Origin of the sequence: Streptomyces sp. NBC_01428 (assembly GCF_036231965.1) — a bacterium.
Lineage (GTDB): Bacteria > Actinomycetota > Actinomycetes > Streptomycetales > Streptomycetaceae > Streptomyces.
On the sequence record NZ_CP109499.1, the window covers coordinates 2,859,750 to 2,917,420 of the forward strand.

The 57,671-nt window shown below is 71.2% G+C and carries 46 protein-coding genes and 1 pseudogene (1 of these 47 only partly in view); 17 read left to right on the forward strand and 30 right to left on the reverse strand.

What is annotated here, in order from left to right; genetic code table 11:
* Positions 1-196 precede the first annotated feature (196 nt).
* The 3 genes from OG406_RS12245 to OG406_RS12255 all read right to left on the reverse strand — a co-directional run bounded on the left by OG406_RS12245 (position 197) and on the right by OG406_RS12255 (position 5,878).
* A complete protein-coding gene (locus OG406_RS12245) occupies positions 197-1,642 on the reverse strand; it encodes an aldehyde dehydrogenase family protein (protein ID WP_266846486.1) in 1,446 nt (481 codons plus the stop codon).
* 223 nt (positions 1,643-1,865) lie between these two features.
* A complete protein-coding gene (locus tag OG406_RS12250; protein ID WP_329185705.1) occupies positions 1,866-3,524 on the reverse strand; it encodes a PucR family transcriptional regulator in 1,659 nt (552 codons plus the stop codon).
* A gap of 209 nt (positions 3,525-3,733) precedes the next feature.
* Complete coding sequence (locus OG406_RS12255) at positions 3,734-5,878, reverse strand: ATP-binding protein (protein ID WP_327408828.1); 2,145 nt, start codon at positions 5,876-5,878, stop codon at positions 3,734-3,736.
* A gap of 353 nt (positions 5,879-6,231) precedes the next feature.
* Here OG406_RS12255 and gabT point away from each other — a divergent pair, with 353 nt between their 5' ends.
* Together gabT and OG406_RS12265 are read left to right on the forward strand one after the other, a co-directional pair.
* Entirely contained in the window at positions 6,232-7,566 is a 1,335-nt protein-coding gene (gene gabT, locus OG406_RS12260) for a 4-aminobutyrate--2-oxoglutarate transaminase (protein WP_081219711.1), read from the forward strand.
* A 202-nt stretch (positions 7,567-7,768) separates the two neighbouring features.
* Positions 7,769-8,566: a phosphatase PAP2 family protein gene (locus OG406_RS12265; protein WP_329185708.1), complete on the forward strand. Its 798-nt coding sequence runs from the start codon at positions 7,769-7,771 to the stop codon at positions 8,564-8,566.
* Here OG406_RS12265 and OG406_RS12270 read toward each other — a convergent pair.
* The 8 genes from OG406_RS12270 to OG406_RS12305 all read right to left on the reverse strand — a co-directional run bounded on the left by OG406_RS12270 (position 8,554) and on the right by OG406_RS12305 (position 18,325).
* On the reverse strand, positions 8,554-10,386 hold the full coding sequence (locus OG406_RS12270) for a chitinase (protein WP_329185710.1): 1,833 nt from the start codon (positions 10,384-10,386) through the stop codon (positions 8,554-8,556). The genes OG406_RS12265 and OG406_RS12270 overlap by 13 nt on opposite strands.
* 128 nt (positions 10,387-10,514) lie before the next feature.
* On the reverse strand, positions 10,515-10,967 hold the full coding sequence (locus OG406_RS12275) for a hypothetical protein (protein ID WP_329185712.1): 453 nt from the start codon (positions 10,965-10,967) through the stop codon (positions 10,515-10,517).
* 160 nt (positions 10,968-11,127) lie between these two features.
* Positions 11,128-12,555 (reverse strand): NAD(P)/FAD-dependent oxidoreductase, encoded by a 1,428-nt coding sequence (locus OG406_RS12280; RefSeq protein WP_164371067.1) that lies wholly within the window; start codon positions 12,553-12,555, stop codon positions 11,128-11,130.
* Between the two features lie 32 nt (positions 12,556-12,587).
* A complete protein-coding gene (locus OG406_RS12285; RefSeq protein WP_329185714.1) occupies positions 12,588-13,388 on the reverse strand; it encodes an ABC transporter permease in 801 nt (266 codons plus the stop codon).
* Positions 13,389-14,318, reverse strand: coding sequence for an ABC transporter permease (locus OG406_RS12290; protein WP_164371065.1), 930 nt, complete (start codon positions 14,316-14,318; stop codon positions 13,389-13,391). It lies immediately after the preceding gene.
* Complete coding sequence (locus OG406_RS12295) at positions 14,318-15,469, reverse strand: ABC transporter ATP-binding protein (RefSeq protein ID WP_203659633.1); 1,152 nt, start codon at positions 15,467-15,469, stop codon at positions 14,318-14,320. The genes OG406_RS12290 and OG406_RS12295 overlap by 1 nt, the downstream gene beginning before the upstream one ends.
* A 5-nt stretch (positions 15,470-15,474) precedes the next feature.
* Entirely contained in the window at positions 15,475-16,722 is a 1,248-nt protein-coding gene (locus OG406_RS12300; RefSeq protein WP_266846496.1) for a polyamine ABC transporter substrate-binding protein, read from the reverse strand.
* 76 nt (positions 16,723-16,798) lie between these two features.
* Positions 16,799-18,325 (reverse strand): gamma-aminobutyraldehyde dehydrogenase, encoded by a 1,527-nt coding sequence (locus OG406_RS12305; RefSeq protein ID WP_329185720.1) that lies wholly within the window; start codon positions 18,323-18,325, stop codon positions 16,799-16,801.
* A gap of 178 nt (positions 18,326-18,503) precedes the next feature.
* Between OG406_RS12305 and OG406_RS12310 the strand changes: the two genes are divergently transcribed.
* Together OG406_RS12310 and OG406_RS12315 are read left to right on the forward strand one after the other, a co-directional pair.
* Positions 18,504-19,085, forward strand: coding sequence for an NADAR family protein (locus tag OG406_RS12310; protein ID WP_164371061.1), 582 nt, complete (start codon positions 18,504-18,506; stop codon positions 19,083-19,085).
* A gap of 154 nt (positions 19,086-19,239) precedes the next feature.
* Entirely contained in the window at positions 19,240-20,868 is a 1,629-nt protein-coding gene (locus OG406_RS12315; RefSeq protein WP_266849407.1) for an MFS transporter, read from the forward strand.
* On the opposite strand, the gene OG406_RS12320 is transcribed toward OG406_RS12315, so the two are convergent.
* Complete coding sequence (locus OG406_RS12320) at positions 20,852-21,922, reverse strand: DUF4190 domain-containing protein (RefSeq protein ID WP_329185723.1); 1,071 nt, start codon at positions 21,920-21,922, stop codon at positions 20,852-20,854. The two genes, OG406_RS12315 and OG406_RS12320, sit on opposite strands and share 17 nt — an antisense overlap.
* Before the next feature lie 90 nt (positions 21,923-22,012).
* Between OG406_RS12320 and OG406_RS12325 the strand changes: the two are divergent.
* From OG406_RS12325 to OG406_RS12335, 3 genes and pseudogenes are all read left to right on the forward strand, one after another.
* A pseudogene (locus tag OG406_RS12325) lies at positions 22,013-23,209 on the forward strand (adenosine deaminase).
* Between the two features lie 17 nt (positions 23,210-23,226).
* On the forward strand, positions 23,227-23,910 hold the full coding sequence (locus OG406_RS12330; RefSeq protein ID WP_266616969.1) for a glycerophosphodiester phosphodiesterase: 684 nt from the start codon (positions 23,227-23,229) through the stop codon (positions 23,908-23,910).
* Between the two features lie 252 nt (positions 23,911-24,162).
* On the forward strand, positions 24,163-25,323 hold the full coding sequence (locus OG406_RS12335) for a serine hydrolase domain-containing protein (RefSeq protein ID WP_267048661.1): 1,161 nt from the start codon (positions 24,163-24,165) through the stop codon (positions 25,321-25,323).
* Here OG406_RS12335 and OG406_RS12340 read toward each other — a convergent pair.
* The 5 genes from OG406_RS12340 to OG406_RS12360 form a co-directional block, all read right to left on the reverse strand.
* A complete protein-coding gene (locus OG406_RS12340) occupies positions 25,316-25,843 on the reverse strand; it encodes a hypothetical protein (RefSeq protein WP_266846506.1) in 528 nt (175 codons plus the stop codon). The two genes, OG406_RS12335 and OG406_RS12340, sit on opposite strands and share 8 nt — an antisense overlap.
* A gap of 63 nt (positions 25,844-25,906) precedes the next feature.
* Positions 25,907-27,271, reverse strand: coding sequence for an FAD-dependent oxidoreductase (locus OG406_RS12345; RefSeq protein WP_164371058.1), 1,365 nt, complete (start codon positions 27,269-27,271; stop codon positions 25,907-25,909).
* A gap of 707 nt (positions 27,272-27,978) precedes the next feature.
* On the reverse strand, positions 27,979-28,470 hold the full coding sequence (locus OG406_RS12350) for an RNA polymerase sigma factor (RefSeq protein ID WP_164371087.1): 492 nt from the start codon (positions 28,468-28,470) through the stop codon (positions 27,979-27,981).
* A 173-nt stretch (positions 28,471-28,643) separates the two neighbouring features.
* Complete coding sequence (locus OG406_RS12355) at positions 28,644-29,285, reverse strand: class F sortase (RefSeq protein WP_329185729.1); 642 nt, start codon at positions 29,283-29,285, stop codon at positions 28,644-28,646.
* A complete protein-coding gene (locus tag OG406_RS12360) occupies positions 29,282-29,650 on the reverse strand; it encodes a sortase-dependent protein (RefSeq protein ID WP_327408834.1) in 369 nt (122 codons plus the stop codon). The genes OG406_RS12355 and OG406_RS12360 overlap by 4 nt, the downstream gene beginning before the upstream one ends.
* A gap of 268 nt (positions 29,651-29,918) precedes the next feature.
* Between OG406_RS12360 and OG406_RS12365 the strand changes: the two genes are divergently transcribed.
* Together OG406_RS12365 and OG406_RS12370 are read left to right on the forward strand one after the other, a co-directional pair.
* A complete protein-coding gene (locus OG406_RS12365) occupies positions 29,919-32,477 on the forward strand; it encodes a S8 family serine peptidase (RefSeq protein WP_329185731.1) in 2,559 nt (852 codons plus the stop codon).
* The gene (locus OG406_RS12370) at positions 32,477-35,425 is read left to right on the forward strand and encodes an FG-GAP repeat domain-containing protein (RefSeq protein WP_329185733.1); all 2,949 of its coding nucleotides are present in this window, start codon (positions 32,477-32,479) and stop codon (positions 35,423-35,425) included. The genes OG406_RS12365 and OG406_RS12370 overlap by 1 nt, the downstream gene beginning before the upstream one ends.
* 129 nt (positions 35,426-35,554) lie before the next feature.
* Here the strand turns inward: OG406_RS12370 and OG406_RS12375 are convergent, their stop codons facing one another.
* From OG406_RS12375 to OG406_RS12395, 5 genes are all read right to left on the reverse strand, one after another.
* Positions 35,555-36,331, reverse strand: coding sequence for an ABC transporter permease (locus tag OG406_RS12375; protein WP_266616953.1), 777 nt, complete (start codon positions 36,329-36,331; stop codon positions 35,555-35,557).
* Positions 36,328-37,317 (reverse strand): ATP-binding cassette domain-containing protein, encoded by a 990-nt coding sequence (locus OG406_RS12380; protein ID WP_327408837.1) that lies wholly within the window; start codon positions 37,315-37,317, stop codon positions 36,328-36,330. Before OG406_RS12380 ends, OG406_RS12375 begins: the two co-directional genes overlap by 4 nt.
* 32 nt (positions 37,318-37,349) lie before the next feature.
* Positions 37,350-38,021 (reverse strand): DUF4097 family beta strand repeat-containing protein, encoded by a 672-nt coding sequence (locus OG406_RS12385; protein WP_329185737.1) that lies wholly within the window; start codon positions 38,019-38,021, stop codon positions 37,350-37,352.
* Between the two features lie 306 nt (positions 38,022-38,327).
* Entirely contained in the window at positions 38,328-39,518 is a 1,191-nt protein-coding gene (locus OG406_RS12390; RefSeq protein ID WP_329185739.1) for an ABC transporter substrate-binding protein, read from the reverse strand.
* Between the two features lie 191 nt (positions 39,519-39,709).
* A complete protein-coding gene (locus tag OG406_RS12395) occupies positions 39,710-41,149 on the reverse strand; it encodes a gamma-aminobutyraldehyde dehydrogenase (protein ID WP_164374890.1) in 1,440 nt (479 codons plus the stop codon).
* A gap of 188 nt (positions 41,150-41,337) precedes the next feature.
* Between OG406_RS12395 and OG406_RS12400 the strand changes: the two genes are divergently transcribed.
* The 7 genes from OG406_RS12400 (at position 41,338) to OG406_RS12430 (ending at position 48,272) form a co-directional block, all read left to right on the forward strand.
* Entirely contained in the window at positions 41,338-41,853 is a 516-nt protein-coding gene (locus OG406_RS12400) for an Lrp/AsnC family transcriptional regulator (RefSeq protein WP_081219687.1), read from the forward strand.
* On the forward strand, positions 41,838-43,220 hold the full coding sequence (locus tag OG406_RS12405) for an aspartate aminotransferase family protein (protein ID WP_164374891.1): 1,383 nt from the start codon (positions 41,838-41,840) through the stop codon (positions 43,218-43,220). Before OG406_RS12400 ends, OG406_RS12405 begins: the two co-directional genes overlap by 16 nt.
* 273 nt (positions 43,221-43,493) lie before the next feature.
* On the forward strand, positions 43,494-44,231 hold the full coding sequence (locus OG406_RS12410; protein WP_081219685.1) for an ABC transporter ATP-binding protein: 738 nt from the start codon (positions 43,494-43,496) through the stop codon (positions 44,229-44,231).
* Positions 44,213-45,640, forward strand: a complete 1,428-nt coding sequence (locus tag OG406_RS12415) for a hypothetical protein (protein ID WP_329185743.1) — start codon at positions 44,213-44,215, stop codon at positions 45,638-45,640. Before OG406_RS12410 ends, OG406_RS12415 begins: the two co-directional genes overlap by 19 nt.
* 132 nt (positions 45,641-45,772) lie before the next feature.
* Positions 45,773-46,180 carry a VOC family protein gene (locus OG406_RS12420; RefSeq protein ID WP_081219683.1) on the forward strand — a complete coding sequence of 136 codons (408 nt, stop codon included), beginning with the start codon at positions 45,773-45,775 and terminating at the stop codon, positions 46,178-46,180.
* A 133-nt stretch (positions 46,181-46,313) separates the two neighbouring features.
* The gene (locus OG406_RS12425) at positions 46,314-47,429 is read left to right on the forward strand and encodes an LOG family protein (protein ID WP_267048651.1); all 1,116 of its coding nucleotides are present in this window, start codon (positions 46,314-46,316) and stop codon (positions 47,427-47,429) included.
* Between the two features lie 159 nt (positions 47,430-47,588).
* Positions 47,589-48,272: an LAETG motif-containing sortase-dependent surface protein gene (locus OG406_RS12430; protein WP_164374894.1), complete on the forward strand. Its 684-nt coding sequence runs from the start codon at positions 47,589-47,591 to the stop codon at positions 48,270-48,272.
* A gap of 98 nt (positions 48,273-48,370) precedes the next feature.
* Here the strand turns inward: OG406_RS12430 and OG406_RS12435 are convergent, their stop codons facing one another.
* From OG406_RS12435 to rlmN, 4 genes are all read right to left on the reverse strand, one after another.
* The gene (locus OG406_RS12435; protein ID WP_329185746.1) at positions 48,371-49,393 is read right to left on the reverse strand and encodes an ABC transporter ATP-binding protein; all 1,023 of its coding nucleotides are present in this window, start codon (positions 49,391-49,393) and stop codon (positions 48,371-48,373) included.
* Positions 49,394-51,070, reverse strand: a complete 1,677-nt coding sequence (locus tag OG406_RS12440; protein ID WP_266846533.1) for an ABC transporter permease — start codon at positions 51,068-51,070, stop codon at positions 49,394-49,396.
* Positions 51,046-52,137 carry a thiamine ABC transporter substrate-binding protein gene (locus tag OG406_RS12445; protein ID WP_266846535.1) on the reverse strand — a complete coding sequence of 364 codons (1,092 nt, stop codon included), beginning with the start codon at positions 52,135-52,137 and terminating at the stop codon, positions 51,046-51,048. Before OG406_RS12445 ends, OG406_RS12440 begins: the two co-directional genes overlap by 25 nt.
* A gap of 223 nt (positions 52,138-52,360) precedes the next feature.
* Positions 52,361-53,467 (reverse strand): 23S rRNA (adenine(2503)-C(2))-methyltransferase RlmN, encoded by a 1,107-nt coding sequence (rlmN, locus tag OG406_RS12450; RefSeq protein ID WP_164374898.1) that lies wholly within the window; start codon positions 53,465-53,467, stop codon positions 52,361-52,363.
* A 429-nt stretch (positions 53,468-53,896) separates the two neighbouring features.
* Here rlmN and OG406_RS12455 point away from each other — a divergent pair, with 429 nt between their 5' ends.
* The gene (locus OG406_RS12455; protein WP_081221834.1) at positions 53,897-54,088 is read left to right on the forward strand and encodes a hypothetical protein; all 192 of its coding nucleotides are present in this window, start codon (positions 53,897-53,899) and stop codon (positions 54,086-54,088) included.
* Between the two features lie 106 nt (positions 54,089-54,194).
* Here the strand turns inward: OG406_RS12455 and OG406_RS12460 are convergent, their stop codons facing one another.
* The 4 genes from OG406_RS12460 to tsf form a co-directional block, all read right to left on the reverse strand.
* Positions 54,195-55,334, reverse strand: coding sequence for a phosphatidate cytidylyltransferase (locus OG406_RS12460; protein ID WP_081219676.1), 1,140 nt, complete (start codon positions 55,332-55,334; stop codon positions 54,195-54,197).
* Positions 55,334-55,891 carry a ribosome recycling factor gene (gene frr, locus OG406_RS12465; protein WP_081219675.1) on the reverse strand — a complete coding sequence of 186 codons (558 nt, stop codon included), beginning with the start codon at positions 55,889-55,891 and terminating at the stop codon, positions 55,334-55,336. Before frr ends, OG406_RS12460 begins: the two co-directional genes overlap by 1 nt.
* Before the next feature lie 171 nt (positions 55,892-56,062).
* Positions 56,063-56,833, reverse strand: coding sequence for a UMP kinase (gene pyrH / locus OG406_RS12470; RefSeq protein WP_081219674.1), 771 nt, complete (start codon positions 56,831-56,833; stop codon positions 56,063-56,065).
* A 182-nt stretch (positions 56,834-57,015) separates the two neighbouring features.
* Positions 57,016-57,671, reverse strand: partial view of a translation elongation factor Ts gene (gene tsf, locus OG406_RS12475; protein WP_081219673.1) — the 3' portion only. Its footprint extends 181 nt past the window's final position; only the last 656 of its 837 coding nucleotides appear in the window; the start codon falls outside the window, past its right edge; the stop codon is at positions 57,016-57,018.

Consider the following 57,671-nt stretch of genomic DNA (forward strand, 5'->3'; position numbering starts at 1 on the left):
TTCGTTACCGACCGGTGCTACTCGATCGTATGTACCCGTGTACCCGATTCCCTGTCACCCCACCAGCCCTCACGCGGCGTTCGGCCCAATGCCGATCGCGCCCTGGGGGGGCCGGGGGCGGACACGCCGACGGCCTGAGCCCCCGCACAGTGGGCTCAGGCCGTCGGCTTCGGTGTGGTCTCGCCGGTGTCCTCGGTCAGAGGGCGAGGCCGGTCAGGACCAGTACGCGCTCGTAGGTGTAGTCGTCCATGGCGAAGCGGACGCCCTCGCGGCCGACGCCGGACTGCTTGGCGCCGCCGTAGGGCATCTGGTCGGCGCGGTAGGACGGGACGTCGCCGATGACCACGCCACCCACCTCCAGGGCGCGGTGGGCGCGGAAGGCGGTCTGGAGGTCGTGGGTGAACACGCCCGCCTGGAGGCCGTACTTGGAGTTGTTGGCGGCGGCGAAGGCGGCGGCCTCCCCGTCGACCTTGTGCACGGTGAGGACCGGGCCGAAGACCTCCTCGCAGGAGATCGTGGCGTCGGCCGGTACGTCGGCGAGGACGGTCGGCGCGTAGGAGGCGCCGTCGCGCTTGCCGCCGGTCAGGAGGGTGGCGCCGGCGGCGACGGCCTCGTCGACCCAGGACTCGACGCGCTCGGCGGCGGCCTCGCTGACGAGGGGGCCGACGTCCGTCGTGGCGTCGGACGGGTCACCGGTGACCTGGGCCTCGACGGCGGCGACGATGCGGGGCAGCAGCCGGTCGTACACGGTGGCGTCGGCGATCACGCGCTGCACGGAGATGCAGGACTGGCCGCCCTGGTAGTTGGAGAAGGTCGCGATGCGCGTCGCGGCCCAGTCCAGGTCGGCGTCGCTCGCGAAGTCGGCGAGGACGACGGCCGCGCCGTTGCCGCCGAGCTCCAGGGTGCAGTGCTTGCGCGGCACGGAGTCCATGATCGCGTAGCCGACCTTCTCGGACCCGGTGAAGGAGATGACCGGGAGGCGCTCGTCCTGGACGAGGGCGGGCATCTTGTCGTTGGCGACCGGCAGGATGCTCCACGAACCGGCGGGCAGCTCGGTCTCGGCGAGCAGGTCACCGATGATCAGGCCGGACAGCGGGGTGGCGGGCGCCGGCTTCAGGATGATCGGGGCGCCGGCGGCGATGGCCGGGGCGATCTTGTGGGCGCACAGGTTGAGCGGGAAGTTGAAGGGCGCGATCCCGAGGACGACGCCCTTGGGGAAGCGGCGCGTGAGGGCGAGGCGGCCCTGGCCGCCCTGGTCGGTGTCGAGCCGCTGGGCCTCGCCACCGTTGAAGCGGCGGGCCTCCTCGGCGGCGAACCGGAAGACGGAGACGGCGCGGCCGACCTCACCCCGGGCCCACTTGATCGGCTTGCCGTTCTCGGCGGAGATGAGCTGCGCGATCTCCTCGGTGCGCTCCACGAGGCGGCGCGAGACGTGGTCGAGGGCGGCGGCGCGCACGTGGGCCGGCGTGGCGGCGAACTCGTCGCGCACGGCGTGGGCGGCGGCGACGGCCTCTTCGACCTGGGCCTCGGTGGGCACGCTGACCTGGCCGACGACCCGGCCGTCCCACGGCGAGGTGACGTCGAACGTGGTCTCACCGGTGACCTGGCGGCCGGCGAGCCAGAAGGCGTGAAGGGAAGTCATGTCGGGTCCCGGCCCTTCCGTGGTTGGGGGTGGAGCGGGCGGTCTTGCCCTGTCCGGGTCCACGGTAGGGCCGCGGGCAGCGGGGGTCGTTTGTCCGACGCGTAGCAGTCGGGCCTCTGGGTGCGCCGGATTGGCCTAGTCGTGAGGGAGTGCCTAGCCCGCCGGGCCCCGGACGGCGTTTTCCCCTCCGGAGGATGCCTCGGCCCGCCGTCGCGGGACCGCCTCACTCCCCCGTCGCGGCCGTCGTCTTCAGGGCCAGCCAGAGTTCCATCCGGACGTCCGGGTCGTCGAGGGAGCGGCCGAGGATCTCCTCGACGCGGCGCATCCGGTAGCGCAGGGTGTGGCGGTGGACGCCCAGGTCGGCGGCGGCGGCGTCCCACTGGCCGTGGCGGGACAGCCAGGCCCGCAGGGAGGCGACGAGGTCTCCGCGGCCGGTGGCGTCGTGTTCGTGCAGGGCCCGCAGGAGTCCGTCCGCGAACGCGCGTACGGCGTCGTCCGCGAGCAGGGGCAGCACGGATCCGGCGGCCAGTTCCTCGTGCTCGACGAGGAAGCGACCGCGCCGCCGGGCGACGGACAGGGCCTGTTCGGCCTGCTTGTAGGCGGCGCGCGCGGCGATCGGACCGGCGGGGGCGGAGAGCCCGACGACGAGTTCGTCCTCGTCCCCGGCGGGCTGCTCGCGCTGTGCGGCGCGGGCGGCCTCCAGCACCACGGCGTAGTCCCCGCAAGCGGTGACGGCGGAGCCGCCGTCCACGGCGAGCACGACCAGGCGCTCGCCCTCGGGCACGACGAGCACGGACTCCCCGGCGCGGGCGGCGGCGGACTCGACGACCTCGGCGAGGCCGCCCAGCGGGTCGCCGTTGACGTCGGGGACGGTGACGGCGGTCTTGGCGGGGGTGGCCGTGCCCACGCGCGCGTGGCCGTCGGCGTGGGCCCGTGCGGCGGACCCGGACGCCGACTCGGCGATGATCAGCCGGAAGGGCGCGTCGAGGAGCCCGCCGTACAGGTCGCCCGCGACCGCCCGGGCGTGGTCGGGTTCCCCGGCGAGCAGCATCCGCAGGACGGCCGCGCCGATGCGCTGCTCGGCGGCGTGCAGCGACCGGGAGCGTTCGGTGGTGAGCGTGAGCAGGGCGATGGCCGAGTGGACGGCGTAGCGCTCGGCGGTGCCGAGGGCGGATGCGGTCCCGACGGCGAGGGCGGCGCGCGGCCTGCGTCCGGTGCCGAGGGAGTGCAGTTCGACGCGGTCCTCGCCGCCCACCACCGCGCTGGCCGGTGCGGGCCGCTCCCGCAGTCGTTCCACGTCCGGGGTGAGCCGTGCGGCGCGGCGTCCGGCCCATTCGGGCGCGGTGGCGACGACGGCGCCGGACGCGTCGTAGAGCGCCGCCCAGCCGTCGACCTGTCCGGCGAGCGCGGCGAGGAGTCCCTCGGGGCCGTCGGTGAGGGCCTGCTTGGTGAGTTCGCGCTGGGCGGCGAACCCGGCGGTGACGGCCCGGTACTGGTCGGCGGCGATGGCGGCGGAGACGGCCTTGCTGATGGCGAGGAAGGGGGTGCGCCGGGGCACTTCGAGGAGGGGCAGTCCCTCCTTCTCGGCGGCCTGGACGAGGGCCTTGGGGATCTCGTCGTAGTTGACCCCGACGGCGAAGCCCAGTCCGACGACTCCGGCGCCGGCGAGCCGCTTCACGTAGCGCTGCATGACGTCGGGGTCGTCCGCGTCCAGTGTGAGCGCGGTGATCAGGAGCAGTTCCCCGCCCTCCATGTAGGGCACGGGGTCGGCGAGCTCGCTGACGTGCGCCCAGCGGACGGGTACGTCCAGCCGGTCCTCGCCCGCGCGCACCGTGAGCTTGAGTGCGGAGTGGTGGACGAGCGAGGCGAGCGTGGGGGGCATGAGGCCTTCAGGTCAGGTCTGTGTGATCTCTGTGATCCCAGGTCGGATCCGGTGTGATCTCTGTGATCTTTTGGCCGCCGCGTATGAACGACCTGTGTCGATTCTGCCTCACCGTACGGTCGCCGCGTGACCCCGTGCCCATACGTCCAGCTCAGCCGGGACGACCTGCGCCCCAGGTGCCCGTGCGGCAAGGCACACGGCATGGCGGGTCAGCCGCGCAGGTCGACCAGCAGCGGTGGCGCGTGCTCGCCCTTGACGCTGGTCAGCGACAGCACCGCGTGCCCGGGCGGCACCCCGTGGGCCAGCTCGGACGCGGACCAGCGCTCCCGTTCGACCTGCCGGACGGTGACCGCGCGGGCGGTCGGCGCGTTCCCGGTGATCACCCGGCGCAGCATGTGGACGGCCTTGCCCGCGGGTGTCTCGGCGATGATCTGCCGGTCGGTGACGTCGCGAGCCTCGATCCACTCCTTGCCCCAGACCTCGGCGAAGTCCTGGCCGTCCCAGGGGGTGAGCCCGGACAGCGCCATGCGGCAGCCGATGGCACCCAGCAGGGGACTGCGCAGGGCGCGCGGCGCGTCGTCGAGGGTGCGCAGGGTGAGGACGGCCCCGGCGTTGCCGGAGCGCAGCCGCTGGATGCCGCGGACGGCCTCGGGGGTGATGACGCCGGTCGCGTCGTCGAGGACCAGGCAGGCGAACAGCGACCGGTCCTCGCGTACCGCGACGCTCGCCGAGAACTGGGCGAGCACCAGGCGGGCGAGGATCCGGGAGGCGTCGGCGTGCCCGCGCGCGGGCAGGTCGATCCGGACCCGCACCGGGTGGTCGAGGGCGCGCAGCGAGAAGGGCCGGGACTGTCCCGAGGTGTCGAAGAAGCCGGCGAAGGCGGGCCGGTCGAGCAGGGCCACCCGGTCGGCGAGGACGCCGCCGACGTCTCCGGGGTGCCCGGTCTGGCGTTCGCGGGCGTCGAGTTCGCGCAGGAGCGACGCCTGTCCGGCGTCCTCCAGGCCCTTGCGGAGCGCGTCCAGGGGTCCGCGGGCGCCGTCGAGCAGCTGGCGCAGTTCGGGCACGGAGGGGAACCTGCCGTGGACGGCCCGGAAGGGGCCGAGCAGCTGGGCGAGCACGGTGGTGGAGCGCCTGCTGTCGCCCCCGGGGTGCGGGTCGGCCAGGTCGCCTACGAGCGCCTCGGCGAGCACCGCGGCCGCCTCGTCGGGGTCGGTGGTCCCGCCGTACAGGTCGAGGTCGTAGACGGAGTCGGGATGCCCGATGCGGACGACGACGTCGTACGCGTCGACGGGGCCGAGTCCGGCACCGGCGGCGCCCACGACGACCACGGCGGCCCGTCCGGCGAGCGCGTGCAGGCACAGCGACTCGGCGAGCGGCCAGACGATTCCGCCGGTCTTGCCGGATCCGGGGGGCCCGACGGCGAGCAGCGAGGTGCCCAGCAGGTCGGGTCCGAGGCCGAGGCCGGTGCCGCGGTAGGCGTAGGGGTTGCGGGCGTCGTCGGCGGTCGTGCCGAGGCGCACCTGTCCGGTCACCAGGTCGTGGCGGGCGAGGCGGCCGGGCAGGTCGCGTGCGCCGGAGGGGTGCAGGCAGGCGGCCGAGCCGTCCTTCACCACCGCGCCGGTGAAGGTGGCGAGGCTGTGCCGTCCGTTGCGTACGCCTTGCCAGGCGCGGGCGATCCGGGCGTGGTCGACGTCGCGCATCAGCCCGCAGCGGGCCTCGGCGGCGAGTCGGTCGGCGGCCTCGGTGGCGCCCGCCGCGCGGAGCTGGTTCCACTGGACGGGGTCGTCCTCGGGGGCCGGCGGGCGCTCGTTCACCGGTGCGGTGCCTCGCCAGGCGGGCGGTCCGTAGCGCCGCCAGATCTCGTTCCAGCGGCCGAGCCGTCCGACGACGACCATGATGATCAGGGCGATCAGCGTGTAGTAGCCGTACCAGAGGAACGCGTTGCCGACGCGGTCGCCGCTGTGCCGCCAGGAGTCCGGGGTGAACAGTTCGAGGGGCAGGACCCACCAGCCGCCGAGGTAGCCGTTCCAGAGCAGCGACCAGACCAGCCATCCGACCAGGAAGGCGATGACGGCGCCGCTGAGCAGCTGACGGGCCGGGATCTGTTCGGGTTCCTCCTCCGGCCGCGGGTGGTGGCCGAAGCGCCACACGCCCGGAGCGGCGTCCGGCCGGGGCGCGCGCAGCCAGGCCACGAACTCCGACCCGTCCGGCAGTGGCGGCATGCCGGGGGCCCGTGCGGGGCGGGGCGGGGCGGCGGGCAGGTCCGGTGCCGGCCGCCCGTCCGGCGGCCCTGCCGGACGCGGTACGGGGTTGGCATGCGTGCCCCGCGCGTCCTGGGTCCCGTCGCTGTTCATCGCCCTTGCCCCCTGACCAGCCGCTCCGTGCTTCGTCCGCGGGTCAATCTAGTGCCCCTGCGGGGCGAGTTCACCGTTTACACGGCCGGGCCCGCCACGCGGCCGGGTCACCGGCGGTTTTACGCCTCCCCGTCCTGCTCCGCACCCGGCCCTATGTCCACCACGGACAAGCGAATCGTCCGACAACGCCCACATGGAGCATGCCGACGCCCCGTCCTCGGCCCTAGCCTGCGAAGAAAGAAGGAACAGCAGGACCGCGAAGCCGGACCAGCGTCCGCCGGGGCAGTCGATGGGACCCCACCGTCACCGCCGCCCACAGCCCACCCCGTCTGCACGATCTCAGGGAGCCCCTCATGACCGCACTTCCGCAGGAGCGCCGCGTCGTCACCGCCATCCCCGGCCCGAAGTCGCAGGAACTGCAGGCCCGGCGCACCGCCGTGGTCGCGGCCGGTGTGGGATCGGTGCTCCCCGTCTTCACCACGCGCGCCGGCGGCGGGATCATCGAGGACGTCGACGGCAACCGTCTCATCGACTTCGGCTCCGGCATCGCCGTCACGTCGGTCGGCGCGAGCGCCGAGGCCGTCGTGCGCCGGGCCTCCGCCCAGCTCCAGGACTTCACCCACACCTGTTTCATGGTCACGCCGTACGAGGGGTACGTCGCCGTCGCCGAGGCGCTGGCCGAGCTGACGCCGGGTGACCACGCCAAGAAGTCCGCCCTGTTCAACTCGGGTGCCGAGGCCGTCGAGAACGCCGTCAAGATCGCCCGCGCCCACACCAAGCGCCAGGCCGTCGTCGTCTTCGACCACGGCTACCACGGCCGGACGAACCTGACGATGGCGCTGACCGCCAAGAACATGCCGTACAAGAACGGCTTCGGCCCGTTCGCGCCCGAGGTCTACCGTGTGCCGGTCGCCTACGGCTACCGCTGGCTGACCGGCCCGGAGAACGCCGGCGCCGAGGCGTCCGCGCAGGCCATCGACATGATCAACAAGCAGATCGGCGCGGACAACGTCGCCGCGATCATCATCGAGCCGGTGCTCGGCGAGGGCGGCTTCATCGAGCCCGCGAAGGGCTTCCTGCCGGCCATCAGCCAGTTCGCCAAGGACAACGGCATCGTCTTCGTCGCGGACGAGATCCAGTCCGGCTTCTGCCGTACCGGCCAGTGGTTCGCCTGTGAGGACGAGGGCATCGTCCCGGACCTGATCACGACCGCGAAGGGCATCGCGGGCGGCCTGCCGCTCGCCGCCGTCACCGGCCGCGCCGAGATCATGGACGCCGCGCACTCCGGCGGCCTGGGCGGCACCTACGGCGGCAACCCGGTGGCCTGCGCCGGTGCGCTCGGCGCCATCGAGACGATGAAGGAGCTCGACCTCAACGCCAAGGCGAAGAACATCGAGGCGATCATGAAGGCCCGCCTCGGGGCCATGGCGGAGAAGTTCGACATCATCGGCGACATCCGCGGCCGCGGCGCCATGATCGCCATCGAGCTGGTCAAGGACGCCGCCACCAAGGAGCCCAACGCGGAGGCGACGGCCGCGCTGGCCAAGGCGTGCCACCAGGAGGGCCTGCTGGTCCTGACCTGTGGCACCTACGGTAACGTCCTCCGCTTCCTGCCCCCGCTGGTCATCGGCGAGGACCTCCTCAACGAGGGCCTCGACATCATCGAGCAGGCCTTCTCCACCCTCTGAGGCCCCATGCGCCGCGGCGCCGGACCGCCGGAGCTCCATCACAGGGTGGATTCCGCTTGGTTCCGGCGCCGCGGCGTACCCGGTCGGAGCGTGTGAAGAACGTGTGCGAGGTGCATGACGGGACGCGATTCCGCCTGTCGGAGCCGGACACCCTGCCGTAGGTTCTACCCAGATGAGAGATACACCCCGCCCACAGGGGACTGTGGGCGATTCCGGGTCGTCGCTTCCCCAGCTTCGTCCTGGTCGTGCCCTCGCGCACACACCCGGGGCTTCCGGCTCCGGTTCTCCTCACCGATCGGACAGTCGCCCGCCCCAAACCCCCCGGGGCGCGCGACAATCCGGTCCGGACGGCCGCCCCGGAACCACCCCCCCTGTTCCGGGGCGGCCGACCCTCCTTCTCGGCCTTCCGGCCCTCCTCTTCGCGCTGATCACCTGGCAGGTCACGGCCCACGGCCCCCTCGCCCGCGCGGACGAACGCCTCAGCGACCGGCTCGTCCACCCGGCACGCGTCTGGGAACTCCTCGCCGACCTCGGCAACATCACGGTCGCCGTCCCCGTCCTGGCCGCCGCCCTCGTGTACGCGGCGGTCCGCGCCCGCCGCGCGGGCGCCCACCGCTGGTGGCTCCCGTCCACGGCGGCCGCGGTCCTGATGGCCGTCGTGCCGGCGGTGATCGTGCCGCTCAAGGAACTGATCGCCCGCTCGGGTCCCCCGGTCATGGGACCCGGCAACGGCTACTACCCCTCGGGCCACACCGCCACGGCCGCCGTCGCCTACGGCGCCGCGACGCTGCTCCTCCTCCCCTGGCTCCGTACGACCGGCGCCCGCCGCGCCCTGCTGATCGCCTGCGCGACCCTGAACGCGGCGGTCGTCACCGGTCTGGTCCTGCGCGGCTACCACTGGCCACTGGACGTGGTGGCCAGCTGGTGCCTCTGCGCGGTGCTGCTGTACTCGCTGTGGCTCCTCCTCGCCCGGACGAGCGAGCGCCCTCAGCCGAAGTAGCTGTCGAAGTTCCGGGAGAACTCCCAGCCGCCGAAGCGGTCCCAGTTGATCGACCAGGTCATCAGGCCGCGCAGCGACGGCCAGGTGCCGTGGGTGGTGTACGTGCCGCAGTTGGTCTTCTTGGTGAGGCAGTCGAGGGTCTTGGTGACCTCGGCCGGGGACACGTAGCCGTTGCCGGCGTTCGTGGTGGACGGCATGCCGATGGCTATCTGGTCGGGGCGCAGCGGCGGGAAGACGTTGTTCGCGTCGCCCGCGACCGGGAAGCCCGTCAGGAGCATGTCGGTCATCGCGATGTGGAAGTCGGCGCCGCCCATGGAGTGGTACTGGTTGTCGAGGCCCATGATCGAGCCGGAGTTGTAGTCCTGGACGTGCAGCAGGGTCAGGTCGTCGCGCAGGGCGTAGATGACGGGGAGGTAGGCGCCGGCGCGCGGGTCCTGGCCGCCCCACTTCCCGGTGCCGTAGTACTGGTAGCCGAGCTGCACGAAGAAGGTCTCCGGCGCCATGCTCAGGACGAACTTCGCGCCGTACTTGGCCTTCAGGGTCTTCAGGGCCGAGATCAGGTTCACGACCACCGGGGTCGTCGGACTCTTGAAGTTGGTGTCGCTCGCGTCGAGGGAGAGCGAGTGGCCCTCGAAGTCGATGTCCAGCCCGTCGAGCCCGTAGGTGTCGATGATCTTCGAGACCGAGGAGACGAACGTGTCGCGGGCGGCCGTGGAGGTGAGCTGGACCTGGCCGTTCTGGCCGCCGATCGAGATCAGCACCTTCTTGCCGGCCGCCTGCTTGGCCTTGATCGCGGCCTTGAAGTCGGCGTCGCTCTCGACCGTCGGGCACTCGGTGACCGGGCAGCGGTTGAAGCGGATGTCGCCCGAGGTGACGGAGGTCGGCTCGCCGAAGGCCAGGTCGATGACGTCCCAGCTGTCGGGCACGTCGGCCATGCGGGTGTAGCCCGCGCCGTTGGCGAAGCTCGCGTGGAGGTAGCCGACGAGTGCGTGCGTGGGCAGGTCCGAGGAACCTCCGCCGCCCCCGCCGGAGCCCGCCGAGGTGGTCGCGGTGACCGTCGCCGACTTCGCCGACTCACCGGCGTCGTTCGTGGCGGTGACCTGGAAGGAGTACGCGGTGGACGCGGTCAGTCCGCTCACGGTCGCCGAGGTGCCGGTGGCGGTCTGGATCTTCGTCCCGTCGCGGTAGACGGCGTATCCGGTCGCGCCGGGCACCGCCGTCCAGGACAGGCCGACCGAGGAGGACGTGACCGTGCCGGTCTTGAGGCCGGTGGGCACGGCCGGCGGCTGGCCGGCGTCGACTCCGGGGCCGGTCAGCGAGAGGTCGTCGGCGTAGTAGGTGCCGGTGCCGTACCAGCCGTGCGTGTAGATCGTGACCTTGGTGGTCGAGGCGCCGGTGCGGAAGGTGGTGCTCAGCTGCTGCCAGTCGGCCGCGGACTGGGTCCAGGTGCTGACGTCGGTCGTGCCGGTGCCGCTCGCGCCGAGGTAGACGTAGCTGCCGCGGACGAACCCGGAGAGCGTGTACTGCGCGTCCGGTTTCACCGTCACGGTCTGCGAGCACTGGGCGTAGTCGCTGCCGGCCGGGGTCGCCTTCAGCGCCGAACTGCCGCTGTGCACCGGGGTGGTGACGGTGCTCGCGGCCGTACAGGTCCAGTTGGCCAGGCCCGACTCGAACCCGCCGTTCTTCGCGAGGTCCGCGTCGGCCGCACGGGCGGCCGACGAGAGCGCGGTGAGACCGGGTACGGCCAGAACGGCGGCCGTGCACACGGCGAGAATCCTTCGGCGGTGTTCGGACGGTCTGCTGCGTCTGGTGCGTTCCACTGCTGCCTCCGGGCACGGGGGAATGGGGAGGGTGGAGCGCGCCCAACTTGGTCCAGACCAATTCTGTTGTCAAGACCCCCTGCGTGTCGGGGACTTCGGGAGACCGCCGCCGCGCGGCACCGGCACCGCTATCGGCCCCCGTTCCCGGCGAGGCCCGCCGCCGCCTCGTGCATGGCCAGTTCGAGCAGGGCCGGATCCGTGAGGGTGCCCGAGCCGTCCGGCTGCACCAGCCAGCGGACCCCGCCGGTGGCCCGCCCCGGGTAGGGCACCACGATCCAGGTGCCGGGCCCCGCGGTGCGCACCCCCGTGCCGAGCCAGCGGGCGGCGGTGCCCGCGGGCACGAAGAAACCCATCCGCGCGTCGCCGAAGTCGACGAGCACGGGCCCGGGTTGGTCGATCACCCGGCTCAGCACGTCGAGCGTCGGATAGCCGAGTTCGCCGGGCAGGATGAGCACGTCCCAGGCCCGGCCCGCCGGGAGCAGCGCGATGCCGAGGGGATTGCGTTCCCACTCCCACCGGCAGGCCTCCGGATCCGGAGCCACGGATGTCAGCCACTCGACCGCCGTCTTGGGCCCTGTCATGACGGAACCTCCCTCTCTCGTGACGACGCTGGTCGCGTCACAGGGGAGAGGGAGGTCCGGGGCGATCATTACGCGGGTTCCGGCTACCAGTTGGTAGTGAACCGGATCACACCGACGAGCTGGGCGTACGCCCGTGGATCACCGGGCGCGCCGCGCGCCCTCAGCTGTCGAAGCCGAGGCCCAGTCTGTCCATGGTCTTCAGCCACAGGTTGCGCCGGCCGCCGTGGGTGTCGGCGCGCGCCAGCGACCACTTGGTGAGGGCGATGCCGGTCCACGCGAAGGGCTCGGGCGGGAACGGCAGCGGCTTCTTGCGGACCATCTCCAGCTCGGTGCGTTCCGTGCGCTCCCCCGCCAGCAGGTCGAGCATCACGTCCGCGCCGAAGCGGGTGGCGCCCACGCCGAGGCCCGTGTAGCCGGCCGCGTAGGCGACCTTGCCCTGGTGGGCCGTGCCGAAGAACGCCGAGAAGCGCGAGCAGGTGTCGATCGCGCCGCCCCAGGCGTGCGAGAAGCGGACGCCCTCCAGCTGCGGGAAGCAGGTGAAGAAGTGCCCGGCGAGCTTGGCGTACGTCTCGGGGCGGTCGTCGTGCTCGGCGCGGACGCGGCCGCCGTACGGGTAGATCGCGTCGTAACCGCCCCACAGGATGCGGTTGTCGGCGGAGAGCCGGAAGTAGTGGAACTGGTTCGCCGAGTCGCCGAGGCCCTGGCGGTTCTTCCAGCCGATGGAGGCCAGCTGGTCGTCGGTGAGGGGCTCGGTCATCAGCGCGTAGTCGTAGACCGGGACGGTGTACGAGCGGACGCGCCGGACGAGGTTCGGGAAGATGTTCGTGCCGAGGGCGACCCGGCGGGCGCCGATCGCGCCGTACGGGGTGCGGACGGCCATGCCGGCGCCGGACGGCTTCAGGTCGAGGGCGGGCGTGTTCTCGTACACCCGGACCCCGAGCCGCAGGCAGGCGCGCTTCAGGCCCCAGGCCAGCTTGGCCGGGTGGAGCATGGCGACGCCCCGGCGGTCGTACAGGCCGGCCAGGAAGGTCGGGGAGGCGACCTGTTCGCGGACGGCCTCGGTGTCGAGGAGTTCGACGCCCTCGGCGAGGCCCTCGCGCTCCAGCTCCTGGTGCCAGTCGCGCAGTTCGGCCGCCTGGTGCGGTTCGGTCGCGACGTCGATCTCGCCGGTGCGCTCGAAGTCGCAGTCGATGGAGTAGCGGGCGACGGCCGCCTCGATCTCGTCGAGGTTGCGGGCGCCCAGCTCCTCCAGCTTGCGGATCTCGTCGGGCCAGCGGGTCAGCCCGTTGGACAGACCGTGGGTGAGGGAGGCGGCGCAGAAGCCGCCGTTGCGGCCGGAGGCGGCCCAGCCCACCTCACGGCCCTCCACGAGGACGACGTCCCGGCCGGGGTCGCGCTCCTTGGCGATCAGCGCGGTCCACAGTCCGCTGTAGCCGCCGCCGACGACGAGCAGGTCGCAGGTGTCGGAGCCGGTGAGCGCGGGCTCGGGCCGGGGTTTGCCGGGGTCGTCCAGCCAGTACGAGACCGGCTGGGCGTCCGCGAGAGACGTCGTCCACTGATTACCACGGGTCATGGCGCTTGGGGCCATGATTTCCAACTCCCTACGAGGGTTTTCGAGCGTTATGCCTTTTGCCTGTTGCGGCGATTGCCGACGACCATTCCGGCCAGGACGAAGAGTACGGCGATGAGGAACATGGCCGTTCCGATGACGTTGATCTGAACGGGTGTTCCGCGCTGTGCCGAACCCCAGACGAACATGGGGAAGGTGACGGTCGAGCCGGCGTTGAAATTGGTGATGATGAAATCGTCGAAGGAGAGCGCGAAGGCGAGCAGCGCGCCCGCCGCGATGCCCGGTGCCGCGATGGGCAGGGTCACCCGCAGGAAGGTCTGCGCGGGACCGGCGTACAGGTCCTGCGCCGCCTGTTCGAGGCGGGGGTCCATCGACATGACACGGGCCTTGACGGCCGTCACGACGAAGCTGAGGCAGAACATGATGTGGGCGATCAGGATCGTCCAGAAGCCCAGCTGAGCGCCCATGTTGAGGAACAGGGTGAGCAGCGAGGCGGCCATCACGACCTCGGGCATCGCCATCGGCAGGAAGATCAGCGAGTTCACGGCGCCGCGTGCGCGGAAGCGGTAGCGGACGAGCGCGAAGGCGATCATCGTGCCGAGGATCGTGGCGCCGATCGTCGCCCAGACGGCGATCTGGAGGCTGAGCGAGAGCGAGCCGCACATGTCGGCGACCCCGCACGGATCGCGCCAGGCGTCCGTCGAGAATTGCTGCCACTCGTAATTGAAGCGCCCCTTCGGTTTGTTGAAGGAGAACACCGTCACGACGATGTTGGGCAGCAGCAGGTATCCGAGCGTCAGCAGTCCCCCGATGACGACGAGATGGCGCTTGAACCAGTTCACGAAGGCCATTTAGACCAGATCCTCCGTCCCGGACTTGCGGATGTAGAGCGTGACCATGATGAGGATCGCGGCCATGAGGATGAACGAGAGTGCCGCGGCCGTCGGATAGTCGAGAATCCGCAGGAACTGGGTCTGGATGACGTTGCCGACCATGCGGGTGTCGGTGGAGCCGAGCAGGTCGGCGTTCACGTAGTCACCGCTGGCGGGGATGAACGTCAGCAGGGTGCCGGAGACGACGCCCGGCATCGACAGCGGGAACGTCACCTTGCGGAAGGTGGTGATCGGCCGGGCGTACAGGTCGCCGGCCGCCTCGTGCAGCCGTCCGTCGATCCGCTCCAACGAGGTGTAGAGCGGCAGCACCATGAACGGCAGGAAGTTGTACGTGAGTCCGCAGACCACCGCGAGCGGTGTGGCGAGGACCCGGTCGCCCGCCGTGAAGCCGAGCCAGTTGGTGACGTCCAGGACGTGCAGCGTGTTCAGGGCGCCGACGACCGGGCCGCCGTCCGCGAGGATCGTCTTCCAGGCGAGCGTGCGGATCAGGAAGCTGGTGAAGAACGGCGCGATCACCAGGATCATGATCAGGTTGCGCCAGCGGCCCGCGCGGAAGGCGATCAGGTACGCGAGCGGATAGCCGAGTACCAGGCACAGGATCGTCGCGGCACCGGCGTAGAGCACGGAGCGCAGGAACTGCGGCCAGTAGTCGGCGAGCGCGTCCCAGTAGGTCTGGAAGTGCCAGGTGACCTTGAAGCCGTCCTCCAGCGATCCGGTCTGGATCGAGGTGGAGGCCTGGTAGACCAGCGGGAGCGCGAAGAAGACGATCAGCCACAGCAGGCCGGGCAGCAGCAGCCAGTACGGGACGAGCCGGCCGCGCTTCTTCGGCGGCTTCTTGGCGGGTTGCGGCGCGAGCGGCGGCGCCTCCGCCTCGGTGACGGTGGCCATCAGGCGGCCTCCTCCTCGGCCGTCTCGACACCGGCGTCGATGTCCTGGGCGGCGTCGAGGCCGAAGGTGTGCGCCGGGCTCCAGTGCAGGACGACCTCGGCACCCGGGGCGAGCCGGGAGTCACGGTCGATGTTCTGGGCGTAGACCTCGAACTCGGGGCAGACGGCGCTGTCGATCACGTACTGCGTGGAGACGCCGATGAAGCTGGAGTCGGCGATCCTGCCGGTGATGCGGTTGCGGCCGGCGGGTATCTCGCCCGCGTCGTCGGCGTGCGTGAGGGAGATCTTCTCCGGCCGGACGCCGACCAGCAGCTTGCCGCCGGTCGTGGTGTCCGCCGAACATCGCGACCCGGGGAGCACCAGCTTGCCGCCGCCCGCCCGGAGGACGATCTCGTCGCCGCTACGGGAGTCGACCTCGGCCTCGATGAGGTTGGAGGTGCCGAGGAAGTTGGCGACGAAGGTGGTGTTCGGGTTCTCGTAGAGGTCGGCGGGCGCGCCGAGCTGCTCGACACGGCCCGCGTTCATCACGGCGACCGTGTCGGCCATGGTCATGGCCTCCTCCTGGTCGTGCGTGACGTGGACGAAGGTGATGCCGACCTCGGTCTGGATGCGCTTGAGCTCCAGCTGCATCTGACGGCGCAGCTTGAGGTCGAGGGCGCCGAGGGGCTCGTCGAGGAGGAGCACCTTGGGGTGGTTGATCAGCGCGCGGGCCACGGCGACACGCTGCTGCTGGCCGCCGGAGAGCTGGTGCGGCTTCTTGCGCGCCTGCTCGCCGAGCTGGACGAGGTCGAGCATGTCCTCGACCTGCTTCTTCACCGACTTGATGCCGCGCCGGCGCAGGCCGAAGGCGACGTTCTCGAAGATGTCGAGGTGCGGGAAGAGGGCGTAGGACTGGAAGACCGTGTTCACCGGGCGCTTGTAGGGCGGCAGGTTCGTCACGTCCTGGTCGCCGAGCATGACGGTGCCCGATGAGGGCTCCTCCAGGCCGGCGATCATCCGCAGGGTGGTGGTCTTGCCGCAGCCGGACGCGCCGAGCAGCGCGAAGAACGAGCCCTGCGGCACGGTCAGGTCGAGGGGGTGCACGGCCGTGAAGGAGCCGTACGTCTTGCTGATCCCGGAGAGGCGGACGTCGCCGCTGTTGTCATTCGTCATCGTGGTCACGCCCCTGTGAGCTTCGCGAACTTCTCTTCGTAGGCCGTCTCTTCCTTCTGGCTCAGCGAGCGGAAGGGGTGTGACTTCGCGGCCATGGCCTTGTCAGGAATGATCAGCGGGTTGTTCGCCGCGTCCTTGTCGATCTTCGCGAGATAGGGCTTGACCCCGTCGACCGGACAGACGTAGTTGATGTAGGCGGCGAGTTCCGCGGCGGGCTCGGGCTCGTAGTAGAAGTCCATGAGCCGCTCGGCGTTCGTCTTGTGACGTGCCTTGTTGGGGATCAGCATGTTGTCGGTCGACGTGATGTATCCGCTGTCCGGGATGAGGAAGTCGACGTCCGGGCTGTCCGCCTTGAGCTGGACGACGTCACCGGCCCAGGCCACACAGGCGGCGAGGTCGCCCTTGGTGAGGTCGGACGTGTAGTCGTTGCCGGTGAAGCGGCGTATCTGGCCCTTGTCGACGGCCTTCTGGAGGCGGGCGATCGCCGCGTCGAAGTCGTCGTCGGTGAAGTTCGCCGGGTCCTTGCCCATGTCGAGGAGGGTCATGCCCATGCTGTCGCGCATCTCCGAGAGGAAGCCGACGCGCCCCTTGAGTTTGGGGTTGTCGAGCAGGTCGGAGACGGAGCGGACCTCGACGCCGTCGAGCGCCTTCTTGTTGTAGGCGATGACGGTCGAGATGCCCTGCCAGGGATAGGAGTAGGCGCGCCCGGGGTCCCAGTCGGGGTTGCGGAACTGGGCGGACAGGTTGGTGTAGGCGTGCGGGAGGTTGGCCGCGTCGAGCTTCTGCACCCAGCCGAACCGGATGAGGCGGGCCGCCAGCCAGTCGGTGACGACGATGATGTCGCGCCCGGTGTCCTGGCCCGCCGCGAGCTGCGGCTTGATCTTCCCGAAGAACTCGACGTTGTCGTTGATGTCCTCGGTGTACTTGACCTTGATACCGGTCCGTTCGGCGAACGCGTCGAGCGTGGGGTGGTGCTTCTCGCTCTCGTCGACGTCCATGTACTCGGTCCAGTTGGAGAAGTTGATCGTCTTCTCCTTGGCCGAGTGGTCCTCGGCCGAGACCCCGCCCTGGGTCTTGCCCGCGGCCGGGATGCCGCAGGCGCTCAGCGCCCCCAGGCCGCCGACGGCGAGCGCGCCGCCGGCCGACGCGCGCAGCAGGGAACGGCGGCTGAGGGAGGCCCTGCCGTTCCGGAAGCTGCGCCGCAGGGCGGCCCGTTGGACCGGGGACATGCGTTCGGGCTCGTACTGCTCCATGCTCTGGTGCCCTTTCGGAAGCGTCGCGGCCGTGGTCGCGGCCTGGTCTGCCACAGGGCCGTAGCCGGTCGTTCGGCTACGGCCGGTCCCCGAAGACCGTGCGGTGCCAGTCCTTCCTGGCGACCGCGGTGTTGTCGAACATGACGTGCTTGACCTGCGTGTACTCCTCGAAGGAGTAGGCGGACATGTCCTTGCCGAAGCCGGACGCCTTGTAACCGCCGTGCGGCATCTCGCTGATGATCGGAATGTGGTCGTTGACCCAGACGCAGCCCGCCTTGATCTCGCGGGTCGCGCGGTTGGCGCGGTAGACGTCGCGGCTCCAGGCGGAGGCCGCGAGTCCGTACGGGGTGTCGTTGGCCAGCGCGATGCCCTCGTCGTCGGTGTCGAAGGGGAGCACGACGAGCACCGGGCCGAAGATCTCGGCCTGCACGATCTCGCTGTCCTGCCCGGCGTCGGCGACGAGCGTGGGCGCATAGTACGCGCCGGACTTGAGCGCTCCCTGGGGAGCCTCTCCGCCGGTGACCACGCGCGCGTAGCCGCGGGCGCGGTCGACGAATCCGGCGACGCGGTCGCGCTGGGCGTGCGAGATGAGCGGGCCGAGGTCGGTGTCGGCCGCGAAGGGGTCGCCCACGCGGACGCTTGCCATCAGGGCGCCCGTCCGCTCCACGAAGGCTTCGTAGAGGGGGCGTTGCACGTACGCGCGCGTGGCGGCCGTGCAGTCCTGGCCGGTGTTGATGAGCGAGCCGGCGACCGCGCCGTGTACGGCGGCCTCCAGATCGGCGTCGTCGAAGACGAGGAAGGGCGCCTTGCCGCCGAGCTCCAGGTGGAGGCGCTTGACGGTGGAGGTGGCGATCTCGGCGACGCGCTTGCCGACGGCCGTCGACCCGGTGAAGGAGGTCATCGCGACGTCGGGGTGTCCGACGAGATGCTCGCCCGCCTCCCGGCCGAGGCCGGTGACGATGTTGATCACGCCGTCCGGGATGCCCGCCTCGGTGGCCGCCTCGGCGAACAGCAGGGAGGTGAGCGGGGTCAGCTCGGCGGGCTTCAGGACGATCGTGTTGCCCGCGGCGATCGCCGGGAGGATCTTCCACGCGGCCATCTGGAGCGGGTAGTTCCAGGGCGCGATGGAACCGACGACCCCGATGGCCTCGCGGCGTACGTACGAGGTGTGGTCACCGGAGTACTCGCCGGCCGACTGGCCCTGGAGGTGCCGGGCGGCGCCGGCGAAGAACGCGGTGTTGTCGATGGTGCCCGGCACGTCGAACTCGCGGGTCAGCTTGAGGGGCTTCCCGCACTGCAGGGACTCGGCCTGGGCGAACTCCTCGGCACGCTCGGCGAGCACGGCGGCGAAGCGGTGCAGCGCGTCGGAGCGTTCCCCGGGGGTGGCGCCCGACCAGCCGGGGAAGGCCGCGCGGGCGGCGGCCACGGCCGCGTCCACGTCGGCGGTGCCCGCCAGCTCGTAGGTGTACACCTCTTCGCCGGTGGCGGGGTCGACGACCGCGTGGCTGCGGCCGGACGTGCCCTTGGTCAGACGTCCCGCGATGTACTGCGCTCCGCCGGCGAGGCGGTCCTGCGCCTGGAAGCGATGGCCCGGATTGTGCATGTCGCTCTCCTCCGCCGCCCTCCCCGTCGAAACGGGGGTCGGCGTAGCTCCAGCTCGATTTGAGTGCCGATCCTGACAGAGCTAAGGGACTCCAACAAGTGATTCCGTTGTTGCCTTTTGGTTACGCGACGGAATCCTTCGACCAGGTGTCGAGTCCTGCTGGAAAAGGCGGGACGGAATGTCAGTGGTGCGTGCCAGAGTGGCGTGCATGGGGAAGATCGCCACGCGGGACGCACTGGTCAGCACCGTCGAGTCGGGGACGCGGGTGAAGTACCTGCACTTCTGGGGGCACCGTGCGCGGGCGGACGGACAGGTCGGACCGAGCTGCCTCAGCCAGTGGTGGCCGTCACCCTTCGTGGTCGAAGGGGTCGTCTACGCCACGGCGGAGCACTGGATGATGGCCTCCAAGGCGCGCCTCTTCGGGGACGCCGAGGCCGAGCGGCAGGCGGTGGACGCGGCGAACCCGGCGCTCGCCAAGAAGGCGGGCCGGCTGGTGCGCGGATTCGACGACGCCGTGTGGGAGCGCGAGCGGTTCGGGATCGTGGTCGAGGGCAGCGTCCACAAGTTCGCGGCGCACCCGGAGCTGCGGGCGTTCCTGCTGGGCACCGGCGACCGGGTGCTCGTCGAGGCGAGCCCGCTGGACCGCGTCTGGGGCATCGGCCTCGCCGCGACCGACGAGGGCGCCTCGGACCCCCGGCGCTGGCGGGGCCCGAACCTGCTGGGCTTCGCGCTGATGGAGGCGCGGGAGCGGCTCCGGTAGGGGGCGGGCGGGTCGGGGGTGCGGTGATCGTCCTGCGGATGCGGCACCCCGTCAACCGGCTGAGAATGCAGAAGTGAGTGACACTCATTCGGCGCGGGGCGCGGCCGCTGAACAGGCGCCCAGGACCTCGAACCAGACGCTGGCCCTCGCGGCCATGCTCTTCGCGGTGTCGATGACGTTCATCGACCAGACGATCGTCTCCATCGCGGCCCCGGACATCGTCAACGAGCTGGGCCTGTCCGCGTCGGGCATGCAGTGGGTGGTGAACGCCTATCTGCTGTCGCTGGCGGCGTTCTTCGCCCTCGGCGGCCGCCTCGCGGACCTCTTCGGGCCCCGCCGGGTCGTCATCGTCGGCACCCTGGTCTTCGTCATCTCCTCCGTGCTCTGCGGCTGCGTCCCCAAGGGGGACTTCGCCCAGACCTGGCTGATCATCTTCCGGGCGACACAGGGTCTGGGAGCGGCGCTCCTGTTCCCCGCAGCACTGGCCGTGGTGGTGGCCGTCTTCCCGGTGGAGCGGCGCGGCCGGGCCCTCGCGCTGTTCTTCGGGCTGTCCGGCGCTCTGACGGCGATCGGCCCGCTGCTGGGCGGCTGGCTCACGTCCTGGACCTGGCGGGCGATCTTCTGGGTGAACGTGCCCGTGGCCGTCGTGGCGCTCGTCCTCACGATGATGGCGCGCGTCCCGAACCGGCGGCGCGACGAGCCGCTGGACGGCGTGGGTGCCGTCCTCATCGCCGTCGGGATGGGGGTGAGCGTGCTGGGCTTCCAGCAGGCCGCTTCCTGGGGCTGGGACAGCGCGGCGACCTGGGCCTGCATCGTGGGCGGTCTGGCCGTTCTCGTCGTGTTCTGGCGCTACGAACGGGGCAGGCGGCACCCGCTGGTCAATCTCGCGGTGTTCCGCGACAAGGCGTTCACCGTGGACAGCCTGGTGCTGTTCTTCGCGATGCTGGCCTTCGTCCCGGTCTTCTTCTTCGCCTCCGTCTACGCCCAGGTCTCGCTGAGCGCCTCACCCAACCAGGCCGCGCTGTACCTGCTGTACTTCTTCGCGGGTTTCGCGATCGCCTCGCAGTGGGGCGGCCGCATGCTGGACAAGCAGGGAGCCCGGGGGCCGATGAAGATCGGCACCATCGTCGGCGCCGTCGGATTCGCCCTGTGGGCCAACAAGCTGACCGATCTGTCGATGCACGACCAGTGGCCCTACGTGGCCCTCGCGGGCGCCGGTATCGGCTTCATCCTGGCGCCCGCCTCGACGGACGCCGTGAACCGGGCCATCGGGGCCTCGTACGGCGAGGTCACCGGCATCACGCAGACCGTCCGCAACTACGCGGCGAGTGTCGGCCTGGCGGTCCTCGGGACGATCCTCACGCACCGGACGACCGAGAACGTCGTGTCGACGCTCACGTCGCGCGGGGTGTCGTCGGACACCGCGAACGGCGTGGCCAAGGACATCGCCGAGGCGGTCACGGGCAACGGCGACGCCCGGACGCCCACCGGCACCGGGCCGGCCGCCAGCGCCGCGCGCGACGCGATGTCGAGCGTGCGCATGGACTTCGCCGAGGCCAACCAGTGGGTCTTCTACGGGATGGCCATCGCGCTCGGCATCGGCTATCTGATCGCGCTGCGCCACCCCGGGGGCAAGGGAACACCGGCGGTCACGGAGGGCGAACCGCGGTCGGCCCCGGCGACCCCGGCGTCACCGTCCGAGGACGGGCACCGGACGAGCAGCGGACGGGCGTCCGGCCCGGCGGCCCGCCCCGGTGGTACCCCGCCTACCTCTGCCGCGTGACCAGGGACGTGGAGAACCCGTCGTACCCGCCCGAGTCGTCGCTGCCGACATCGTCCGGGAGGGCGACGATGACCACGATGAGCGCGATGCCGAGCACGATGCCGACCGACCCGCAGATGATCCCGGCCAGCGCCTGCCCCGGGTTCGTCGCCTCGCCCTTGCGGACCCTGCCCCGGCCGATCACGCCGAAGATCACGGCGAGGATGCCGAGCACGATCGCCAGGGGCCACGCGCAGAACAGGACCGCGGCGATGATGCCGAGGACGAGCGAGGCGGTGCCCAGGCCGTTGCTCGGGGCGGGCGGCCCCGCGGGCCAGCCGTAGCCGGGCACGCCTCCGTACGGGGACGGGCCGCCGCCGGGATACTGCGGATAGCCGTAGCCGTACGGGGAGTGCCCGGGACCGCCGGGGGCTATCGGCGGCGGAGGCACGGGCTCGCCCGGACCGGGCTGCGGATAGGGCGTGTGCGCCGCGGGAGCGGCGAACGGGTTGTCCCGGACGGGGCCGCCGGGAGCCGCGGGTCCCGGCGGGAAGCCGGTGCCGGGGAGCGACGTGATCGTCGGCAGCCCGTACGCGGGAGGGGGTGTGGTGCTTCCGCCGCCCCGCGCGCTCCGGCCGGACGTGTCGTCCTCGGGCGGCGCCCAGGGGTTGGTCTCCTGCCGGCGGTCGGCGCCGGCCTTGCCGAGGGAGACCTGCGGGGCGGGAGCCTGACCCGCAGCGGAGCCGGAAGCGTGGCCCGGTCCACCGGACGCGGAGCCCGCAGCGCGGCCCGGAGCGGCGAACGGCCCGGTTCCCTGGGCGGGCACGGACGATCCCGGCCCGTCGGCCGGGGCGCGGTCCGCCGGGGGCGGGGTCTGTTCCCGGCCGTCGCCGGGCTCACCGGTCACGGCGTACTGGGGGCCGTCACCGGCCGCGCCGTCCACCCACCGCGCGCCGTCATCGGCCCGCGTGGCGTTCTCACGCTCCGCCGGCGCGGTCCAACCGTTCCCCTGAGCCGTCGGTGTCCACGCGTCGTCGTCACGTGGTGTCTCCGGCGTCCTCGCGTCCTCGGACATGCGCGAAGTCCCCTCTCTTCTGCGTGCCGACATGCTACGGCCCGGGCGTGTCCCGTGGATCTCCACGGGACGACGGCCTGCCCGTCGACGGTGGCCCGGCCGTCCCGGACAGGCCGGGCCCGCCCTCCCCGGGCCGCGGCCTACGATGATCCCGAGTCATCGATCAGCCGATCACCCGCGTCCCGCCGAGCACCGTCCGGAGACGCCGTTCCGGGGAGGAACCCCTTGACCCAGCACATCACCGCACGCGACGACGTCCGCGACCTGCACTCCTTCATCGCCGGACTGCCCAAGGCCGAACTGCACGTCCACCACGTCGGATCCGCCTCCCCGCGCATCGTGTCCACGCTCGCCGCCCGGCACCCCGACTCGATGGTGCCGACCGACCCCGAGGCACTGGCCGACTACTTCACGTTCACGGACTTCGCCCACTTCATCCAGGTGTACCTGTCCGTCGTCGACCTGATCCGCACACCGGAGGACGTCCGGCTGCTGACGTACGAGGTGGCCCGGGACATGGCGCGTCAGCAGGTGCGCTACGCCGAGCTGACCATCACGCCGTGGTCGTCCACCCGGCGCGGGATCGACGAACTGGGCTTCATGGAGGCGATCGAGGACGCGCGCCGGGCCGCCGAGGCGGAGCTGGGTGTCGTCCTGCGCTGGTGCTTCGACATTCCGGGCGAGGCCGGTCTGGAGGCCGCCGAGGAGACCGTGCGGCTCGCGACCGACGACCGGCTGCGGCCGGAGGGGCTCGTGTCCTTCGGGCTCGGCGGCCCCGAGATCGGCGTTCCGCGGCCGCAGTTCAAGCCGTACTTCGACCGCGCGATCGCGGCGGGTCTGCGGTCGGCGCCGCACGCCGGTGAGACGACGGGCCCGGAGACGGTGTGGGACGCGCTGAACTTCCTGGGCGCCGAGCGCATCGGGCACGGCACGAGTTCCGCGGGGGACCCCAAGCTGCTCGCCCATCTCGCCGAGCACGGGATCGCCCTGGAGGTCTGCCCGACCTCGAACATCGCCACGCGGGCGGTCCGCACCCTCGACGAGCACCCCATCAAGGAGTTCGTGGCGGCCGGGGTGACGGTCACCGTCAACTCCGACGACCCGCCGATGTTCGGCACCGACCTCAACAACGAGTACGCGGTCGCCGCCCGGCTGCTGGACCTGGACGAGGCGGGCGTCGCCTCGCTCGCCCGCAACGCGGTGGAGGCGTCGTTCCTCGACGAGGCCGGCAAGGCGAAGCTCGCGGCCGAGATCGACACGTATGCCGCGACATGGCTGGCGCTCTGACCCAGCACAATGGGCGCATGCGCACCGTGACCGCAGTCGCCCACCGCGGCGACCCCTATCGCGTCCGTGAGAACACGATCGACTCGCTGCGTTCCGCGCTCCACCGGGGCGCGGACGCCGTCGAGATCGACGTACGGCTGACGCGGGACCGCCTGCCCGTGCTGCTGCACGACGACACGCTCAACCGGCTGTGGGGGCACGACCGTCCGCTGCGGTCGCTGTCCTCCGACGAGGTGAAGGGCCTGACCGGAGGCGGCGTGCCGACGCTGGCGGAGGCACTCGGGGCGACCGGCGACCACCGGATCATGGTCGATCTGCCGGGTCCGGTGGACGAGAAGGCCGTGCGCGAGGTCGTGGACGTGGTGCGCGCGTGCGGGGCACAGGAACGGGTGTACTACTGCGCCGGTGCCCCGGCGATGCTCGCGGTCCGCGCCGTCGACCCGTCCGCCGAGATCGCGCTGACCTGGACGACGCTGGCACCGCCGCGCCCGGCACTGCTCGACGCCGTGCGTCCGCGCTCGCTCAACTACCGCTTCGGGCTGGTGGACCGGGAACTCGTGGCCCGGATCCACCGGGACGGTCTGCTGGTGTCGGTGTGGACCCCGGACACCCGGCGCACCATGCGCCGCCTCGTCGCCGCGGGCGTCGACTCCGTCACGACCAACCGCATCGACACCCTGGTCGCCCTCCGCGACGGCTGACCGCGCGGCGGGAGCCGAGGCTGCTCCCCCATCTGACCCGCGGTCCTTCGGCCGGTCCGCTGGGGGCCGGCCGACGACTCAGCGGCTCCGACCGGCACGGGACGCCTGTCCCACCCCTCCCGACGGCGCGTTTCCCTAAGGGAGACCCCCGTGCGGAGACCGGGGACGGCACCCTTCCTGATGAGGATCACAGGGATCTCGGCCGACCGGAGGATGAGGGCGTTCCCTCCGGCCGCTTCCTCAGGAGACCCGATGCCCGTACGCAGTCCGGCAGTTGTCCTCGTCGCCGCTCTCGGTCTCGGCCTCGCCGCCGGGCCGCTGGGAGTCCCCGCGTTCGCCTCTCCCGCCGTCTCTTCGGCCTCGCCGGCCCGCGCGTCGGCCGGACCCGACGCCGACGCGCTGCGGGCCGCGCTGGCCGGACTTCCCGACCAGGACGCGACGGCGGCGCTCGTCCGGGTGGGCGGTACCGACGGGCACTGGCGCGGCAGCGCCGGCGTGCACGATCTGGAGAGCGGCCGGGCGGCCGACCCCGGCGCCCGCTTCCGTGCCGGGTCCACCACCAAGGTCGTCACCGCGGCGGTCGTGCTCCAGCTCGCCGCCGAGGGCCGGATCGGGCTGGGCACGCCGGTGCAGAGGTACCTCCCCGGGCTCCTGCCGTCCACCTTCGAGCCCGTCACCGTAAGGCAGTTGCTCAACCACACGAGCGGCATCCAGGCGGGTGACGGTTTCGGCGACGACTTCGCGGACGCGTACGCGCACCGCTTCGACACGCTCGCTCCACGCCAGGTGGTCGCGTCGGCGGTGGCGAAGGGACCGGAGTTCTCGCCGGGCACCCGCCAGGACTACCTGAACATCAACTACACGATCCTCGGCCTGCTGATCGAGAAGGTGACCGGCCACCCGTACGCGCGGGAGGCCGAGCGGCGGATCCTCCGGCCGGCCGGGATGCGCGACACCTGCTTCCCCGGCACGGACCCCCGTATCCACGGGCCGCACAACCACGGCTACCAGGTGGTGCGGCGGCCGGACGGGACGACGGAGTTCGTGGACGTCACCGACTGGAACCAGGCGGACCGGTGGGCGGCCGGCGACATGATCTCCACGACCGTCGACCTGGAGCGGCTGATCACGCGCCTGTTCCGCGGAGACCTGGTCCCGGCACGGCAGTTGAAGGAGATGTTCACCGTGCCCGCCGGGATCGAGGGCGCCGACATGAGCGCCGGGCTCCAGCGCTTCGCGTACGAGGGCAGGGTGTACTGGATCAAGTCGGGTGCCCGGTACGGCTACAGCACGGTCGTCGGCGCCACCCGGGACCTGTCCCGCACCCTGGTCTACTCGGTCGGCTCCACCGACGCCAAGGGCGAGACGATGAACCCGGTCGCCCAGCGGATCGCGATGGCGGCGCTCAGGTAGCCGGGACCGGCGCGCTCCCCCGGTCCGGGGTGAGGGCCTCCAGGCGCTTGATCTTCTTCCGGACGACGTGCAGCGGGATGACGCCGAGGACTCCGAAGGAGAGGTCGAGGAGCGTCCACCAGAAGGGGATTCCGCGGACCGGTCCGCAGATCAGGGCGAGGGGGACGATGCCCGCGCAGGCGATCATCCCGAACTCGACGACCCAGATGTTGCGGACCGGGTCGCGGTACGGGCCGTAGAACGCGACCGCGATCACCAGGTGGGCGAAGGCCAGCCAGTCCGTTCCGTAGAGCAGGAACGGGTAGTCGGCGTCGGCGGTGTCGAGGCCGCGGCGGACCCGCTCGATCCAGTCCGTCAGGGCGGGCAGGTGCTCCGGCACGGACAGGGACCGCAACAGGTCCTCGGTCCAGTGCAGTTCGTGCACCAGGGGGAAGGCCGTGGCGCCGCTGAGCACCAGGCTGACGACGAAGAAGACAAGCCACGCGCGGATGCCCTTGAGCAGGGCGGCTCTGTCGCTCATACCCGGAGCCTACGCTCCGAGTTGAACGTGTTCAAAACCGCCCCTGCCCGGGGTCCGCAGGGCTCAGGCGCCGCTCGCCTTCAGCATGTCCTCGCGCTCGACGAGCTTCACGCGCTCGCGGCCCTCGGGCTCGCCCAGCGCCTTCTCCGCGGCGTCCAGCCGGTACCAGCCGTCCCACGTGGTGAAACGGACGTCGCGCTCGCCGAGGAACGCGTCGACGGCCGCCGGGTCGGGCGAAGTGGGCTCGGGCAGACGGCCGTTCGCGTGGTCGTCGAGCAGGCTCGCGACCGTCTCGTTGGCGTCGCCCTTGGTGTGACCGATCAGACCGATCGGACCGCGCCGGATCCAGCCCGTGACATAGGTGGAGCGGAGGTGCTCGCCGCTCTCCTCGATCACCCGGCCGGCCGCGTCCGGGACCGTGCCCGAGTCGACGTCCCAGGGCAGCTTGGGCAGGCTGTCGGAGAGGTATCCGACGGCCCGGTAGACCGCGCTGACGTCCCAGTCCTTGAAGGCGCCGGTGCCCTTGACGTTTCCGGTGCCGTCGAGGGCGGTGCGCTCGGTGCGCAGGCCGACGACCTCGCCGTTCTCACCGAGGATCTCGGACGGCGACTCGAAGAAGTGCAGGAACAGCTTGTGCGGGCGGTCGCCGGTGTCGCGGATGGCCCAGTTCTCCAGGGTCTTGGCGACCATGTCGGCCTGCTTGTTGCCGCGCCGGGTGGCGATCGAGCCCTCGTCGTAGTCGATGTCCTCGGGGTCGACGATGACCTCGATGTTCGGCGAGTGGTCCAGCTCGCGCAGTTCCATCGGGCTGAACTTCGCCTGCGCCGGACCGCGGCGGCCGAACACGTGGACCTCCAGGGCCTTGTTGGCCTTGAGCCCCTCGTGCACGTTCGGCGGGATCTCGGTGGGCAGCAGTTCCTCGGCGGTCTTGGCGAGGATGCGCGCCACGTCCAGCGCGACGTTGCCGACGCCGAGGACGGCGACCTTCTCCGCCTCCAGCGGCCAGGTGCGCGGGACGTCGGGGTGGCCGTCGTACCAGGAGACGAAGTCGGCGGCGCCGTACGAGCCGTCGAGGTCGACGCCCGGGATGTCGAGGGACCGGTCGGCCGTGGCGCCCGTCGAGAAGATCACCGCGTCGTAGAAGGCGCGCAGGTCGTCGAGGTTGATGTCCCGCGGGTAGTCGACGTTGCCGAAGAGGCGGATCTGCGGCTTGTCGAGCACCTGGTGCAGGGCCGTGATGATGCCCTTGATCCGGGGGTGGTCCGGCGCGACGCCGTAGCGGATGAGGCCGAACGGGGCCGGCATGCGCTCGAACAGGTCGATGGACACACCGGGCTCGGCGGCCACTGCGGACTTCAGGAGCGCGTCGGCGGCGTAGATTCCGGCGGGGCCGGCTCCGACAATGGCTACCCGCAGAGGGCGAGGCATGATCAGGTTCCCTTCGGGCAGAGGCAGGGGGCTCGACGGGAAGCCTAAGCTAAGGCAAGCCTAAGTCAGTAGGCGGGTCCGGGCTATGACCTCATAAGGCTGCCTTATGGGTGTTCAAGGACCGCTTTATGAGCCGGCCGCGGCACCCTCTCCCGACCGGGGCCGCCGGGCCCTCTCCCCCGGCTCGCGGCGCCTCCGGAACCCCTTCCGGCTACCTCCGCACCGCACTCGAAGGCGTCGGACCGACGCCGGTCCGGGCAGCCGAGGGCTCAACGGAGACAGAGGTCGGAGTCGCGGACGGCCTCCGGGTGGGGGCGGACGAACGGGCCGGACCGCGCGGGGTGGGCACGGTCCTCGGGGCCGAGGTCGACGGGGTCCGCCCGGTGGGGTCGCTCGCACTGGGCCGAGGACTCTCGTTCCGCTGCGAGGGCGCCGGCTCGGGCACGGTCGACGGACTGCTCGCGGGCGGCGGTGCCAGTGGGACCGCCGGCGAGGCGGGGCCCTCGGACTGCGCCGCCCGGAGCGGCAGCGCGACGAGCACGGCGACCGCACAGGCGAGCCCGGCGCCGAGCGACGCCCGGAGCAGCCGTCGGCGGGCCGCACCCCTGCGAATGGCCTCGTACCGGCCGGCAGGGGGTCCGAGCAGGTCGGAGGGGGGTCGCAGGATGACGGCGAGCGGGTCGTCGGGCTCGAACTCCGGGCCGTCGTCAGCGTGTGTGATCAAGGCTTCTCCTCAGGTGCGCGCGGAGCAGTTCGCGGGCCGCGTGGAGATCGGCCTTGACGGTCCCTTCCTTGCGCCCGGTCAGCACGGACACCTCCCGGATCGGCATGTCAGCGTAGTAGTGCAGCAAGATCGGGACGCGCAGCCGTTCGGGCAGGGACTGCACGATCAGCCGGACCGAGGGGTCGGTCTGTTCGTTGGGCGGGCCGAGCGCCGCCTCGGTGGTCGCCCGGTGCACGGCCCGGCGCTCGCGCTCCAGCTTGCGCCAGTGGTCCCGCACGAGGTTGGCCGCGGTGACGTAGAGGAAGCCGCGGGGTTCGGCCACGGTCGTCCAGCGCGCCCAGAGCCGGGTGAACGCCTCCGAGGCGATCTCGTGGGCGGTGCCGTCGTCGTCGACGAGACGGCGGCACCAGCCGGCGAGGCGCGGGTAGAGGGCGGCGAACAGCTCGGACGCTGCCTTCTCGCGGGACCCTTTCAACACTCTCCATGGTCGTGACGGAATGCGAGGGGCGGGATCCCGGGCCGCGGACGTACGGTCCATCGGCCCAGGATCGCGCCTCGGGGCCCCGGGGGACCCTGCGGTTGTGCGGCGGTTGTGCGACGGACGGCCACGCGGCACCTGGCGGGAACCGAGGAGCGTCCGCCCGGGCGTCAGGGGCTCGCGGAGCGGAGCGCCGCGAACACGATCACGTTGTCGGCGTAGCCGTCGCCGGTGCGGGAGCCGCCACAGGTGATGAGCCGCAGCTCCGGGCGGTCCACGTCTCCGTAGACCGCGTCGGACGGGAACTCCGCCTTGGCGACGGTCCGTACGGAGGAGACGGCGAACACCGCCGACGTGCCGTTCTCCAGGCGCACCTCGATCCGGTCGTCCCGGCGCAGCCGCGCGAGCCGGCGGAAGACACCGTCCCCGTACGCGCCGACCGTGACATGGCCGAGGATCACCGAGGGGCCGGTCTGTCCCGGCGTCGGCGAGTGGCGGTACCAGCCGGCCCGGTCGTGCGCCACGACCGGCGGCACCTGAACGCTGCCGTCGGCTGCCAGCCCCAGCCGCATGACCGGGGTGTCGACGTCGATGGCGGGGATCCGCAGCCCGACCGGGACCGAACGGCCCAGCGCCCGGATGTGCCGGGCGCCGCCCGACGCGGACGGCGCTGCGCCGCCCGGCCGTTCGGCCGTGCTCCGGCCGGTGGCGTTCGCCTCGGCCGGGTCCCGGCCGTCCGGGGAGCCGCCGCAGCCCGCGAGCAGCGTGGCCAGGGCCACGGCGGTGAACGCGCGCCTGGAGAGGGCGGTCATGCTCCGGTGGCCCGGCGGCGCCGTACGACGAGGAACGTCGCGCCCCCGGCGGCGAACAGCGCGACCGCGCCGCCGCCGATGAGCCCGCCCTGTCCGCCGGACGAGCCCGATCCCGAGGCCGTCACGCCGGTGTCGGGCGCTCCGCTCGGCCGGACGGACACCTGGCGCCCGGCGGGCGCCCGCGTGGGCTCGGCGCTCGGGACGGCGGAGGGCGTCCGGCTCGGCGAGGTGCTCGCCGGAGCGGGTGCGGAGGTGACCGTGGGCCGGGTCGAGGGGACCGGGGACGGCCCGTCGGCGAACGCGGGCAGCGCGCCCGCCAGCACGGCGGTGCACGCAAGTGCCGTGGCACTGAGGACGGTTCGCATGAGTGGCTCTCTTTCGTCGGTCCGCCCGCCGGTGGTGACGGCGGGCTGTGGTGTGGATCGAGCGGAGAGACGAGGCAGCGCGGGGGCGGGTTGTAAAGAACGGGCAAAGGAGCGAGGCGTGGCGGGAAGGCACCGGCGCGCAGGGGGAGTTCGCGCTCCGGCCGGGGAGTGTTCGCCCGACGGCCGTTCCCGCGGCCCTGTAATGCCCGAGTAACGGCCCCTGCCTAGCGTCCGGGCTCCCCCGTTCCGTTCCTGGAGGAGCACTTCGATGCACCTGCCCCGACCGCCTCGGCGCAGACACGCTGTCTGGGCGGCGGCCGCGATCACCGCGGCCGCCCTGCTCACCGCGCCGCTGCCCGCAGCCGCCGCCGACTCCGGCACCACCCCGTCGGCCAAGGTCGACTCCGCCCTGTCCACCGCCGTCGCCAAGGGCGGCGACGCCACCTTCTTCGTCGTCCTCAAGGACCAGGCGGACCTGTCCGCCGCCAGGAAGAAGAAGTCCCACGCGGCGAAGGCCGAGGCCGCGTACAGCAGACTGCGCGCGCACGCCCGGACCAGCCAGAAGTCGATCGACTCGTTCCTCGACGGGGCGAAGGTCGGCCACACCGACTACTGGATCGCCAACGCCGTCCAGGTGACCGGTGGTCAGGACCTGGTCGCGAAGCTGGCCCGGCGTTCGGACGTCGCGTCCGTCGTCAAGGCGCGGACGTACCAGCTCGACGACGTCCGGACCGCCGACACGAAGATCACCACGTCCCGCACGGACTCCTCCGCGAACGGCGACGACACCCCCGAGTGGGGCGTCTCCGACATCAAGGCCGACCAGGTCTGGGACAAGTACGGCACCCGCGGCGAGGGCATCGTGATCGCCAGCGTCGACTCGGGCGTCCAGTACGACCACCCCGACCTGGTGGCCCAGTACCGGGGCAACAACGGCGACGGCACGTTCACCCACGACTACAACTTCTACGACCCGTCGGGCACCTGCCCCGCGGACGGCACCCCGTGCGACAACAACGGCCACGGCACCCACACCATGGGCACGATGGTCGGCAAGCACGGCATCGGCGTCGCGCCGAACGCCACGTGGATCGCCGCCAAGGGCTGCGAGGCGTCGTCCTGCTCCGACGCGAGCCTGCTCGCGGCCGGCCAGTGGATCCTCGCCCCGACCGACCACACCGGCCAGAACCCACGCCCCGACCTGGCACCGAACATCGTCAACAACTCGTGGGGCGGCGGCGACACGACGTTCTACCAGGACATCGTCGAGTCCTGGAACGCCGCGGGCATCTTCGAGGCGTTCGCGGCCGGCAACGACGGTGACGGCGTCACCTGCTCCACCGCGCACGCGCCCGGCTCCCAGGAGACCTCCTACGGCGTCGGCGCGTACGACTCCACCGGCAGGATCGCCTCGTTCTCCGGCTTCGGCCCCTCGCTCGTCGACGGCTCGGCCAAGCCGAACATCTCGGCCCCCGGCGTCGCGGTCGAGTCGACCTGGCCCGGCTCCTCGTACAAGACCGAGTCCGGTACGTCGATGGCCACCCCGCACGTGGCGGGCGCGGTCGCGCTGCTGTGGTCGGCGGCCCCGTCGCTCATCGGCAACATCGAGGAGACGCGCGACCTGCTCAACGAGGGCGCCCGCGACGTCGACGACACCCACTGCGGTGGCACGGCCGACATGAACAACGTCTGGGGCCAGGGCAAGCTCGACATCCTGGCGTCGGTGGACAAGGCCCCGCACACCGCGGGCACCGTGACCGGCAAGGTCACCGACCGGGCCACCGGCGCCGCCCTGTCCGGCGTCACCGTCAAGGCCACGAACGCCATCTCCGGCACCCGCACGGTCGCCACCGGCACCGACGGTTCGTACGCACTGGCGCTGACCCCGGGCACGTACGACCTCAGTGTCGGCGGCTACGGCTACGCGGACGGCTCCGCCACCGGCGTCACGGTCACCGAGAACGGTTCCGTCACCCAGGACTTCGCGCTCACCGCGGTCGCCGTCCACCGGGTCACCGGCACCGTCCTGGACGTCACCGGGAAGCCGCTGGCCGGCGCGAGCGTCGAGCTGAAGGGGGCGCCCGCCGCCCCGGTCACCACGAACGCCAAGGGCGCGTACACGTTCCCGAAGATCGCCGAGGGCGCCTACACCCTCACGGTGCAGCCCGCCGCGCCGACGCTGTGCAACGGCGTCTACTCCGGTGCCGCCACCGTCGGCGCGGGCGACCTGACCAAGGACGTCCGCGTCCCGGCCCGCTCCGACGCCGGCGGCAACAGCTGCGCGCCGGCCGCGTACTCCTGGATCGCGGGCACCAAGAAGGTCGCGCTGAGCGGTGACGAGGACGCCACGACGATCACGCTGCCGTTCTCGGTGAAGCACTACGGCGTCGGCTACTCGACCGCCTCCGTCACCACCGACGGCCTGGTGAACTTCCTCGCCCCCCGGATCGGCGACTACACCAACACCGCGCTGCCCACGGTCAGGAACCCCAACGGCTTCATCGCCCCGCTCTGGGACGACCTGACGCTCGACAAGAAGTCGTCGGTGCAGACGGCCATCACCGGCACCAAGGGCAGCCGCACGTTCGCCATCGTGTGGAACGACGCCGCCTACGCCACCGGTACCGCGGGCCGCGCCACCTTCGAGGTCCTCTTCGACGAGGCCACCGGCGCCGTGACCCTCCAGTACAAGTCGGTCGCCGACCACGGCGCGGGCGCCACCGTCGGCATCCAGAACCAGGCCGGCAGCGACGCCCTCCAGTACTCCTACGACCAGCCGGTCGTCACCGACGGTTCGGCCGTCCGCTTCACGCAGGGAGCCAAGTGATGAGAGCCCACCACTCGCGCAGGGGCCTTCGGCTGGCCTCCGCCCTGGTCGCGGCGGGGCTGTGCCTGAGCGCCGCTCCGCAGGCGCTGGCCGCCGACGACGGCGACGGCGCGATGAAGCTGACCAGCGCCGAGGCCAGGACGCTCGCCGCCCACGTCACGCTCGACGCGTACGGCGACGACGCCACGCGGATCAGTCCGAAGCCGGCGGACCAGCCGCAGGCGGCGGCCGACGGCACCGGGTCCGCCACGGATTCCGGCGGCGGCTCGAAACTGGGCGACGCGGCCACCGACGCCGACCCGGCCACCAAGGTCACCTTCACCGGCACCTCGGCGCTGGAGGGTGTGCGCGGCATGGGCGCGACCGTGCCCGTCGGCGCCAAGGGCGACTACTTCACCCTCAACTCGCTCGGCAACGTGCAGCGGCACACCGCCGACGGCAGTCCGGTGTGGGAGCGCACCAACGCCTCGCTGTACGCCGACTGGCAGGTCAAGCCGAGTCGCCCGTGGCAGACCGAGCCGTATCCGGCCCGCATCCTGATGGGCTACAACGCGGTCTCGCCGTTCTCGTCGACCTCGGACTCCGGATTCAGCACCGGTGACCTGACCGGCGACGGCACCGACGACCTGGTCTTCACCGCCAGTGTCGGCTCGTCGCCCTACCGTCCGTTCACCTCGCCCGGATCGTCGCTGCCCACCGGCACGTTCGTGACCGTGGTCGACGGCAGGACCGGCGCGACGCTCTGGTCGAAGCTCTACAACTACGCCTCCATGGTGAAGATCGTCGACGGCACGCTGCTCGTCGCCGACGCGCCGCGGATGAGTCTCAACTCCCCGGTCGCCGACACGGCGAAGCTGACCGGCACCCGGTTCTCGTACGCCGGCGGGAAGTTGACCGCGGACGCGACGTGGACGTACGACACCCAGGAGGCCGGCGAGGCCAACTGGGGTGACATCCAGGAGCTGGGCAAGGGCAAGGTCGCCGTCTCCTGGGACCGGGCCGAGACGGCGAGCGTCGCCCCTCGCGGCCGTACCCTCGCCCTCGACCTGGCCGACGGCTCGGTCACCTGGCAGACCGACAGCATGCTGTACAGCCGCCAGTTGCGGGTAGACGCCGCCCGCAAGCGGCTCGTCGCCGTCGAACAGGCCGAATCCACCGACGGTGTGGGCTACGAGATCGCCGCGTACGACACGCGGACCGGGCGGCGCGCGACGCTGGACAGCCGGACCAACGTGCTGCCCACCGCGCTCACGATCGGTGACCTCACCGCCAAGGCGGGCGACGAGTACGCGGTCGCCGAGTCCTCCCTGGACAACGACCTCTGGGTAAACGCCAGCACGGTCCGGGTGCTGAACGGCACCGACCCGAGCAAGGTCCTGTGGTCGAACACGGTCAAGCGTGCCGCCGACAACTTCAAGGACGGGGCGAGCATCTGGCGCCTGCAGATGGTGGACGGCAGGCTCGTCACCGCCGCGCAGGACGACGAGAAGCTCGATTCGGCCGAGAACCCCGGCGGCGCGCGCCTCGCGACGCTCACCGTGTTCACTGCCAAGGGCGAGGTCGGCTGGCAGGAGAAGGGCCTCGGCGCCTCGCCGATGTACCAGGACGTCTTCGCCGACGACCGGGGCACCCATGTGCGGGTGGTCGACCAGACGCAGAACATCCGCACCTACCGGCTCGGCAACGGCAAGCAGGAGAGCCTGACGCCGCTTCAGGCCGACATCTCCCACGCGAAGGCCGTCGACCTGGACAAGGACGGCACGTCCGACGTCGTCATGGGCGGTTCGTCGGACGGCGTGTGGGCCTACTCCGGTCCGTCGCTGGTCACCGGCAAGCCGGAGAAACTGTGGCAGGCCACGGTGCCCGGCGCTGTCACCGGCATCGAGACCGGTGACGTCAACGGCGACGGCAGGCCCGAGGTCGTCGTCGCCGCCGACACCGCGGTCGTCGTCCTCAACGGCAGGACCGGCAAGACGCTGGCCACCATCGACGGCGGCGGCCGGTTCGTCCGCTCCGTCAGGCTGGCCGACCTCGACGGCGACGGCGAGCTGGACATCCTCGTCCCGACGAACAGCCTCGACGCCTACTACGGCGACGGCCACAAGCTGTGGTCGTACACGGCGCCCGAGAGCGCGGGCGACGTCGTCTTCACCGACCCGTCGTCCGGCGACGGGCGGGTCTACGCCTCGTACACCAGCGTCGACGCGATCAACCTGGACAAGCCGGCGGTGGCCGCGGTCGCGCTGAACGCCATGACCGGCAAGGCCAAGTGGGACGTCGTGCCGACGGCCCCGGCGGACTCGACCGACGGCGTCGTCCACGCCGCCGTCCCGAACGACGGTGTCTTCGCCTCGAAGGAGATCCCGTACGCGGGCGGCCACGCGGTCGCCTACGTGTGGGAGATCATGGCGCACGCCGGGGCGGACGCCGCCGACGGCAACAGCCTGTTCAACTACGTGGAGATCCGCGACGGCCGGACCGGTGAGGTGCTGCACGGCGCCACCGCCGGTGGTCTGTGGACGCACCACGGGTTCTTCACCGGCAACGGAAGCCTGTACGAGGCCGGTGCGGCGTCCTACCGCCGGTACAGCGGCGAGGGCACGACCGACTCCATGGTCTTCACCATCCCGACAGCCCTCGGCGGCGGTCTCGCGACCGGTCCCGGCGGCCGCGAGCTCCTGATCGGCGCGGTCGAGGGCGGCGTCTACGCCTTCGACCCGAGCGTCTTCGACACGGCCGAGGGCACCTACGCGCCGGCCCTCGGCAGCAGTACGGTCGCGGGCGGCGGCGAGATGCTGGCGGCCGACCTCGACGGCGACGGTGTCACCGAGGTCCTGTCGCTCAACACGGACGAGACGACGTCGGACCGGATGGCCGAGAGCATCGGCGGCCGGTTCCTGACCCAGGACAACGCCCTCCACCAGGTCGTCACGTTCAAGCTGTCCTGACCCACCCGACGGCCGGCGGCCCCGGTCCACACCCCGCGTACGACAGAACCCCCGGGCGATGCCCGGGGGTTCTGTCGTGCAGGCCGTGCGGGTCGTGCGGTTCTCGGGCTGCTCGACGCATCCGGCCGCCTACTTGGGGTCGCGGTCGAACTGCGCCCGGGACCAGCGGTAGCCGAGGACGCTCAGGGCGGCGCACCAGGCCAGCGCGATCCACCAGTTGTCGCCGATCTCCGTGCCCAGCAGGAGCCCCCGCAGGGTCTCGATCGCCGGGGTGAAGGGCTGGTACTCGGCGATCGGCTGGAACCAGCCCGGCATCGAGTGCAGCGGGACGAACGCGCTGGAGATCAGCGGCAGCAGGATCAGCGGTGTCGCGTTGTTGCTGGCCGCCTCGGCGTTGGGGGCGCCCATGCCCATGCCGACCGCGATCCAGGTGAACGCCAGGGCGAAGAAGGCGAGCAGGCCGAAGGCCGCGAGCCACTCCAGGACCGTGGCGTCCGTGGAGCGGAAGCCCATCGCCACGCCCACCGCACCGACGATCACCACGCTGATGACGGCCTGCAGCACGCTTCCGACGACGTGCCCGAAGAGGACGGAGCCGCGGTGGATGGCCATGGTGCGGAAGCGGGCGATGATGCCCTCGTTCATGTCCATGGAGACGGACACGGCGGTGCCGACGACGGTGGAGCCGATCGTCATGAGCAGGATGCCCGGCACGATGTAGGCGATGTAGGCGGAGCGGCCCGCCCCTCCGCTCATGGTGTCGCCGAAGACGTAGACGAACAGCAGAAGCAGCATCACCGGGGTGAGCAGCAGGTTCAGGGTCATCGACGGGTAGCGGCGGGCGTGCAGCAGGTTCCGGCGCAGCATCGTCGAGGAGTCGCGCACGGCGAGGGAGAGGGAGCTCATCGGACGGTCTCCTTGGACGGGGCGGGCTGGGTGGGCGGAGCTTGCCGGTGCGGTGCGGTGGTGTCGCCGGTGAGGGCGAAGAAGACGTCGTCCAGGTCGGGTGTGTGGACAGTGAGTTCGTCCGCCTCGACACCGGCCGCGTCGAGCCAGTCGAGGACAGAACGCAGTTCGCGCTGGCTGCCGTCGCTGGGGAACTGCAGGGACAGCGCTTCGTCGTCGCGGGTGGACTCGCCGAGTGCGTCGGCGGCCCTCTGGTAGGCGGTGGGGTCGGTGAAGCGCAGGCGGATGTGTCCGCCGGGGATGAGGCGCTTGAGTTCCTCGGCCGTGCCCTCGGCGGCGATCCTCCCGTCGTTCAGGACGGCGATGCGGTCGGCGAGTTCGTCGGCCTCCTCCAGGTACTGCGTGGTGAGGAAGACCGTGGTCCCGCCGGTGACGAGCTCCCGGATGATCTGCCACATGTTGTGCCGCGAGCGCGGGTCCAAGCCGGTGGTCGGCTCGTCGAGGAAGATGATCCGCGGCGCGCCGACCAGCGTCATCGCGATGTCCAGACGGCGCTTCATACCGCCCGAGTAGGTCGACGCCGGCTTCCCCGCCGCCTCCACCAGGTCGAAGCGCTCCAGGAGTTCGGCCGCGACCCGCCGGCCCTGCGCCTTCGGCAGATGGTGCAGGTCGGCCATCAGGAGCATGTTCTCCTCCCCCGTGATCAGCCCGTCCACCGCCGAGAACTGCCCCGTCACACCGATGACGGCACGCGCTGCCTGCGCGTGGGTGGCCAGGTCGTGGCCGCCCACCTGGATCTGCCCGGAACCCGCGTCGGGGCTGATGAGCGTCGAGAGGATCTTCACCGCCGTCGTCTTGCCGGCACCGTTCGGACCCAGCAGGGAGAACACGGTGCCTTCCGGAACCGTCAGGTCGACGCCGTCGAGTACGACCTTGTCACCGTAGGACTTGCGCAAGCCGTGCGCCGCGATGGCCAGGTTGGTCATGGAGCTGCTCCTTCGGCAGTGCTGTCGTGTGGTCAGATGCTGCGGGCGGTGATGTCCCCCTGGGCGGTGGTCGCCCGGATGGTGAGGCCGGGGGTGCCGCCGGTGTTCTGGAGCGCGTTGCTGATCCGGCCGTAGCTGGTGCCGGCGTCCAGGGAGGCGGAGACGCCGCGGGACGCGCCGACGGTGATGTCGCCCTGCTGCGTGCTGAGCGTGACGGCGCCCCGGACGGCCTCGGTGATGTTCACGTCGCCGCGCTGGGTGCTGATCTCCGCGGGGCCGTTCAGGCGCCCGACCGTGATGGTGGCGTCGTGGCCGGCGAGGTGGGCGCTCGCGGCCTCGTCGATCTTGACCGAGCGGTAGCCGCCCTCGAAGGTGACGTCGCCGAGGCGGCCCACTCCCCGGAACTCCGCCGCGGCGGTCTTCGCCTCGACGCGGGAGCCGACGGGGAGCTGGATCGTGATCTCGACGGACCCCGAACCGGTGCCGAGGATGCGGTTCTTGGCCGGTGCGGCCTCGATGCGCAGGACACCGTCGCCGTAGACGACCGTGACCTGCTCCGCCGCCTTCACGTCCCGGCTCTTGGCCGCGTTCGCCGGCAGGACCTCCACCGTGGCGTCTCCCCGGTCCGCGGCGATGACCTGGATCCGGCCCGCCGGAATGTCGATGACGGCCGAGATGGGGGCGGGCGTGTCGAACTTCTGCATCGTGCTCTCCTTCTCGTGCACCGCGCGCCCCTACGGCGCCCGCGCTTTCCGATGAGGGAAACGCTACGTTGCCTTCATGGATTCGACAACGTATTCATTGCACGTCAATGACATAGCTGCAGGTAGAAGCTGAGAAGTTGTTGCAATGGATTCACAGATAACGCAACAGGCCGACATGAAATGCGTTGCAACGATTGACAGTGAACGCTCCGTGACCCGGTCCGAGGCATGCAAAAAGGGCGCCGGACGTGAGTCCCGGCGCCCTTCGGGCCGTGGAGGTGGGCCGACACCCGGTCGGCCCCCGCGTCACAACCCCGCGATCGCGTTCCATCGCTTGGCGAACTCCGTGCGTTCCGTGGAGGTGATGTCGCGGGCGATGGCGAGCCGCTTGCGCATGGTGGCGTCGGGGAAGATCAGCGGGTCCTCGGCCAGGGCGGCGGTGTCCTTGTCCTTGGAGGAGGCGAGGACGTCCTGCGCGGCCGGGACGGGACAGACGTAGTTGACCCACGCGGCCAGCTCGGCGGCGACCTCCGGCTGGTAGTAGAAGTCGATGAGCTTCTCCGCGTTGGCCTTGTGGCGGGCCAGGTTGGGGATCATCAACGATTCGGCCCACAGCTCGGCGCCCTCCTCGGGGACGACGAAGCGGATGTCGGGGTCGTCCGCCTGGAGCTGGATCACGTCGCCCGAGTAGGCCTGGCACGCCAGGACGTCACCGCTGGAGAGGTCCTTGATGTAGTCGTTGCCGGTGAAGCGGCGGATCTGGCCACTGCGCACCCGCTTCTCCACCTGGTCGCACATCCGGTGGAAGTCGTCCGCCTTCCACTGCGTGATGTCGACGCCGTCGCCCTGCATGAGCAGCGCGAACGCCTCGTCCAGACCGGAGAGCAGGGTGACACGGCCCTTGAGGTCGGGGGCCCACAGGTCGGAGACGTGCTTGATCTCGCGGCCGACCCTGCGGCGGTTGTACGCGATGCCGGTGATGCCCGACTGCCAGGGCACGGACGACGTGCGGCCGGGGTCGAAGGCGGGCGAACGCAGCAGCGGGTCGAGGTACTTGGCGACGTTGGGCTGCTTGGCCCGGTCCATCTCCTGCACCCAGCCGAGCCGGACGAAGCGCGCGCACATCCAGTCGCTGATGACGATGAGGTCGCGGCCGGTCCGCTGGTGGTTCATCAGCGACGGGCTGATCTTGCCGAAGAACTCGTCGTTGTCGTTGATCTCCTCGATGTAGTCGACGGAGATCCCGGTGCGCTTCTCGAACGCCTCCAGCGTGGGGCGCTTCGTGGGGTTCTTGTCATCGGTGTCGATGTACAGCGGCCAGTTCGCCCAGGTCAGTCGCTTGTCCGCGGCGGACGTGTCGGTCCCGGCGCGCTCCCCGGGGCTCACGTACGCGGCGGGCACCCCGCAGCCGGCCAGGGCGCCGAGTGCGGCGCCTCCGCCCAGGGCGCGCAGCAGGGACCGGCGGGACAGGGGCGAGGTGTTCCGAATCACTGGCACGCCCGCAGCATGCCGCCCACGTCCGGCGCGAACAATGGACGCTGCGTCAGGGCGGTGGTCCCCCGACCCGACACCCTGTCGATCACTTTCGCGGCGGGGTCGGGCGGCCCGCCCGCGGGCGCCCTCGCCGACGACACGGCGCGGCCCCGGAGGGATCGCTCCCTCCGGGGCCGCGTGACTGCCGGCGCGCCTTACGCGTCCAGCGACGTCATGACGTGCTTGATGCGGGTGTAGTCCTCGAAGCCGTACCCGGAGAGGTCCTTGCCGTAGCCGGACTTCTTGAAGCCGCCGTGCGGCATCTCGGCGACCAGCGGGATGTGCGTGTTGATCCACACACAGCCGAAGTCGAGCACCTTGGACATGCGCATCGCCCGGCCGTGGTCCTTGGTCCACACCGAGGACGCGAGGGCGTAGTCGACGCCGTTGGCCCACTCGACGGCCTGCGCCTCGTCCGTGAAGGACTGGACGGTGATGACCGGGCCGAAGACCTCGTTCTGGATGATCTCGTCGTCCTGCTTGAGTCCGGAGACGACGGTCGGGGCGTAGAAGTAGCCCTTGTCGCCGACCTGCTTGCCGCCGGCCTCGACCTTGGCGTGCGCGGGGAGCCGCTCGATGAACCCGGAGACCTGCTTGAGCTGGTTCGGGTTGTTCAGCGGGCCGTAGAGCACGTCCTCGTCGTCCGGCTGACCCGTCTTCGTCTCGGCGGCGGCCTTGGCGAGCGCGGTGACGAACTCGTCGTGGATGGACTCCTGGACGAGCACGCGGGTGGCGGCGGTGCAGTCCTGGCCGGCGTTGAAGAAGCCCGCCACGGAGATGTCCTCGACGGCCTTGGCGATGTCCGTGTCCTCGAAGACGACGACCGGGGCCTTGCCGCCCAGCTCCAGGTGGACGCGCTTGAGGTCCTTGGACGCCGACTCGGCGACCGACATGCCCGCCCGGACGGAGCCGGTGATGGACGCCATCGCCGGGGTGGGGTGCTCGACCATCGCGCGCCCGGTGTCGCGGTCGCCGCAGACGACGTTGAAGACGCCCTTGGGCACGATGCCGCCGATGATGTCGGCGATCAGCACGGTGGACGCGGGGGTGGTGTCCGAGGGCTTCAGGACGACCGTGTTGCCCGCGGCGAGGGCCGGGGCGAACTTCCACACGGCCATCATCATCGGGTAGTTCCACGGGGCGACCTGGGCGCAGACGCCGATCGGCTCGCGGCGCACGATCGAGGTCAGGCCCTCCATGTACTCGCCGGCCGAGCGGCCCTCGAGCATGCGGGCGGCACCCGCGAAGAAGCGGATCTGGTCCACCATCGGCGGGATTTCCTCGGACCGGGTCAGACCGATCGGCTTGCCGGTGTTCTCCACCTCGGCGGCGATGAGCTCCTCGGCCCGCTCCTCGAACGCGTCCGCGATCTTCAGGAGGGCCTTCTGGCGCTCGGCGGGGGTCTGGTCGCGCCAGGCCGGGAAGGCCGCGGCGGCGGCGGCCATCGCGGCGTCGACGTCCGCCTCGCGGGAGAGCGGCGCGGTCGCGTACGCCTCGCCGGTCGCGGGGTTGACCACCTCCGTGGTCCCTCCATCGGCGGCATCGCGGAACTCTCCGTCGATGTAATTGCGCAGACGACGCAGCTCGGTGCTCACTGCCCGGCCCTCCTGTCGGATGTCCAACGACCCAGGTGTCCAGTACCTGAGATACCTGAGTCCCCACCCTAATCCGTGGCTCGACGTTTTCAACACCCCTGATCGCTCCAGAACTGCGAAATCCGCAAGTCACGTCCCCGTAAACAACGAATTTCATCGCCCGAACCTTGCGCAACTATCGAGACGTCGTGCACAGTGAGGTCGTGGTCAGTCGAAGTGCGGAACCCAGGGACTCCCGCGAGTCCAGGAACGGCAGCCCTCAGCTGGATGCCGTCTCCCTCGCCATCATCGAGCAGTTGCAGCAGGACGGACGACGCCCGTACGCCGCGATCGGCAAGGCCGTCGGCCTGTCCGAGGCGGCCGTGCGCCAGCGCGTCCAGAAGCTGCTCGACCAGGGCGTGATGCAGATCGTCGCCGTCACGGACCCGCTCACCGTGGGCTTCCGCAGGCAGGCGATGGTGGGCGTCAACGTGGAGGGCGACCTCGATCCGGTGGCCGAAGCACTGACTGCCATGTCGGAAGTCGAGTACGTGGTGATGACCGCGGGCTCGTTCGACATCCTCGCCGAGATCGTGTGCGAGGACGACGACCACCTGCTGGACGTCATCAACAAACGCATCCGGGCCCTCCCCGGCGTGCGCTCCACCGAGAGCTTCGTCTACCTGAAGCTCAAGAAGCAGACCTACATGTGGGGAACCCGATAACCGTGAGCACCAAGGACCTCAGCAAGACCGCGTACGACCACCTGTGGATGCACTTCACCCGCATGTCCTCGTACGAGAACGCGCCCGTTCCCACCATCGTCAAGGGTGAGGGCACCTACATCTACGACGACAAGGGCAAGCGCTACCTCGACGGTCTCGCGGGCCTGTTCGTGGTCCAGGCGGGCCACGGCCGCGTCGAACTCGCGGAGACGGCGTTCAAGCAGGCGCAGGAACTGGCCTTCTTCCCGATCTGGTCCTACGCCCACCCGAAGGCCGTCGAGCTGGCCGAGCGCCTCGCGCACTACGCGCCGGGCGACCTGAACAAGGTGTTCTTCTCCACGGGTGGCGGCGAGGCCGTCGAGACCGCCTGGAAGCTGGCGAAGCAGTACCACAAGCTCACCGGCAACCACACGAAGTACAAGGTCATCTCGCGCGCGGTCGCCTACCACGGCACCCCGCAGGGCGCCCTGTCCATCACCGGCCTGCCGGCCCTGAAGGCCCCCTTCGAGCCGCTCGTCCCGGGCGCGCACAAGGTGCCGAACACCAACATCTACCGCGCCCCGATCCACGGCGACGACCCCGAGGCCTTCGGCCGCTGGGCCGCCGACCAGATCGAGCAGGAGATCCTCTTCGAGGGCCCCGAGACCGTCGCCGCGGTCTTCCTGGAGCCGGTGCAGAACGCGGGCGGCTGCTTCCCGCCGCCCCCCGGCTACTTCCAGCGCGTGCGCGAGATCTGCGACCAGTACGGCGTCCTGCTCGTGTCGGACGAGGTCATCTGCGCCTTCGGCCGCCTCGGCACGATGTTCGCCTGTGACAAGTTCGGCTACGTCCCGGACATCATCACCTGCGCCAAGGGCATGACCTCGGGCTACTCCCCGATCGGCGCCACCATCGTCTCGGACCGCATCGCCGAGCCGTTCTACAAGGGTGACAACACCTTCCTGCACGGCTACACGTTCGGCGGCCACCCGGTCTCCGCGGCCGTGGCGCTGACCAACCTCGACATCTTCGAGCGCGAGAACCTCAACCAGCACGTCCTGGACAACGAGGCGAACTTCCTGCAGACCCTGCAGAAGCTGCACGACCTGCCGATCGTCGGCGACGTCCGCGGCAACGGCTTCTTCTACGGCATCGAGCTCGTGAAGGACAAGGCCACCAAGGAGACCTTCACGGACGAGGAGTCGGAGCGCGTGCTCTACGGCTTCGTCTCCAAGAAGCTCTTCGAGTACGGCCTCTACTGCCGCGCCGACGACCGCGGTGACCCGGTCATCCAGCTGTCGCCGCCGCTGATCTCCGACCAGTCGACCTTCGACGAGATCGAGGGGATCATCCGTCAGGTGCTGACGGAGGCGTGGACCAAGCTCTGATCCACCTCCCGACGGCCCCGCTCCCCCGGCTCCACGCCGACGGGTGAGCGGGGCCGTCGGCGCTTCCGTACGGCTGATCAACACCGGCCCCGGTACCGCCCGTTCGAGTGAGAAAGGGCGGCCCGGGGCCGCGTGCTGTCCGGCCTCCCGACCGGGACTCCCTAGCGTGCCCAGTGACCGATCGGCCCTGCCTTCGTTCCCCCGTCCGGGGGACCGAGCGACCTCGAAGAGGGCGCCGGGCAAGGCACATCAGATCTGAACGAGGTGTACGCGATGGTGGCCCCGCCTGACAACGACGTGCTCTGGGCACGCGCCCTGCACGTCAAGCACAACGGATCCCCGGCGCTCAGCGGTGTCTCGCTCGGCGTGCGTGAGGGCGAGATCCTCGCCGTCGGCGGCCCGCGCGGCAGCGGCAAGACGACCCTCCTGCAGTGCCTGTCCGGCCAGCTGCTGCCCCAGCAGGGCGAGGTCTGGTTCAACAGCTCGCCCGTGCACACCATGGGCCCCGTCGCCCGCGAGCGGCTGCGCCGCGACCGGTTCGGCTGGATCGACCCGGCGCCGGTCCTCGTCCCCGAGCTGAACGCCTGGGAGAACGCCGCCCTCCCGCTGATGCTGCGCGGCTGCGCCCGCAGGACCGCCAAGACCGCCGCCCTGGAGTGGCTGGAGCGCCTCGACATCGGCGGCTGCGCCCGCAAGCGCCCGCACGCCCTGCTCCAGGCCGAGCGGCAGCGCGTCGCCATCGCCCGCGCCCTGGCCCCCGCCCCCACGATCCTGTTCGCCGACGAGCCGACCGCGCCTCTGCACCGCGCCGACCGCGCCCACGTGCTGCGCACGCTCACCACCGCGGCCCGCTCGCACGGCATCACGGTCGTCCTCGCCACCCACGACGCCGACACCGCGGCCCTCGCCGACCGCACCGTGTCGCTGCTCGACGGACGGCGCGTGAACACCGTCCACCTCCCGCCGGTCGCCGAGACGGAAGGCCGGGCCGCGTGCTCGCTCTCCGTCTAGCCCGCGCGGGCCGCCCCCTCGTCCAGCTCCGCCGGCTCCTGGTCGCCGCCGCCTCCGCGGGCACCGGGTTCCTGCTGCTCTGCACGCTGGGCTACGCGATGAGCCACCCGGACGCCTCGGCCGCCGGCGCACTGCGCCTGGCCTGGTGCGTCGTCCCCCTCGCCGCCACGGTCTACTTCGCCATCGCGGTGGCCCGCACCGATCCCGGCACCCGCCCCCGGCCCGGCCTGTCCGCCGTCGGCCTGGGCCCGGGCCGGCTGATGGCCGTCTCCGCCCTCACCACGGCCCTGTCGACCCTGCTCGGCTCGGCGCTCGCCCTGCTCCTGTTCCTCCAGCTGCGCGGCGACCTGACGGGCATCCCGTTCGACGGGTCGGCGGCCGAGTTCCTCGCCGTCGACCAGGAGCTGCCCCTGCCGGCCGCCCTGACCCTGCTCGCCCTGGTGCCCCTCGCTGCCTCCGGCGCGGCAGCGCTGGCCCTGCGCCCGCGGGACGGCCGCGCGAAGGGCGCCGCACGGGCCTACGGCCTGACATGGCTGTCGTCCCGCCAGAACGCCGGTGCGGTCCTGCCCGGCGCACAGCCGGACGGCCGCGGTACGCCCGCCGCGACCACGCCGGCCGGGTCCCCCGAGGTGTCCGAGCGGGCACCGGCGGACACGGACGGCACCGGCGTCCACTGGACCAACGCGGCGCCCTCCGCCGGCGAGGTGCCGGCGCGGGTCGGCGCCCAGGCCTCGGGTGAGGACGCGGACGCCGCCGCCCGCCCGGTCGTGGAGACCGGCTCCCGGGGGCTGCCCGCCGCGGAGACCGCGCCGAACGGTCTCCCCTGGGGTGCGGCCGCCGTCGCGGCCGGGCTGGCCGTGGAGACGTACGCGAGCCGTTCCGGACCGGCGCCCGCGCTGGCGCTGCCCGGCGGTTTCGTCGGCGGTCCGGCCGGGATGCTGGCCGGCTGGGTGCTGACGGCGGTCGGACTCGCCCTCGCCGGGCCCGCGATCACGTATCTGTGCGGGCGGCTGCTCCAGGCGGTACGGCCGGGCGCGCTGCGGCTGCTGGCCGGCCGGGTGCTCCAGGCGGAGGCGCGGCGCATCGGGCAGCCCCTCGGTGTGGTGTGCGCGGTGGCGTCGGGCGCGTTCGCCGCGACGGCGCTGTACACCGGCTCCCGGCCCGCGTTCGGTCCGCTGACCACGCTCGGCGCCCTGCTGGTCGCCGGGTGCACGCTGCTGACACTGGTCACGGCCGCCGTCGAGGCGAAGCAGGCACGCGCGGACACCACGGCGGCGCTGCTGCGGATGGGGGCGCCCGCCGCGACGCTGCGCGCGGCCGCTGCACTGCGGGTCGGCACGCTGTTCGCCGCGTTCGCCCCGCTGACCTGGGCCGTCGCCGAGCTGGCCGCGCTTCCGCTGATCAGCTGACGGACCCGCGCGGGCGCCGCGCGAATCTCCGGACGAATGTTCCGCGCGGTGCGATGAGTTCCGCGCGGACCGCCGGTCTAACCCTGCGAACGACACAACGCCAGCGGCACAACGCGAAACGGGAGACCTCAGATGTACCAGCAGATGATCTTCGTGAACCTGCCCGTGTCCGACGTGGACACCTCGAAGAAGTTCTTCACGGAGCTCGGCTACACGATCAACCCGCAGTTCTCCACGGACGACTGCGCCTGCGTGGTCATCAGCGACACGATCATCGCGATGATGCTCAGCAAGCAGCGCTACGCGGACTTCACGAAGAAGCAGATCGTGGACGCGACGAAGGGCAGCGAGGTGCTGCTCTGTCTGAGCGCCGAGAGCCGCGAGAAGGTCGACGAGCTGGTCGACCGCGCGATCGCCGTCGGCGGTTCGTCGACGGGCGACACCCAGGACCAGGGCTTCATGTACGGCCGGTCCTTCGACGACCCGGACGGCCACTCCTGGGAGGTCGTGTGGATGGACCCGGCGGCGGTCCAGGGCTGAGCAGCCCCCACTCCCGGTTCGAGTCCCGGGGCCGGAGCGCGGTACAGGGGTTCGCGCACCGGCCCCGCCGCCGTTCCCGGACGCCTTTCCGGTACCGGCCCGGGCCGCGCACCGCCGCCCCTACCATGGCCCGGTGCAGCCGACACCTCTTCACGCATCCCATGACCGTGAGATCGAGTCCCTCGCCGAGTTCGACGAGGTGGTCTCCTCGGGCGGCTCGCTCGCCCGGTTCCGCGTCCAGGCCATAGATCTGACGGACCGTACGCGCGCCCTGCTCGCCGTGGACACCACGGACACCGTCTTCCTCGGCTGCTCGATGGGCCCCGAGGCGGCGGCCAAGGTCCGCGCGTCGGGCGCCCTCGTCTTCCCGCCCGTCCCGGGCCTCCCCCTCGACCCGTACCGGGGACGCCTCTACTCACCCGCCGAGCTCTTCGACGGGCTCGCCGCGGGCTACGAGGCGACGCCGGACGCCCGCGCGTACGCCTGGTTCCAGCAGACCAGGGCGGACGGCGACATCTTCGCGTCGACGGTCCGCGCCATCCACGACGACTCGGTCTCGGACGCGCTCGACGAACTCCTCGCGGGAGCGCGGGTCGTCGGCGTGATGGGCGGTCACGCGATGGCGCGCGGCACGGAGGCCTACGCCGGCGCCGCACGGCTCGGCCGCGACCTGGCGCGCTCCGGTCTCATGGTCGCGACCGGCGGAGGCCCGGGCGCCATGGAGGCCGCCAACCTCGGCGCGTACGCGGCCCCCTTCGACGACGGCATGCTCGACGAGGCGCTCGCCGTCCTGGCCGGCACGCCGTCGTTCACCCCGTCGGTCACCGACTGGGCCCGCGCGGCCTTCGCGGTGCGCGAGCGCTGGCCGTCCGGCGGGCCCTCGGTGGGCATCCCCACCTGGTTCTACGGACACGAGCCGCCGAACGCGTTCGCCGTGCACATAGCCAAGTACTTCGCCAACGCAACGCGTGAGGACGGCCTGTTGGCCCGTTCGAACGCCGGGGTCGTGTTCCTGCCGGGCGCCGCCGGGACCGTACAGGAGATCTTCGACAACGCGACGCCGAACTACTACGAGTCACGGGGCAAGCCCACTCCCATGGTCCTCGTGGACCGCGTCCACTGGACGGAGCGGCACCCCGCCTGGCCCTTGCTCCAATCCCTGGCGCGGGAACGGGCGATGGAGTCCCGGATCGCTCTCGTCGACCGGATCGATGACGCTCCGGAGGCACTCAAACACCTCGCCGGTTAATGTCTCGGCAAAGCCAACAGCCGTCCGGCGTCTACGCATTGACAGCCCTTAGGCAACGCTTATAAACCTGTGAAACTCGTGGGGGTGCTGTTGCCAGTGAACGAAGCGCAGCAAATCCCCCGACACCCCCCGCAGTTGCGCAACCTGTGAAGGGCAATCGTGTCCATATCTCGACGCACCGCACGTACCGTGCGAATCCTCGGCGTTGCCTCCGCCTCTGCCGCGCTCGCGCTCGGCGTGGCGGGCAACGCACTCGCCTGCAACATCCGTGACTTCTCGGCCGTCGCCTCCTGCGACAACGGGAAGGGCAGCATCACCGTGACCGACACGGACGCCTCCGGCAAGGAAGCGACCGTCACGGTCTTCCTGGAGTCGAACGGCGCCGACGCCAAGCAGATCGGCAGCGAGAAGGTCAAGGGCACCCGCGACGGTGCCACCGTGACCTTCTCGGAGAACTGGGGCCCCAAGGCCCAGTACCGGATCCACGTCGACGTCCCGGGCCTCGTCAACGAGGACGTCTCGCCGACTCTCACCACGTCGGCCGAGGGCTGTGCCTCGGAGTCCCCGTCGCCGTCCGGGACCCCGACTCCCTCGGACACCCCGAAGCCGTCCGAGAAGCCTTCGGACTCGGCGACCCCCTCGGCCGAGGAGAGCAGCAGCACCGCTCCGGCGGCCGCGGGCGACAACTCGCCGTCGGCTGCCGCCGGTGAGTCCAACCTCGCCGAGACCGGCGCCAGCTCCAGCACCCCGATGATCGCCGGCATCGCCGGTGCGCTCGTCGTCGTCGGTGGCGGAGCGGTCTTCTTCGGCATGCGTCGCCGCGGCGCCTCGAAGGCCAACTGACCCACCCCGCACGATCGTGTGGCCCGTCTCCTCCCCGGAGGCGGGCCACACGCCTGTTCCGCCACGGACCCGGGGGACGGCCCGGACCCGGGGGACGGCTATCCGCCGAGCAGCACGATCTCGGCGGGGTCGAACTGCACTCCGACCGCCTCACCGGGCTCCGGCGCCTCCCGCAGCGCGCACGCCGCCTCCAGCTCCGGCGCGTCCCGGGGCTGGAGCCGTACGGCCACGTGGGTGCCCCGGAAGGTGCGTGCGGCGACCGTGCAGCGCAGCCCGTCGGCCGGGGCCACCAACCGGACGCCCGCGGGCCGTACGAGGAGCGTGCCGGGCCCCTGTGCGGCGCCCTCGGGCACCGGGACCTTCCCCCAGGGGGTGTCGGCGGCCTCGCCGCTCACGGTCGCGTCCACCACGTTGTCGAAGCCGAGGAACCGGGCGACGAAGGCGTCCGCCGGCCGCTGCCATACCTCAAGAGGCGTGCCGGACTGGGCGATCCGTCCGTCGCGCATCACCACGACCCGGTCGGCGAGCGCGAAGGCCTCCCCCTGGTCGTGCGTGACGGCGAGCACCGTCGTGCCCAACTCTCCGAAGAGTCCGCGCAGTTCGACGACGAGCCGTTCGCGCAGCGAGCGGTCCAGCTGGCCGAGGGGCTCGTCGAGCATCAGCAGGCGGGGGCGCGGGGCGAGCGCGCGGGCCAGCGCGACGCGCTGCTGCTCGCCGCCGGAGAGGGAGGCGACGGCCCGGTTCCGCGCGCCGGGCAGGCCGACGAGGTCGAGCAACTCCGCGACCCGCTCGGCCTGTTCGGTCTTCGGGGCGCCGTGCATGCGCAGCCCGAAGGCGACGTTGCCGCCCACGTCCCGCTGCGGGAAGAGCTGGTGGTCCTGGAACATCAGGCCGACGCCCCGCCGGTGCGCGGGCACCGCCGCCTGGTCGCGCCCGTCCAGGGTCACACGGCCCGCGTCCAGCGGCTGGAGGCCGGCGACCGTGCGCAGCAGGGTGGACTTGCCGCTGCCGCTGGGGCCGAGCACGCACACGATCTCGTGCTCGGCGACGTCGAGGTCGACCGCGTCGAGCACGGCCCGCCCGCCGAAGCGTACGGTCGCGCCCCTGAGGCTCAGCAGCATCTAGAACTCCCCGGTCCGGTCGGTGCGTACCCGTTCCAGCAGCAGCAGCGCGGCCGCGCAGACCGCCATCAGGATGGTCGAAAGGGCCATCGCCTGGCCGTAGTTGAGATCACCGGCGCGCCCGAGCAGCCGGGCCACGGCCACCGGCAGCGTCGGGTTGTCGGGCCGTGCGATGAAGACCGTCGCCCCGAACTCCCCGAGGGAGACGGCGAACGCGAACCCGGCGGCGATCAGCAGGGCGCGCCGCACCATCGGCAGATCGACCTCGCGCCACACCCGCCACGGTGACGCCCCGAGCACGGCCGCAGCCTCCCGCAGCCGCCCGTCCACGGCCCGCAGGACGGGCAGCATCGTGCGGACGACGAAGGGGACACCGACGAGCGCCTGGGCCAGCGGCACGAGGATCCAGCTGCTCCGCAGGTCCAGGGGCGGTTCGTCCAGGGCGATCAGGAATCCGAAGCCGACGGTCACCGCGGAGACGCCGAGCGGCAGCATCAGCAGCGCGTCGAAGCCCCGTACGAGACGGCCGGCGCGGCGGGTCAGGGCCGCGGCCGCCAGACCGCCGATCAGCAGGGCGATCGCGGTGGCGGCGAGCGCGTACTCCAGCGAGTTGCCGATGGCGGCGATCGGGGCGACCAGGAAGGTGCCCCCGTCGTCGTCGGCCAGCGACCGGTAGTAGCGGAACCCCGGTGCGTCGAGGGACCGCTGGACGAGGACGGCGAGAGGCAGCACGAGCAGGACGGCGATGCTCGCCAGCACCCCGGCGAGGAGCGCCCGCTGCCCGGCGCCGCGCGGCCTGCGCGCGGTGGTCTCCGCGGACACCAGCCGCAGCGCCGTCTCACGGCGGCGGACGGTCGCGGCGTGCACGGCGAGGATGGCCCCGACCGCCACGAACTGGATGATCGTCAGCACCGCCGCCGTCCCGAGGTCGAAGATCTCGGACGTCTGCCGGTAGATCTCGACCTCCAGGGTCGAGAAGGTGGGGCCGCCGAGGATCTGCACCACCCCGAACGAGGTGAAGGTGAAGAGGAAGACCATGAGGGCGGCGGCGGCCACGGCGGGGGCGAGCGCGGGAAGCGTCACCCTGCGCCAGGCCGCGAGGCGCGAGGCGCCGAGCATCCGCGCGGCCTCCTCCTGCCGGGGGTCGAGCTGCGACCAGAGCCCGCCGACGGTCCGTACGACGACCGCGTAGTTGAAGAAGACGTGCGCGAGCAGGATCGCCCACACCGTGGTGTCCAGGCGTACGCCCCACAGCTCGTCGAGCAGCCCGCCGCGGCCGAGGAGCGCGAGGAAGGCGGTGCCGACGACGACGGTCGGCAGCACGAACGGCACGGTGACCACGGCCCGCAGGAGCTGTTTGCCCCGGAACTCGAAGCGCGCGAACACGTACGCGCCGGGGAGCGCGACGAGCAGCGTGAGCGCCGTGGAGGCGAGCGCCTGCCAGGTGGTGAACCACAGCACGTGCCGGATGTCGGGCTGGGCGAGGACGTCCCAGAGCCGGCCGAACCGCCAGCCGCCGTCGACGTGGAGCCCGCGCGCGACGATCGCGACCACGGGGTACGCGAAGAACACCGCGAAGAACGCGACGGGCAGGGCCATGAGGCCGAGCCGCGTCGCGCCCTGCCGACGGGCCGCGCGCGGGTTCCGCCCGGCTACTTCAGTACGAGCGAGGTCCACGACTTGACCCACTGGTCGCGGTCGGCGGCGATCTTCGCGGGGGCCAGGGTCTCCGGGTCCTTGGCCTGCGGACCGAACTTCGTGAACTCCTCGGGCACCTTGGCGGTGTCGGTGACGGGGTACACGAACATGTTCAGCGGCATGTCCTCCTGGAACTCCTTGGTGAGCAGGAAGTCGAGGAGCGCCTTGCCGCCCTTGCTGTTCGAGGCGTTGCTCAGCAGACCCGCGTACTCGACCTGGCGGAAGCAGGTGCCGTCGACGACCCCGGTGGGGGCGGTGCCGGGCTTCGGGTCGGCGTAGACGACCTCGGCGGGCGGCGAGGAGGCGTACGAGACGACGAGGGGGCGGTCGCCCTTGGCCTTCTTGCCGCCGGCGGACCCGGAGAACTCGTCGTTGTAGGCCTGCTCCCAGCCGTCGACGACCTTCACGCCGTTGGCCTTGAGCTTCTTCCAGTAGCCCTGCCACTGGTCGTCGCCGTACTTCGCCGCGGTCCCGAGCAGGAAGCCGAGACCGGGCGAGGAGGTCGACGCGTTCTCGGTGACGAGGAGGTTCTTGTACGCGGGATCGGCCAGGTCGTCGAACGACGTCGGCGGCGCCAGCTTGTGCTTGCTGAAGTACGCCTTGTCGTAGTTGACGCAGATGTCGCCGGAGTCGATGGGGGTGACCCGGTGCTTGTCCTGGTCGACGCGGTACTGCCGGTCGATCCCGTCGGAGCCCTTGGCCTCGTAGGACTGGAAGAGCCCGTTGTCGAGAGCCCGGCTCAGCAGGGTGTTGTCGACGCCGAAGAAGACGTCGCCCTGCGGGTTGTCCTTGGTCAGGATCGCCTTGTTGACGGCCTGCCCCGCGTCGCCGTCCTTCAGGACGCGGACCGTGTACCCGGACCGCTTCTCGAAGTCCTTGAGCACGCTCTTGGAGACCACCCACGAGTCGTGGGTGACGAGCGTGACGGTCTTCGGGTCCCCCGAGGCGCCGGCGTCGGACGAGCCGCACGCCGACAGGACGGGCAGCGCGACGAGGCTCAGCCCGACGGCCGTGGCCGCGAACCGCTTGCTGGTGGTGGTGCTCACTGATTCCTCCTGGCTGACCAGGAAGAGACGCGGCCCTGCCCGGGACCTCTGACAGATCCCGGGCAGGGCGCAACAGCTTGAGTGATGACCGAACTTCCTACCCAGAATGACCTGGGCAAGGTTCAGAGGGTCTGCGGTCTGTCCCGCACTCTCAGCGCTGTGGCGCTCCCCTGTCGGAATATGAAGATGTAAGGGATATGAAGTTGTACGGACGCGCCTCAGACTACCGCTCGGTGGCGGCGAGCTGACCGCACGCTCCGTCGATCTCCTGGCCGCGGGTGTCCCGGACGGTCACCGGCACACCGTGCGCGGCGATCGCCTCGACGAACGCCTTCTCGTCCTCGGGCCGCGAGGCGGTCCACTTCGAGCCCGGGGTCGGGTTCAGCGGGATGAGGTTGACGTGCACGGGCTTGCCCTTGAGCATCCGGCCGAGCCGGTCGCCCCGCCACGCCTGGTCGTTGATGTCCCGGATGAGCGCGTACTCGATGGACAGGCGCCGCCCGGACTTCGCCGCGTACTCCCATCCGGCGTCCAGCACCTCGCGCACCTTCCACCGCGTGTTCACGGGGACGAGGGTGTCGCGCAGCTCGTCGTCCGGAGCGTGCAGGGAGATCGCGAGACGGCACTTGAAGCCCTCGTCGGAGAACCGGTTGATGGCGGGCACGAGGCCGACCGTCGACACGGTGATGCCGCGCTGCGAGAGGCCGAGGCCGTCCGGCTCGGGGTCGGTGAGGGCCCGGATCGACCCGACGACGCGCTTGTAGTTGGCGAGCGGCTCGCCCATCCCCATGAAGACGATGTTGCTCAGCCGCGCCGGGCCACCGGGGATCTCGCCGTCCCGCAGCGCCCGCATCCCGTCGACGATCTGGTGCACGATCTCGCCCGTCGACAGGTTCCGGTCGAGGCCGGCCTGTCCGGTGGCGCAGAACGGGCAGTTCATCCCGCAGCCGGCCTGCGAGCTGATGCACATCGTCACCCGGTCCGGGTAGCGCATCAGCACGGACTCGACGAGCGTGCCGTCGAAGAGCCGCCACAGGGTCTTGCGGGTGGTCTCCTGGTCCGTCGACAGATGCCGGACGACCGTCATCAGCTCGGGAAGCAGCGCTTCCTGGAGCTTGGCGCGCGAGGCGGCCGGGATGTCCGTCCACTGCTCGGGGTCGTGCGCGTACCGGGCGAAGTAGTGCTGCGAGAGCTGCTTGGCACGAAACGGCTTCTCACCGATCGCGGCAACCGCCTCTTTGCGCTCGGCAGGCGTGAGATCGGCAAGGTGCCGCGGCGGCTTCTTGGCTCCGCGCGGCGCTACAAAGGTGAGTTCTCCGGGCTTAGGCATGGCTGTACCAGTGTCGCAGATCGGATCGCATGACCCGGGCCCCCGTGTCCGGGCACCGGCGGAACCGGGCCGCGCCCGCTCGATTCGGGCCTCCGAGGCCCTTGCGCCACCCAGGACACCCCGCGCACAGTGCCCGCCGGGACCACTCGCGTCCGGGCCGTTCCGGCAGAGTGCTCTCGCCTCGCGCCGCTTGGACCTAGAATCGAACTCGTGTCCGATAACGTGTCCCGTCCTGAGCGCCCGCCCACCGGCCTCGTCCGGCCGGCCCGGCGGCCGCCCCGCGGCGGCGGCACGATCGCCGAACCGGAATCTCGGTGTCCTGTGAACAACGACCACGCATCATCCGACCCCACTGGCTCCACCGGCCCCACCCATAACGCCGGCGCTGACGGCCCCGACCCCACGAGCACCCCCGCCGCACCCGTCGTCGTGGGCCGCCCCGCCGGGAACGGCGGCCGCCGCGTCACCATCCGCGCGCGGAGCGCCGGCCTCGCGCACAGCGACGCCGACCTCGTCGAGTTCCTCCGCCGCGCGGGCCTCCCGGACGCCGAGGACCTCCTCGACGACCCGGCATGGGTCCACTGGCAGGAGGGTCCACCCCACACCTACGGCCCGAACTGACGACACCGCCCCTCCTGGTCACATGAGTCACCGTGTGGTGATCATCCGACCGGGAGGGGCGGTGTCGTAGGCACGCGGAAACGGACGCGTGGGGTGGAGAAGGCGGTCAGCCCGAGCCGACGAAGAGGACGAGCAGGAGCCAGACCACCGGAGCCGTCGGCAGGAGCGAGTCCAGCCGGTCCATGATGCCGCCGTGGCCCGGCAGGAGCGTGCCCATGTCCTTGATGCCGAGGTCCCGCTTGATCATCGACTCGCCGAGGTCGCCGAGCGTGGCGCTGGCCGCGACCGCGAGGCCGATGACCAGACCCTGCCACCAGGTGCCGTCGTCGATCAGGAACTGCATGCACAGCGCACCCGCGACCATCGCGAAGCCGACCGCCCCGAACAGACCCTCGCGGGTCTTGCCGGGGCTGATGCGCGGCGCCAGCTTGTGCTTGCCGAAGCGCCAGCCGACCGCGTAGGCGCCGGTGTCGCTGACGACCGTCAGGAGCAGGAAGGTCAGGACGCGGCGCGGGCCGTCGTCGGCCGTGAGCATCATGGCCACGAAGGTCGCCAGGAACGGCACGTAGAAGGCGGCGAAGACCCCCGCCGTGACGTCCTTGAGGTAGCCCTCGGGTGGTTCGGTCATACGCCAGACCAGGACGGCCAGCGCCGTCAGGGCCATGGCGACCCACGCGCCCTCGGCGCCCCGCACGTATCCGGCGACGACCATGGCCGCCCCGCCGACCGCGAGCGGTACGAGGGGCGCCTTGATGCCCTTGCGCTCCTCCAGCCGTGAGGTGAGCTCCCAGAGCCCCACCACCACGGCGACCGCTATCACGCCGACGAAGACGGCCTTGACGACGAACAACGACGCGACGATCACCGCGCCGAGCCCGACGCCCACTCCTATGGCCGCGCCCAGGTCGCGTCCCGCACTCTTCTTCGGAGGTGCGGGGGCGGGCTGGGGGGCGGCGCTGGGCATGGGCTCCTGCGGGCTCTGCGGGTTGTGCGACGGATCGCCGTAGGGCGCCGTCGACGGTGCGTCGTCGTGGAACAAGGGGCCGCTCGGCCGAGCGGCCCCCGGGTCGTCATCCTGGTCTCCGCCATGTGCGGGTACGTCGGGCACGGTGGGCATGGGCCGAGTGTGCTGCGCGTCATGCGCATCGTACGTGGGACCCGCCGGGGTTGCCCCCTGGACAGGCCCCTGCTCGGACGGCCCCCAGTACCCGGCTTGTGGCGGCGCCCCCCAGGAAGAGTCGTTCATCAGACCTCGAGCAGCTCCGCTTCCTTGTGCTTCAGGAGCTCGTCCACCTGGGCGACGTACTTCGCCGTGGTGTCGTCGAGTTCCTTCTCCGCACGACGGACCTCGTCCTCGCCGGACTCCTTGTCCTTGACGAGCTTGTCGAGGGCGTCCTTCGCCTTGCGGCGCACGGAACGGATCGAGACCTTGGCGTCCTCGCCCTTGGTCCGCGCGACCTTGATGTAGTCCTTGCGACGCTCTTCCGTCAGCTCGGGGAAGGTCACACGGATGATGTTGCCGTCGTTGCTGGGGTTGACGCCCAGGTCGGAGTCGCGGATCGCCTGCTCGATGTTGCGCAGCGCGCTCTTGTCGAACGGGGTCACGATGGCCATGCGCGGCTCCGGCACGGAGAACGAGGCCAGCTGGTTGATCGGCGTCAGCGCGCCGTAGTAGTCGGCCACGATCTTGTTGAACATCGCCGGGTGCGCACGGCCGGTGCGGATCGCGGCGAAGTCCTCCTTGGCGACCACGACGGCCTTCTCCATCTTCTCCTCGGCCTCGAGGAGGGTCTCTTCGATCACCACTTGCTCCTGCGTGTCTTGAGTAGGCCCGGCAGCTGTTCCTCGTCGGGGTCGGCAGCCGGCTGCGTCGCGTCTTGTTCCTGCACGGTTCCGGACCGGCAGGACATTGTCCATCCCCCGGTCAGGGTCCGTCCGCGTCCGGGGTTCGTACCCGGACGGGAGCGTTCCCCGTCAGGCCCGGCCGTTCTGGTCGCCGACGAGTGTGCCGATCTTCTCACCCTTGACGGCCCGCGCGATATTGCCCTCCGCCAGGAGCTCGAAGACCAGGATCGGCAGCTTGTTGTCCCGGCACAGCGTGATGGCCGTCATGTCGGCGACCTTGAGGTCCCGGGTGATGACCTCGCTGTAGCTGAGGGAGTCGAACTTGACCGCCCCGGGGTTGGTCTTCGGGTCGGAGTCGTAGACACCGTCGACGCCGTTCTTGCCCATGAGGAGCGCCTCGGCGTCGATCTCCAGGGCGCGCTGGGCGGCCGTGGTGTCGGTGGAGAAGTACGGCATGCCCATGCCGGCGCCGAAGATGACCACGCGCCCCTTCTCCAGGTGCCGCACGCCGCGCAGCGGGATGTACGGCTCCGCGACCTGGCCCATGGTGATGGCGGTCTGGACGCGGCTGTCGATGCCTTCCTTCTCCAGGAAGTCCTGGAGGGCGAGGCAGTTCATGACGGTGCCGAGCATGCCCATGTAGTCGGAACGGGCCCGGTCCATGCCGCGCTGCTGCAGTTCCGCGCCGCGGAAGAAGTTGCCGCCGCCGATGACGACGGCGATCTGGGCTCCGCCGCGCACGACGGCCGCGATCTCGCGGGCGATCTTGTGCACCACGTCGGGGTCGACGCCCAGTCCGCCGCCGCCGGCGAACGCCTCGCCGGACAGCTTCAGCAGAAAGCGTCCCGTGCCTTTGCCGTCGTCGGTCTTGTCGCCCTTGTCGGCCGGGGTGGTGGTCATGGAGATCTCCTCATGGTGCACATACGAAGAAGGCCATTGCCGGTGGGGTGTGTTCGCATCCCGTGCGCGGCAATGGCCTCCTCGTCAGATCTGCTGTCGTCCGGCACACGCGCGTGGGTGCCGGCGTACGCGGACGACTGCTGTCGACCCTATAGGGGCCGCGCGTCGATCGCGGTACGGACTCAGATGCCGACCTTGATGCGCGAGAAGCGCTTCAGGGTGACACCGGCCTCGTCCAGGACCTTCTGGACGGACTTCTTGTTGTCGAGCGCGTACGGCTGACCGAGGAGGGTGGCCTCCTTGAAGAAGCCGTTGACCCGACCCTCGACGATCTTGGGGAGGGCGGCCTCGGGCTTGCCCTCGGCGCGGGTGGTCTCCTCGGCGACGCGACGCTCGGTCTCGACGACCTCGGCCGGAACGTCCTCACGGGAGAGGTACTTCGGCGCGAAGGCGGCGATGTGCTGCGCGATGCCCTTGGCGAGGTCGGCGTCGGCCTTGTCCAGCTCGACCAGGACACCGATCTGCGGGGGCAGGTCGGGCATGGTGCGGTGCATGTACGCGGCAACGTAGGCGCCGGAGAACTGGGCGAAGCGGTCCAGGACGATCTTCTCGCCCAGGTTGGCGTTGGCCTCGTCGACGAACGCCTGAACCGTCTTGCCCGGCTCGATCTCGGAGCCGAGGAGCGCGGGGAGGTCCGCCGGGGAGGAGGCGGCGACGTGCTGGGCGATCTGGTTGGCGACGGCCTGGAACTTCTCGCCCTTGGCGACGAAGTCCGTCTCGCACTTCAGCTCGACCAGGACACCGGAGGTGTTGTCGTCAGCGATGATGGAGACCACGG

What these genes read in the sequence shown, in the direction of transcription:
- OG406_RS12315 (WP_266849407.1), top strand. Translation starts at nt 19,240, where the DNA reads ATGCTCTTCGCGGTGTCGATGACGTTCATCGACCAGACGATCGTCTCC.
- OG406_RS12380 (WP_327408837.1), bottom strand. Translation starts at nt 37,317, where the DNA reads ATGACCAACCTGGCCATCGCGGCGCACGGCTTGCGCAAGTCCTACGGT.
- OG406_RS12295 (WP_203659633.1), bottom strand. Translation starts at nt 15,469, where the DNA reads ATGACGAATGACAACAGCGGCGACGTCCGCCTCTCCGGGATCAGCAAG.
- OG406_RS12375 (WP_266616953.1), bottom strand. Translation starts at nt 36,331, where the DNA reads ATGAGCTCCCTCTCCCTCGCCGTGCGCGACTCCTCGACGATGCTGCGC.
- OG406_RS12360 (WP_327408834.1), bottom strand. Translation starts at nt 29,650, where the DNA reads ATGCGAACCGTCCTCAGTGCCACGGCACTTGCGTGCACCGCCGTGCTG.
- OG406_RS12320 (WP_329185723.1), bottom strand. Translation starts at nt 21,922, where the DNA reads ATGTCCGAGGACGCGAGGACGCCGGAGACACCACGTGACGACGACGCG.
- OG406_RS12305 (WP_329185720.1), bottom strand. Translation starts at nt 18,325, where the DNA reads ATGCACAATCCGGGCCATCGCTTCCAGGCGCAGGACCGCCTCGCCGGC.
- OG406_RS12385 (WP_329185737.1), bottom strand. Translation starts at nt 38,021, where the DNA reads ATGCAGAAGTTCGACACGCCCGCCCCCATCTCGGCCGTCATCGACATT.
- OG406_RS12420 (WP_081219683.1), top strand. Translation starts at nt 45,773, where the DNA reads ATGTACCAGCAGATGATCTTCGTGAACCTGCCCGTGTCCGACGTGGAC.
- OG406_RS12370 (WP_329185733.1), top strand. Translation starts at nt 32,477, where the DNA reads ATGAGAGCCCACCACTCGCGCAGGGGCCTTCGGCTGGCCTCCGCCCTG.
- OG406_RS12250 (WP_329185705.1), bottom strand. Translation starts at nt 3,524, where the DNA reads ATGCCCCCCACGCTCGCCTCGCTCGTCCACCACTCCGCACTCAAGCTC.
- OG406_RS12255 (WP_327408828.1), bottom strand. Translation starts at nt 5,878, where the DNA reads ATGAACAGCGACGGGACCCAGGACGCGCGGGGCACGCATGCCAACCCC.
- OG406_RS12335 (WP_267048661.1), top strand. Translation starts at nt 24,163, where the DNA reads ATGCCCGTACGCAGTCCGGCAGTTGTCCTCGTCGCCGCTCTCGGTCTC.
- OG406_RS12340 (WP_266846506.1), bottom strand. Translation starts at nt 25,843, where the DNA reads ATGAGCGACAGAGCCGCCCTGCTCAAGGGCATCCGCGCGTGGCTTGTC.
- OG406_RS12275 (WP_329185712.1), bottom strand. Translation starts at nt 10,967, where the DNA reads ATGACAGGGCCCAAGACGGCGGTCGAGTGGCTGACATCCGTGGCTCCG.
- OG406_RS12245 (WP_266846486.1), bottom strand. Translation starts at nt 1,642, where the DNA reads ATGACTTCCCTTCACGCCTTCTGGCTCGCCGGCCGCCAGGTCACCGGT.
- OG406_RS12310 (WP_164371061.1), top strand. Translation starts at nt 18,504, where the DNA reads ATGTCAGTGGTGCGTGCCAGAGTGGCGTGCATGGGGAAGATCGCCACG.
- OG406_RS12355 (WP_329185729.1), bottom strand. Translation starts at nt 29,285, where the DNA reads ATGACCGCCCTCTCCAGGCGCGCGTTCACCGCCGTGGCCCTGGCCACG.
- OG406_RS12365 (WP_329185731.1), top strand. Translation starts at nt 29,919, where the DNA reads ATGCACCTGCCCCGACCGCCTCGGCGCAGACACGCTGTCTGGGCGGCG.
- OG406_RS12330 (WP_266616969.1), top strand. Translation starts at nt 23,227, where the DNA reads ATGCGCACCGTGACCGCAGTCGCCCACCGCGGCGACCCCTATCGCGTC.
- OG406_RS12435 (WP_329185746.1), bottom strand. Translation starts at nt 49,393, where the DNA reads ATGCTGCTGAGCCTCAGGGGCGCGACCGTACGCTTCGGCGGGCGGGCC.
- rlmN (WP_164374898.1), bottom strand. Translation starts at nt 53,467, where the DNA reads ATGCCTAAGCCCGGAGAACTCACCTTTGTAGCGCCGCGCGGAGCCAAG.
- OG406_RS12410 (WP_081219685.1), top strand. Translation starts at nt 43,494, where the DNA reads ATGGTGGCCCCGCCTGACAACGACGTGCTCTGGGCACGCGCCCTGCAC.
- OG406_RS12285 (WP_329185714.1), bottom strand. Translation starts at nt 13,388, where the DNA reads ATGGCCTTCGTGAACTGGTTCAAGCGCCATCTCGTCGTCATCGGGGGA.
- pyrH (WP_081219674.1), bottom strand. Translation starts at nt 56,833, where the DNA reads ATGACCACCACCCCGGCCGACAAGGGCGACAAGACCGACGACGGCAAA.
- OG406_RS12280 (WP_164371067.1), bottom strand. Translation starts at nt 12,555, where the DNA reads ATGGCCCCAAGCGCCATGACCCGTGGTAATCAGTGGACGACGTCTCTC.
- OG406_RS12460 (WP_081219676.1), bottom strand. Translation starts at nt 55,334, where the DNA reads ATGAACGACTCTTCCTGGGGGGCGCCGCCACAAGCCGGGTACTGGGGG.
- OG406_RS12300 (WP_266846496.1), bottom strand. Translation starts at nt 16,722, where the DNA reads ATGGAGCAGTACGAGCCCGAACGCATGTCCCCGGTCCAACGGGCCGCC.
- gabT (WP_081219711.1), top strand. Translation starts at nt 6,232, where the DNA reads ATGACCGCACTTCCGCAGGAGCGCCGCGTCGTCACCGCCATCCCCGGC.
- OG406_RS12345 (WP_164371058.1), bottom strand. Translation starts at nt 27,271, where the DNA reads ATGCCTCGCCCTCTGCGGGTAGCCATTGTCGGAGCCGGCCCCGCCGGA.
- OG406_RS12290 (WP_164371065.1), bottom strand. Translation starts at nt 14,318, where the DNA reads ATGGCCACCGTCACCGAGGCGGAGGCGCCGCCGCTCGCGCCGCAACCC.